Origin of the sequence: Mucilaginibacter gossypii (assembly GCF_900100945.1) — a bacterium.
In the GTDB taxonomy this organism is placed as follows: domain Bacteria; phylum Bacteroidota; class Bacteroidia; order Sphingobacteriales; family Sphingobacteriaceae; genus Mucilaginibacter; species Mucilaginibacter gossypii.
In genome coordinates this window covers 1-57,671 of sequence record NZ_FNCG01000016.1, presented here as the reverse complement: position 1 = coordinate 57,671, position 57,671 = coordinate 1, and the positions used below count along the sequence as shown (strand labels likewise).

Annotated in this window: 56 protein-coding genes (1 of these 56 running past the window's edge); 27 read left to right on the top strand and 29 right to left on the bottom strand. The window is 43.3% G+C overall.

Annotated elements, in window-relative coordinates; translation table 11 throughout:
* Both BLS28_RS23645 and BLS28_RS23640 read left to right on the top strand, forming a co-directional pair.
* Positions 1-1,665: the 3' portion of a chloride channel protein gene (locus BLS28_RS23645; RefSeq protein ID WP_091173314.1), read on the top strand. The gene continues 192 nt to the left of window position 1, outside the view; the window shows 1,665 of its 1,857 coding nt (coding positions 193-1,857); the start codon falls outside the window, past its left edge; the stop codon is at positions 1,663-1,665.
* 256 nt (positions 1,666-1,921) lie between these two features.
* Complete coding sequence (locus tag BLS28_RS23640) at positions 1,922-2,203, top strand: DUF4242 domain-containing protein (protein WP_091173310.1); 282 nt, start codon at positions 1,922-1,924, stop codon at positions 2,201-2,203.
* A 74-nt stretch (positions 2,204-2,277) separates the two neighbouring features.
* On the opposite strand, the gene BLS28_RS23635 is transcribed toward BLS28_RS23640, so the two are convergent.
* The 4 genes from BLS28_RS23635 to BLS28_RS23620 form a co-directional block, all read right to left on the bottom strand.
* Positions 2,278-3,372, bottom strand: a complete 1,095-nt coding sequence (locus BLS28_RS23635) for a phosphatidylinositol-specific phospholipase C1-like protein (RefSeq protein ID WP_091173307.1) — start codon at positions 3,370-3,372, stop codon at positions 2,278-2,280.
* 78 nt (positions 3,373-3,450) lie between these two features.
* Positions 3,451-5,067, bottom strand: coding sequence for a RagB/SusD family nutrient uptake outer membrane protein (locus BLS28_RS23630; RefSeq protein WP_091173305.1), 1,617 nt, complete (start codon positions 5,065-5,067; stop codon positions 3,451-3,453).
* A gap of 21 nt (positions 5,068-5,088) precedes the next feature.
* On the bottom strand, positions 5,089-8,082 hold the full coding sequence (locus tag BLS28_RS23625; protein ID WP_091173302.1) for a SusC/RagA family TonB-linked outer membrane protein: 2,994 nt from the start codon (positions 8,080-8,082) through the stop codon (positions 5,089-5,091).
* Positions 8,083-8,415: 333 nt separating this feature from the next.
* Positions 8,416-9,036: a hypothetical protein gene (locus tag BLS28_RS23620; protein ID WP_091173298.1), complete on the bottom strand. Its 621-nt coding sequence runs from the start codon at positions 9,034-9,036 to the stop codon at positions 8,416-8,418.
* 186 nt (positions 9,037-9,222) lie between these two features.
* Between BLS28_RS23620 and BLS28_RS23615 the strand changes: the two genes are divergently transcribed.
* Positions 9,223-10,395: an MFS transporter gene (locus tag BLS28_RS23615; RefSeq protein WP_091173295.1), complete on the top strand. Its 1,173-nt coding sequence runs from the start codon at positions 9,223-9,225 to the stop codon at positions 10,393-10,395.
* A gap of 64 nt (positions 10,396-10,459) precedes the next feature.
* On the opposite strand, the gene BLS28_RS23610 is transcribed toward BLS28_RS23615, so the two are convergent.
* From BLS28_RS23610 to BLS28_RS23600, 3 genes are all read right to left on the bottom strand, one after another.
* Positions 10,460-11,500, bottom strand: a complete 1,041-nt coding sequence (locus tag BLS28_RS23610) for a DUF4097 family beta strand repeat-containing protein (RefSeq protein WP_091173293.1) — start codon at positions 11,498-11,500, stop codon at positions 10,460-10,462.
* A gap of 128 nt (positions 11,501-11,628) precedes the next feature.
* The gene (locus tag BLS28_RS23605) at positions 11,629-12,012 is read right to left on the bottom strand and encodes a VOC family protein (RefSeq protein ID WP_091173290.1); all 384 of its coding nucleotides are present in this window, start codon (positions 12,010-12,012) and stop codon (positions 11,629-11,631) included.
* 44 nt (positions 12,013-12,056) lie between these two features.
* Positions 12,057-12,542 (bottom strand): peptide deformylase, encoded by a 486-nt coding sequence (locus tag BLS28_RS23600; RefSeq protein WP_091173288.1) that lies wholly within the window; start codon positions 12,540-12,542, stop codon positions 12,057-12,059.
* Between the two features lie 157 nt (positions 12,543-12,699).
* On the opposite strand from BLS28_RS23600, the gene BLS28_RS23595 reads away from it, so the two are divergent.
* The 7 genes from BLS28_RS23595 to BLS28_RS23565 all read left to right on the top strand — a co-directional run bounded on the left by BLS28_RS23595 (position 12,700) and on the right by BLS28_RS23565 (position 17,292).
* Positions 12,700-13,272, top strand: a complete 573-nt coding sequence (locus BLS28_RS23595) for a Crp/Fnr family transcriptional regulator (protein ID WP_091173285.1) — start codon at positions 12,700-12,702, stop codon at positions 13,270-13,272.
* Between the two features lie 109 nt (positions 13,273-13,381).
* Positions 13,382-13,915: a YceI family protein gene (locus tag BLS28_RS23590; protein WP_091173282.1), complete on the top strand. Its 534-nt coding sequence runs from the start codon at positions 13,382-13,384 to the stop codon at positions 13,913-13,915.
* Between the two features lie 26 nt (positions 13,916-13,941).
* The gene (locus BLS28_RS23585) at positions 13,942-14,160 is read left to right on the top strand and encodes a tautomerase family protein (protein WP_091173280.1); all 219 of its coding nucleotides are present in this window, start codon (positions 13,942-13,944) and stop codon (positions 14,158-14,160) included.
* Positions 14,161-14,164: 4 nt separating this feature from the next.
* Positions 14,165-14,899 carry an SDR family NAD(P)-dependent oxidoreductase gene (locus BLS28_RS23580; protein ID WP_091173276.1) on the top strand — a complete coding sequence of 245 codons (735 nt, stop codon included), beginning with the start codon at positions 14,165-14,167 and terminating at the stop codon, positions 14,897-14,899.
* A gap of 72 nt (positions 14,900-14,971) precedes the next feature.
* Positions 14,972-15,349, top strand: a complete 378-nt coding sequence (locus BLS28_RS23575; protein ID WP_218134502.1) for a nuclear transport factor 2 family protein — start codon at positions 14,972-14,974, stop codon at positions 15,347-15,349.
* 120 nt (positions 15,350-15,469) lie between these two features.
* On the top strand, positions 15,470-16,546 hold the full coding sequence (locus tag BLS28_RS23570) for an NAD(P)H-dependent flavin oxidoreductase (protein ID WP_091173269.1): 1,077 nt from the start codon (positions 15,470-15,472) through the stop codon (positions 16,544-16,546).
* Positions 16,543-17,292: an MBL fold metallo-hydrolase gene (locus BLS28_RS23565; protein WP_091173266.1), complete on the top strand. Its 750-nt coding sequence runs from the start codon at positions 16,543-16,545 to the stop codon at positions 17,290-17,292. Before BLS28_RS23570 ends, BLS28_RS23565 begins: the two co-directional genes overlap by 4 nt.
* Here the strand turns inward: BLS28_RS23565 and BLS28_RS23560 are convergent.
* The 5 genes from BLS28_RS23560 to BLS28_RS23540 form a co-directional block, all read right to left on the bottom strand.
* Positions 17,287-18,567, bottom strand: coding sequence for a cation:proton antiporter (locus tag BLS28_RS23560; protein ID WP_091173261.1), 1,281 nt, complete (start codon positions 18,565-18,567; stop codon positions 17,287-17,289). The genes BLS28_RS23565 and BLS28_RS23560 overlap by 6 nt on opposite strands.
* A complete protein-coding gene (locus tag BLS28_RS23555) occupies positions 18,537-19,961 on the bottom strand; it encodes an MMPL family transporter (protein WP_091173258.1) in 1,425 nt (474 codons plus the stop codon). Before BLS28_RS23555 ends, BLS28_RS23560 begins: the two co-directional genes overlap by 31 nt.
* 64 nt (positions 19,962-20,025) lie before the next feature.
* Entirely contained in the window at positions 20,026-21,222 is a 1,197-nt protein-coding gene (locus BLS28_RS23550) for a DUF2062 domain-containing protein (protein WP_091173256.1), read from the bottom strand.
* 213 nt (positions 21,223-21,435) lie between these two features.
* The gene (locus tag BLS28_RS23545; protein ID WP_091173252.1) at positions 21,436-21,966 is read right to left on the bottom strand and encodes a hypothetical protein; all 531 of its coding nucleotides are present in this window, start codon (positions 21,964-21,966) and stop codon (positions 21,436-21,438) included.
* Between the two features lie 12 nt (positions 21,967-21,978).
* Positions 21,979-22,407: a Crp/Fnr family transcriptional regulator gene (locus tag BLS28_RS23540; RefSeq protein WP_091173248.1), complete on the bottom strand. Its 429-nt coding sequence runs from the start codon at positions 22,405-22,407 to the stop codon at positions 21,979-21,981.
* A gap of 453 nt (positions 22,408-22,860) precedes the next feature.
* On the opposite strand from BLS28_RS23540, the gene BLS28_RS23535 reads away from it, so the two are divergent.
* Entirely contained in the window at positions 22,861-25,284 is a 2,424-nt protein-coding gene (locus BLS28_RS23535; protein WP_091173245.1) for an outer membrane beta-barrel protein, read from the top strand.
* 57 nt (positions 25,285-25,341) lie between these two features.
* On the opposite strand, the gene BLS28_RS23530 is transcribed toward BLS28_RS23535, so the two are convergent.
* Complete coding sequence (locus tag BLS28_RS23530; protein ID WP_091173243.1) at positions 25,342-25,710, bottom strand: hypothetical protein; 369 nt, start codon at positions 25,708-25,710, stop codon at positions 25,342-25,344.
* 140 nt (positions 25,711-25,850) lie between these two features.
* Here BLS28_RS23530 and BLS28_RS23525 point away from each other — a divergent pair, with 140 nt between their 5' ends.
* The 3 genes from BLS28_RS23525 (at position 25,851) to BLS28_RS23515 (ending at position 27,761) form a co-directional block, all read left to right on the top strand.
* Entirely contained in the window at positions 25,851-26,177 is a 327-nt protein-coding gene (locus BLS28_RS23525) for a nucleotide pyrophosphohydrolase (protein ID WP_091173240.1), read from the top strand.
* Positions 26,178-26,293: 116 nt separating this feature from the next.
* Complete coding sequence (locus tag BLS28_RS23520) at positions 26,294-27,178, top strand: DUF4349 domain-containing protein (protein ID WP_091173236.1); 885 nt, start codon at positions 26,294-26,296, stop codon at positions 27,176-27,178.
* A gap of 169 nt (positions 27,179-27,347) precedes the next feature.
* Entirely contained in the window at positions 27,348-27,761 is a 414-nt protein-coding gene (locus BLS28_RS23515) for a hypothetical protein (protein WP_091173233.1), read from the top strand.
* Positions 27,762-27,862: 101 nt separating this feature from the next.
* On the opposite strand, the gene dapF is transcribed toward BLS28_RS23515, so the two are convergent.
* The gene (dapF, locus tag BLS28_RS23510) at positions 27,863-28,648 is read right to left on the bottom strand and encodes a diaminopimelate epimerase (protein ID WP_176844547.1); all 786 of its coding nucleotides are present in this window, start codon (positions 28,646-28,648) and stop codon (positions 27,863-27,865) included.
* A 191-nt stretch (positions 28,649-28,839) separates the two neighbouring features.
* On the opposite strand from dapF, the gene BLS28_RS23505 reads away from it, so the two are divergent.
* Positions 28,840-30,369: a Do family serine endopeptidase gene (locus BLS28_RS23505; protein ID WP_091173229.1), complete on the top strand. Its 1,530-nt coding sequence runs from the start codon at positions 28,840-28,842 to the stop codon at positions 30,367-30,369.
* A gap of 107 nt (positions 30,370-30,476) precedes the next feature.
* On the opposite strand, the gene BLS28_RS23500 is transcribed toward BLS28_RS23505, so the two are convergent.
* The 9 genes from BLS28_RS23500 to BLS28_RS23460 all read right to left on the bottom strand — a co-directional run bounded on the left by BLS28_RS23500 (position 30,477) and on the right by BLS28_RS23460 (position 38,885).
* A complete protein-coding gene (locus BLS28_RS23500) occupies positions 30,477-32,231 on the bottom strand; it encodes a carboxypeptidase-like regulatory domain-containing protein (RefSeq protein WP_091173225.1) in 1,755 nt (584 codons plus the stop codon).
* A gap of 432 nt (positions 32,232-32,663) precedes the next feature.
* Positions 32,664-33,656, bottom strand: coding sequence for a FecR domain-containing protein (locus BLS28_RS23495; RefSeq protein ID WP_091173222.1), 993 nt, complete (start codon positions 33,654-33,656; stop codon positions 32,664-32,666).
* Positions 33,653-34,291, bottom strand: coding sequence for an RNA polymerase sigma-70 factor (locus BLS28_RS23490; RefSeq protein WP_091173219.1), 639 nt, complete (start codon positions 34,289-34,291; stop codon positions 33,653-33,655). The genes BLS28_RS23495 and BLS28_RS23490 overlap by 4 nt, the downstream gene beginning before the upstream one ends.
* Before the next feature lie 23 nt (positions 34,292-34,314).
* A complete protein-coding gene (locus BLS28_RS23485) occupies positions 34,315-34,998 on the bottom strand; it encodes a DUF6134 family protein (RefSeq protein WP_091173217.1) in 684 nt (227 codons plus the stop codon).
* Between the two features lie 551 nt (positions 34,999-35,549).
* Entirely contained in the window at positions 35,550-35,867 is a 318-nt protein-coding gene (locus BLS28_RS23480) for a hypothetical protein (RefSeq protein WP_091173214.1), read from the bottom strand.
* Between the two features lie 52 nt (positions 35,868-35,919).
* Positions 35,920-36,696 carry an HNH endonuclease gene (locus tag BLS28_RS23475; RefSeq protein ID WP_091173210.1) on the bottom strand — a complete coding sequence of 259 codons (777 nt, stop codon included), beginning with the start codon at positions 36,694-36,696 and terminating at the stop codon, positions 35,920-35,922.
* A gap of 9 nt (positions 36,697-36,705) precedes the next feature.
* Positions 36,706-37,779, bottom strand: coding sequence for a DUF262 domain-containing protein (locus BLS28_RS23470; protein ID WP_091173207.1), 1,074 nt, complete (start codon positions 37,777-37,779; stop codon positions 36,706-36,708).
* Positions 37,754-38,362 carry a hypothetical protein gene (locus BLS28_RS23465; protein WP_091173203.1) on the bottom strand — a complete coding sequence of 203 codons (609 nt, stop codon included), beginning with the start codon at positions 38,360-38,362 and terminating at the stop codon, positions 37,754-37,756. The genes BLS28_RS23470 and BLS28_RS23465 overlap by 26 nt, the downstream gene beginning before the upstream one ends.
* 127 nt (positions 38,363-38,489) lie before the next feature.
* Positions 38,490-38,885 (bottom strand): (deoxy)nucleoside triphosphate pyrophosphohydrolase, encoded by a 396-nt coding sequence (locus tag BLS28_RS23460; protein ID WP_091173200.1) that lies wholly within the window; start codon positions 38,883-38,885, stop codon positions 38,490-38,492.
* A 465-nt stretch (positions 38,886-39,350) separates the two neighbouring features.
* On the opposite strand from BLS28_RS23460, the gene BLS28_RS23455 reads away from it, so the two are divergent.
* Positions 39,351-40,295 (top strand): NADP-dependent oxidoreductase, encoded by a 945-nt coding sequence (locus BLS28_RS23455; protein WP_091173197.1) that lies wholly within the window; start codon positions 39,351-39,353, stop codon positions 40,293-40,295.
* A gap of 714 nt (positions 40,296-41,009) precedes the next feature.
* On the opposite strand, the gene ypfJ is transcribed toward BLS28_RS23455, so the two are convergent.
* The gene (ypfJ, locus tag BLS28_RS23445; protein WP_091173189.1) at positions 41,010-41,861 is read right to left on the bottom strand and encodes a KPN_02809 family neutral zinc metallopeptidase; all 852 of its coding nucleotides are present in this window, start codon (positions 41,859-41,861) and stop codon (positions 41,010-41,012) included.
* Positions 41,862-41,976: 115 nt separating this feature from the next.
* Positions 41,977-42,675 (bottom strand): SIMPL domain-containing protein, encoded by a 699-nt coding sequence (locus BLS28_RS23440; protein WP_091173185.1) that lies wholly within the window; start codon positions 42,673-42,675, stop codon positions 41,977-41,979.
* A gap of 421 nt (positions 42,676-43,096) precedes the next feature.
* Between BLS28_RS23440 and ku the strand changes: the two genes are divergently transcribed.
* From ku to BLS28_RS23425, 3 genes are all read left to right on the top strand, one after another.
* Positions 43,097-43,867 (top strand): non-homologous end joining protein Ku, encoded by a 771-nt coding sequence (gene ku, locus BLS28_RS23435; RefSeq protein ID WP_091173182.1) that lies wholly within the window; start codon positions 43,097-43,099, stop codon positions 43,865-43,867.
* Between the two features lie 243 nt (positions 43,868-44,110).
* The gene (locus BLS28_RS23430) at positions 44,111-44,656 is read left to right on the top strand and encodes a YciE/YciF ferroxidase family protein (RefSeq protein ID WP_091173178.1); all 546 of its coding nucleotides are present in this window, start codon (positions 44,111-44,113) and stop codon (positions 44,654-44,656) included.
* 233 nt (positions 44,657-44,889) lie between these two features.
* Complete coding sequence (locus BLS28_RS23425) at positions 44,890-46,284, top strand: hypothetical protein (protein WP_143020850.1); 1,395 nt, start codon at positions 44,890-44,892, stop codon at positions 46,282-46,284.
* Positions 46,285-46,367: 83 nt separating this feature from the next.
* On the opposite strand, the gene BLS28_RS23420 is transcribed toward BLS28_RS23425, so the two are convergent.
* Positions 46,368-47,459, bottom strand: coding sequence for a hypothetical protein (locus BLS28_RS23420; protein WP_091173172.1), 1,092 nt, complete (start codon positions 47,457-47,459; stop codon positions 46,368-46,370).
* A gap of 165 nt (positions 47,460-47,624) precedes the next feature.
* Between BLS28_RS23420 and BLS28_RS30625 the strand changes: the two genes are divergently transcribed.
* From BLS28_RS30625 to BLS28_RS23395, 6 genes are all read left to right on the top strand, one after another.
* Positions 47,625-47,780, top strand: a complete 156-nt coding sequence (locus BLS28_RS30625) for a lmo0937 family membrane protein (protein ID WP_112656449.1) — start codon at positions 47,625-47,627, stop codon at positions 47,778-47,780.
* A 180-nt stretch (positions 47,781-47,960) separates the two neighbouring features.
* Positions 47,961-48,788 carry an N-acetylmuramoyl-L-alanine amidase gene (locus BLS28_RS23415; RefSeq protein ID WP_256337522.1) on the top strand — a complete coding sequence of 276 codons (828 nt, stop codon included), beginning with the start codon at positions 47,961-47,963 and terminating at the stop codon, positions 48,786-48,788.
* Between the two features lie 69 nt (positions 48,789-48,857).
* Entirely contained in the window at positions 48,858-49,250 is a 393-nt protein-coding gene (locus tag BLS28_RS23410; protein ID WP_091173167.1) for a hypothetical protein, read from the top strand.
* Between the two features lie 16 nt (positions 49,251-49,266).
* Complete coding sequence (locus BLS28_RS23405; RefSeq protein WP_091173164.1) at positions 49,267-49,740, top strand: HAD domain-containing protein; 474 nt, start codon at positions 49,267-49,269, stop codon at positions 49,738-49,740.
* Between the two features lie 70 nt (positions 49,741-49,810).
* Positions 49,811-50,683, top strand: a complete 873-nt coding sequence (locus BLS28_RS23400; protein ID WP_091173161.1) for a helix-turn-helix domain-containing protein — start codon at positions 49,811-49,813, stop codon at positions 50,681-50,683.
* Positions 50,684-50,754: 71 nt separating this feature from the next.
* Complete coding sequence (locus tag BLS28_RS23395; RefSeq protein WP_091173621.1) at positions 50,755-51,696, top strand: nitrilase family protein; 942 nt, start codon at positions 50,755-50,757, stop codon at positions 51,694-51,696.
* Positions 51,697-51,901: 205 nt separating this feature from the next.
* Here BLS28_RS23395 and serS read toward each other — a convergent pair whose 3' ends face one another.
* A complete protein-coding gene (gene serS, locus BLS28_RS23390) occupies positions 51,902-53,173 on the bottom strand; it encodes a serine--tRNA ligase (protein WP_091173159.1) in 1,272 nt (423 codons plus the stop codon).
* Between the two features lie 139 nt (positions 53,174-53,312).
* On the opposite strand from serS, the gene rsmI reads away from it, so the two are divergent.
* Both rsmI and lnt read left to right on the top strand, forming a co-directional pair.
* Positions 53,313-54,041, top strand: coding sequence for a 16S rRNA (cytidine(1402)-2'-O)-methyltransferase (gene rsmI / locus BLS28_RS23385; RefSeq protein ID WP_112656423.1), 729 nt, complete (start codon positions 53,313-53,315; stop codon positions 54,039-54,041).
* 152 nt (positions 54,042-54,193) lie between these two features.
* Positions 54,194-55,828 carry an apolipoprotein N-acyltransferase gene (gene lnt / locus BLS28_RS23380; protein WP_091173153.1) on the top strand — a complete coding sequence of 545 codons (1,635 nt, stop codon included), beginning with the start codon at positions 54,194-54,196 and terminating at the stop codon, positions 55,826-55,828.
* 19 nt (positions 55,829-55,847) lie between these two features.
* Here lnt and BLS28_RS23375 read toward each other — a convergent pair whose 3' ends face one another.
* A complete protein-coding gene (locus tag BLS28_RS23375; RefSeq protein WP_091173150.1) occupies positions 55,848-56,429 on the bottom strand; it encodes a TetR/AcrR family transcriptional regulator in 582 nt (193 codons plus the stop codon).
* Between the two features lie 100 nt (positions 56,430-56,529).
* On the bottom strand, positions 56,530-57,279 hold the full coding sequence (locus BLS28_RS23370) for a glucose 1-dehydrogenase (protein WP_091173618.1): 750 nt from the start codon (positions 57,277-57,279) through the stop codon (positions 56,530-56,532).
* Positions 57,280-57,671: the final 392 nt, after the last annotated feature.

The following is a 57,671-nucleotide window of genomic DNA, read 5'->3' as shown; positions in this document are numbered from 1 at the left end:
ATCTCATTTTACGGAACGCTGGATGCCGGCTTTCACAGCCCGGCCAATAACCATTTGGGTTTATGGGTAATTGTTATACCGGCTATAGGCGGCATTATAGTAGGCATTATGGCCCTGTATGGCTCCAAGGCGATCAGGGGGCATGGCATACCTGAGGCAATGGAGCAGATCCTGGTAAATAAAAGCAAAATAAAACCGATTATAACTTTTCTGAAACCCGTATCATCGGCCATAGCCATAGGTACCGGCGGGCCATTTGGCGCCGAGGGACCTATTATTGCAACAGGCGGGGCACTTGGTTCAACCTTTGGTCAGTTATTCAAAATATCGCCCAACGAGCGTAAAATTATTTTGGCAGCAGGAGCAACAGCGGGTATGTCGGCCATATTTGGCACACCCATAGCAGCGGTGTTTTTAGCTATTGAGCTGTTGCTGTTCGAGTTTTCGCCCAGGGCCATATTACCGGTGGCATTAGCTTGTATCACCGGAGCGGCCGGGCACCATCTGTTATTTGAAGCTGGGCCTGTATTCCCGATGCCTGATGTAGATACACCTTCAAATACCGCCCTGGCTATTTACAGCATCATTGGCCTGGTCATTGGCTTTATATCATTGGGGCTTACCAAAATAGTTTATTTTATTGAAGATAGCTTTGAAAAACTGCCTATCCACTGGATGTGGTGGCCTGCAATTGGTGGCCTGGCGGTAGGCCTGATAGGTTATTTTGCGCCGCACACCCTCGGCGTAGGATATGATAATATTATTACTATTCTTTCGGGCACATTATCATTGATGCTAATTGTGCGTTTGTGTTTATTCAAATTTCTTTCATGGGCTATAGCCCTGGGCAGCGGCACTTCGGGCGGTACGCTTGCTCCCTTGTTAACCATTGGCGGTGCGGCTGGTGCGGCTTTTGGCACACTGGTACACCTGGTATTTCCTGATGCGGGCATAAGTGTTCCAATAGCTGCGCTTATTGGTATGGCCGCTATGTTTGCAGGCGCTTCAAGGGCTTATTTAACCAGTATCACCTTCGCGCTGGAGGCTACCATGCAATCGCACGCATTACTGCCTTTGCTTGGTGCCTGTACAGCATCATACCTGGTTTCATTCTTCCTGATGGAAAATACCATCATGACCGAAAAAATTGCCCGCCGTGGGGTATACACCCCTGATTCATACGAACCTGATTTGTTACAGGTATTAACTGTTGCCGACGTTAATAATGAAGTTGGTGAAACCTTAAAAAGCAATAGTACCATAGCCGAAACCAGGGCCTGGCTTACCGGAAATAATATTACCCAAAGTTTTTTTATAGTGATTAATAATGATGGAAGCTATGCAGGCATGGTTAGCCTGACCGACATTTATAACCATAGTATTTCTGCCGAACTCGCCATAAGTAATATAACCAGGGCAAGTAAACAGGCCGTGAAAAGCAATGATCCGCTGAAACGCGTTGTGGAGATTATGGCCGAAGAATCGGTAGAGGTGCTTCCCGTTATTGCCACCGGAAATACCATAGCCGGGCAAATCTCCTATAAAGAGATCTTGAACACCTACTATCAGTACGTTGCCGAAAACAGGAAGCAAAACACACAGATCTCCCTTAAACGGCGTAGGCTTAAAATCGCTGCCCGTGGCCGCAGCAAGGCTAAATCTTAAAAATAAAAGGCGTTTGAATTAAAAAAGGAACCCCGCGTGATGTAAGATCACGCGGGGTTTCTTTTTTTCTGAACACTCCTACCTCGTAAAAATTAAATACGCCGAAGCTGGGTTATTGCTTATTTATTCTATAGCTTTGATTTATAAAATGTTGCTACTTATTTATCAGCATTTTATTTTCCATTTCTGCCAATTACACCTGTTGATTTAGCGTTGCTGTTGAAAGTAATATTTAACCTTTATTAAATCATATTTTATGAAAAAATTTGTAATTGAAAGGGAGCTGCCCGGCGCTGGTAACCTATCGGCCGAGGAATTACAGGCTATTTCACAGGCATCGTGTTCGGTTGTAAATGAATTGGGAAAGCCATACCATTGGATTCAGTCGTTTGTTACGGCTGATAAGATCTATTGCATCCACATTGCCGAAAGTGAAGATGTTATTCGCGAACATGCCATGAAAGGCGGCTTCCCGGTAACCAGTATTGCCGAAGTTAAAGCCATCATTGATCCAACAACAAGCACCGCCACAGTTTAATATCAATGCCGGCTGGTAACAAAAAGAGGCCCGTAGTTTTAATACCGGCCTCTATTATTTTATAGTGATGTGTTTTAGTTACCCACCGAAACAGAAGCGTTGGTTTTAAACAGCGGATCGGGTTTAAAATAATTGCCGCCTGCAAAACTGATCACATAATCAGATTTAAAATGGGTACTTTTTTTATAATAATCGGTACTGATGATCTGTGCACCTGATTTTTGGGCTGCTATAAACGAGCTCATATCATTTGCGCGGGCTTCTTCTGTATCCGAGTCGGCACGGGTACGGATAATGTAACCTTTCTTAACCAGTTTTTGAATGGCTGCCAGGTCCTTTTTAGCATCATTCATAATGTGAATGGCGGCTTCAGGTGTGCCCGGCAATGCATCGGCAAACAATACACGGCCTTTTAACGATGGGTGACCTGCGATATAGGCAGCTCTTTTTTCGCCTTTTTCATCAAGAATAAAAATGAACTTCCCTTTGGCCGCTTTAAGCGTTGGCCAGTTGTTGTGCAATACAGCGGCTTCAAGGGTTTTGTATGTGCCGCGCACATCATCGGGGGTAATTAAATATTGTTTGCCCAGATAGTCTAAAATTTCTTTATCCAGATTGTCAAAGGTTTTAGCTGTAAATTTTTCCGGAACAGTGAACCCTGGTTTTTTTGACGGCTCGTCTTTAGCATTCATGGTAATGTAAATGGGATTATGATCAGGATGTTCATCACTCCATTTCTTCAACTCCTGCAGGCAAAGCTTAAAAGTTGCGCAATTGCTGCGGAAGTCAATATCCTCAATGTGGAATACTTTAAAACCCGGCTCCTTCATTACGCCCCGGGTATCAAAAGCAGGCTGGCCCGGTACCCAATCCAGCCCTTTAGGGTGGGCATACTTGCCACCTTTGGTATCGGCGTAAACGTCTATTTCCAAAGCGTTTAAACCTAAATTAAGCTGGTCGGTAAGACTGATGTGCTCATAATCGATCTTGCTCATACCAACCGAATCGCGCTGTTGCAAAAAACGGAACAGCTTAGGGTTGATGGCTTGTTTATAGCTATTGTGCGAGCCTATTACCTGGAAATGGTTCATTTTCTGGTCGCCTGGATTGCTCAATAGCGCAGATGCTGAAAGAATAATGCCCCCAATTAATCCGCCTGTAAGTTTCATTTTGGTAAATATATTATTGGTTTAACAAAACAAGCGCAAAAGGCAGGCCTTTTGCGCTTGTATAAAAAATGTTACTAATTAATAGCCCGGGTTCTGTTTCAGGTTAGGGTTGGTTTTTAATTCGGTTGATGGAATCGGATATAACCTACGGGTTGGATCGGTGTTCATTTTCAGGTCGTCCGTTTTGCCGCCCATAACCGGTAGTGGATACTCTTTCTCGAATAAGCCATAACGGATCAGGTCATTACGGCGCCATGCTTCCCATGAAAGCTCACGCGCGCGCTCATCCAGCAAACCATCCAAATCAATTGATGTAGCAAGCTCCGCGTGGGCACGGCTGCGTAGTTTGTTTACCAAAGTAAGCGGAGTTTGGGCATCGCCATTGATGGTTGTTGGAGCCGCACCGCGTAAAATAGCTTCAGCTTTCATCAGGTAAATATCGGCCAAACGGAATACCGGTACATCGTTACTGTTTAAACGGGTAGCCTGGATGATGTTAACATCAGGATAGTATTTAATTGAACGTACACCTTCCGATTGCGAGGTTGTCACATCATTACCCAAATCCATTGGTTTTAAGCCGGTAAGGGTTAGTGTTGGGATAATGTTAATTTGTTTGATTGCATTCGGAGCCGGGTAATAGACAGGTTGATTGGTGAAGCCGCCATTGCCATCAGGATAATATTGCGGTCCCGCAAGCCATGTTTTGGTACGGTCATCGCCGGGAATGTTAAAGCGGTTATAGAACTCAGGTGTGGTGCTCATGGCAATACTTAAGCCTACGTTAAAGCCGTATGCTTGCGCCAGGTAATAAAAGAAACCAAAACGGGTAAACTGGTTGCCCGGAATTTGCTGATCATAAGGAACGGCGAAAATAGTTTCATTGACTTGAGCGCCGTTGGTTGGCAAAAATATATCGCGGTATTTTGCATCCAGGAAATAATTGGTGTTGGCCTGCACGCTATCGCACATGGCAACGGTTTCCTGGTAACGGGTGGTACCCGTGTATACACCCGAGTTTAGGTACATTTTTGCGAGCAAGGCAAACACCATACCCTTTGTTGGACGGCCGTATTGTGCTACGTTTGTTGGGCCGTTGCTGCTTTTTGCGGGTAATAACGGTAAAACGGATTTTAATTCGCTTTCAATAAACTCATACACTTTAGCGCGTGGCTGATTGGTAGGTTGCGTAGTCACAGGGAAGTCGGTGATGATAGGAACGTTTCCATACAAATCCATCATAAAATACAGGTACAAGGCACGCATTGCTTTAACCTCGGCAGTTGACGACGCTTTTTTTGTTGCTGACGATGGTGAGTTATTTATAACGCTGATAATACGATTACAGGTATTGATACCGCCAAAGCCCCATTGCCATACGCCTATGACGTTAGGGTGATCAAAGGTCCAGGTGTGGTAGTGCAACTGACGGTACTGCCCCCCATCGTCAAAGTTGCCATCTCGGGCAGGCAGGATAGCCTCATCGGTTGACATATCCTGCATGCGCCAGTATGGTACTGCGTAACTTGACGACAGGTTTGAATAAATAGTACCCAGTAATGCCGTATAATCGGCATCAGTAACAGGGAAATTTGACTTTACATATTGTGATTCAACAGGTACATCTAATTTTGTACATGAATATGTGCTCATGATCACAGCAATAGCGGCACATATAAAAAAAATCTTTTTCATCTTTTGTCTTTCTGAGGTTTTTTAGAATGATGCGGTTATACCTAAGCTGAACGTGCGTGTTTTAGGATAGAAATCGCGGTTATCGATACCCGGGGTTAAGCCGCCGATATTAACTTCGGGATCAACACCACGGTATTTGGTGATGATAAAAATATTATTGCCCGATGCATAAAAACGCAGGCTTTTTATGGCCTGGATGTGTGGCTTGACGGTATAACCCAAAGTAGCGTTATCCAAACGCAGGTATGAGCCGCTTTCAAGGAAACGGTCAGAGATCAGGTAGGCATTGACATCCTTAAATGATTCGCCCAAGGTAAACCTTGGGATGTTCTGCAGTTTTGAATCCGCAGGGTTATTCAATGAAGCAAGGGTGGCGTTAAGGATCTTGTTACCATAAACACCACGCACCAGGAAGTTTAAGTCGAAGCCTTTATAAAAGAAACTGTTGCTCCAACCGTAAACCAATTTAGGCTGCGCATCATATTTAATAAACTGATCAGAAGTTAAAGGCTGGGTTGCTATTACCGATCCGTCGGCTTTTTGATAGGTACTTACACCATTGGCGTTTTTACCCATATAGTGCCACAGGTCAAATGTGCCGATAGCATAACCAGGTTGTATGATCTGACTATAATTGCCCGACTGGCCTTTACCGCCTAACTGCGCGGTTTGTATAAAGTTAAGACCGAACTGGCTGTTCGATAAGCTTTGTACAACGTTTTTATTATGCGAAACGTTGAATGAAGTACGCCATGTAAAAGCTTGTGATTTTACAGGTACCGCATTTAAAACAACCTCGATACCGCTGTTTTTGATTTTACCTACGTTAGCAGTGTAAAACGGATAGAAGTAAAGCGTGGTTGATACCGGGTAGGTATAGATCAGGTCGGATGTTTTTTTGATATAATAATCTACCGAGCCGGTTAAGCGGTTGTTGAACAAACCAAAGTCCAAACCGATGTTGGTGGTAGCAGTACTTTCCCATTTCAAATCAGGGTTATCATTACGTACTGGGCCAATGGGATTAATAATGTTACCATTGCTCAGGAATTTACCGCCGCCCGGCGGCACACCGTAAATTAACCTTGCAGTAAAGGCATCAAAACCTAAGCTGTTACCAGATACACCGTAACCAGCCCTTAATTTCAGGTCGCTGATAACCGGAACCGATTTCATGAAATCTTCGTTAATGATTTTCCAACCCGCAGAAGCCGCCGGGAAGTAACCATGGCGCTGGTTAATACCAAATGCCGATGAACCGTCTTCCCTTAACGAAGCCTGTAACAAGTATTTATCCGAAAACTCATACTGGCCACGGGCATAGAACGATACGAACCTCAACGTAGAAATATAGTTAGGGTTGAACACAATTTGCGAAAGCTGCGTTGGGTTTGACAGCGCCAGGTAGTTGTATGTTAAAGCATCATTTGAAAAGTTTTGTGTTTGCACACCAAAACCATCGTTATTACGGTCTTGCTGATAAGAGTAACCACCTAACAATTTCAATGAATGCTTACCGAATACGCGATCGTAGTTAAAATAAGCCTCAACTACGTTGCTGGTATTGGTGTAAGCACTGCGTACGGCCACTCCATTTTGATTAACATAGATACCAGATTGGCTGGTAGAATAGGTATTAACGTTATTCTGTTCTTTTTGGGTTGATCCCGATATGGTAAATTTTAAACCTTTCAGGATGTCAACAGAGGCAAAACCATTGATCAATGTTTTGTTGTTCTCTGTTTTGGTAAAGTTGTTATTTATTAATGATAACGGGTTCAAAGGACCGCTACCTGTACGGGTATAGTTTTCTTTATAGGTACCATCCGGGTTAAAAGGACTAACCGTTGGCAGGTAGAATAAAATACCCGATAACACCTGGCTTTGGAAGATATCGTTGTTTTTGGTAGCACTGTTGGTAAGTGTGATACCCAATTTTAAACGATCATTAAAAAACCGCTGGTTGATATAACCTTTATAAATAGTACGTTCCAGGCTGGTATTTCTCAATATACCATTGTTTTTCATGTAGTTTACGCTTGCACCATACTCCGAATTGGTGCCGGCGCCGCCATATGAAAGATTATGGTTTTGTGAATAACCCGTACGCTCGGCCAGTTTTTGCCAATTGGTATTTGAACCATCGTCATCAGCAGCGCTTAATTTAGGCACACCGTTGTCTGTTAAATATTTACGCAGCTCGTCGCCGGTAAGTACATCAATGTTTTTTGACACGTTCTCAACGGCGCCATAAGCACTGTAAGTTAACCTTGTTTGACCGGCTTTGGCCCTGCGGGTAGTAACAATGATTACACCGTTGGCAGCACGTGAACCGTAAATAGCTGTCGACGATGCGTCTTTCAGCACGTCGATGCTTTCGATATCGGCGGGGGCCAAAAGATCGATAGAAGCACCCGGCACCCCATCAATTACATAAAAAGGTTGCTGAGCTGCACCTTCACGTAAAGTTGAGGGCCCCCTTAAAATGGTAGCAGGCTGTTTGTTAGGGTCACCACTTTTGGTAATATTTAAACCGGCTACCTTACCCTGCAATAGTTCGGCAGGAGTGGTTAATACACCGGCATTAAAATCTTCGGCTTTAACCGAAGTAATAGCGCCTGTTACATCCTTGCGGCTTGCGGTACCATAACCGATAACTACAACATCTTTAAGTTGTTTGGTATCGGTAACCATAGTAACATTCACCGTGTTCTTTTCGCCAATAGTAACCTCCTTTGGTACCGAGCCTAAAAAGGTAAATTTAAGGACATCGCCGGCGCCGCTTGTTTTTACGGTATAGCCACCGTTAGCGTTGGTTGAAGTTGATCTTCCCGAACTTTTTACGGTTACCACTACACCGGGTAAAGGAAGATTACTTTCATCGGTAACGGTACCTTTTATGGTGCCGTCCTGTGCAAAAACCGCTGACGAGGCTATAAACATCAGCAGGAAAAGACAAATCGTTTTACTTTTTTCAAAAAAGAGCCTTAAAATAAATCTGTAGTTTTTTTTCATAGTTTTAATTAATGACAAACCCTGTTTTAATAGATGCCCAAGTTGAGATAGTAGGGCGATAATTGGTGCAAAGCAACGGTTGTTTTATTATCAGGAAATAAATATAGGGTTAACTTATCTATTAATTAAAATCAATATTGTTTTTCTTATTTACGCTGCTTTTAGCTGGTTTTCAGCTTTTTGCTATTGACAAACAAGCAGACTTTGTTAACCGGGGGTTAACAAGGTTTAAATTTTGGCGTTTTGTAAAAAGGGTGTTATGAAGCGCCTGCTAAAAAATTTGACTTTTTTAAAATCGATCAAAAAAGATACGTTTAGAAGCAATGGCGCAATTTACCGGTTGGCCAGCGAGATCATTGTGTAGGCTCCATTGGTTTGAATAGTAAACATAAACTCGTTGTTTTGGTAAATCTTGCTTCCGGGTTTTCCATAAATTATGTCTCTGAAGTCATGACTTTCAAGATAGTCCTGGAATGAATGATCGTGCAACACAGGACACATGTACAGGAGTTGTTCCATCCTGATGGCGAGGGCTGTTTTTCGTTTCTTATTTTCCCATCTGTCTTTATCCTGGTCAAAAACCCATCCGCTGTTGATTTTATTGAGTTCGGTAGTATAAACGCCCGGCCCTGCTTTCATAAGCAGGATCATATCGGCGGGGGTTATTTCTCTTTCGGCTGTGTTTAATTCATGCTGATGATGGTAGTACAAAATACCCAGCGTAAAGATAGCAGCAAGGGTTAATAAAACAGGCCACCAATAATTCCGACGTTTATCGGGCTCAATAAATTCAGGGTATTCGTCTGGAAACAATTCATGTTTGATTATAGCAAGAGTACGCTTTGCTTCGGCCCGGGCAAGGCCTTCTCCAACCAGCAGGGCCTCAATCTCATGATCCGAATTACCATCGGCAATCATCCATTTTATCTGCTCAATAATTTGTTGCTTATCCATTGGTAATGATGACAGGGTTAGGTTTAGTTTTGAAACTCAAGATACATATTTTTATAAAGGCAACATAACGGGAATTAAAAATGCAGGTGGCGTTTCCTGAACGGGATACGCAAGGTAAAAGCGGTACTATTTTTTTAGCGTACAGTTTATAATTATTATTGCACCGCTTTAGTTCTTCAAAACCAAATGAAACGTATCCTCCCGGTAATCGTACTCTCCCAGTTTTTTTGCACTTCATTGTGGTTTGCAGGCAATGCTGTTATGAGCGATATGGCCAAACAATTGCAGCTTGAACCGTCTTATCTGGCTTACTTAACAAGCGCGGTTCAGCTTGGATTTATTACCGGCACTCTCGTTTTTGCTATTCTTAGTATTGCCGACAGATTTTCGCCGGTGCGGGTGTTTTTTATCTGCGCTCTTATTGCCGCTTTTATCAACGCATTGGCGTGCCTGTCGGGTACAGGTGCTGCTACAATACTGATACTAAGATATTCCACAGGTTTTTTCCTGGCCGGGATTTATCCGGTAGGCATGAAAATAGCCTCAGATCATTATCCGCAGGGATTAGGCAAAGCGTTGGGATTTTTGGTTGGGGCTTTGGTATTAGGCACATCATTTCCGCACCTGCTAAAAAGTTTAATGGGGGCATTGCCATGGCGCTATGTTATTTTGTCAACTTCGGCATTAGCCGCTTTGGGTGGATGTGCTATGGTATTGCTTGTACCGGATGGTGCGGAAAGAAAACCCACACGGGCGCTGAACCCGGCCGCGTTTATACAAAGTTTTGGCAACCGACAGTTCAGGGCTGCTGCCTTCGGCTACTTTGGTCATATGTGGGAGCTTTATGCTTTTTGGGCTTTTGTGCCGGTAATGTTAACAACTTACAACGCCAGGTTCATAGCTGCCGATTTAAATGTTCCGTTGTTATCGTTTCTGATTATTGGGGCTGGGGCGCTGGCCTGTGCGGGCAGCGGCATTATATCTAAATACAAGGGTGTAAAAAATGTGGCGGTACTGGCATTAACAATTTCGTGTACCTGCTGTTTGGTATCGCCGCTATTTTTGTTTGCAGGTTCGGCATGGGCAATGATCGGGTTTTTATTGGTTTGGAGTACGACTGCAATCGCCGATTCGCCGTTATTTTCGACTCTGGTTGCGCAAAATGCCGATCAGCAATTAAAAGGTACCGCGTTAACTATTGTTAATTGCATAGGCTTTGCCATTACTATTATAAGTATTCAACTGATCGCGGCTTTACGAACGGCCGAAAACGCGCGATATATTTATATGCTACTGGCCATAGGGCCGGTTTGGGGATTAATGGCATTGATAAACGGGCGGAACACCAACAAGGGATAGAAAAAAGAAAAGCTCCGGATCACAAACCCGGAGCTTTTCTTTTTATTGCTTAATTATTAAATGCTTACCTGAATTTTATATTAACACTCCCTCCAGATGCCTCTGCGTTAACCGGAATGCCGCCGCCATTGTATTTGCCGCTAACCCGTTCTTTTTCCCATTGCCCGTTAAATTTGGCAACCGATGATGGAGAAACACCTTCACCTCGCAGATCGAGGTCATAGCCCTGGTTTTGCGGAAGTTCGATATCAACATTGCCGGCGCTTGATTCCAGTTTAAGATATTTGCCAACTTTTAGCATTTGGGCGTACAGACCGCCGCCGCTGGTTTGCGCGCTAATACTCCCTGCCATGCGTTTAAGATCAATGCTCCCGCCGGAAGTACTGGTGATGAGCTCGCCGCTGATATTATTTCCATTAACACCGCCACCACTGGTTTCGGCGTTAATATTACCCTTTAAATTTTCTAAAGTTATACCACCGCCACTGGTTTCAAGCCTGATCCTGCCGTTACAGTTTTTAGCCTCAATACCGCCTCCGCTGGTTTCAAGCGAAATATCATCGCCCGAATTGGAAACATGAATGCCGCCGCCCGAGGTGTTACCGCGGATGGTACCGTAAAGCCTGTCGATAGTTAAACCGCCGCCGCTGGTGCTAAATTTTTCGTTGCCTTTTAAATTATCAAGACCAATACCGCCGCCGCTGGTTTCCAGGTCGGTTGCGCATTGCTGCGGTACATAAATGCGAAACGAGATGCTCAATGAGCTTCTCCAGTTAAAAAAGTTTTGACGCTTGCTTTTGGCAATGGCCCTAACTTCATGCCCGCTAACAGATATATCAAGTGTATAATCCTTGTCAAGGCGTTTTTTGATCTCTTCCTTTGAAAGATCATTACCGTTGTTGCCTTTAATATAAACTTCCACCCGCGGAGCTTGGCCGGCCTGCCCGCTAACTACAATACCTCCGGCCGATGTACGTACCACGGCGCTGGTAATGGCATCGTTAGCCAATGATTTGGTAAGATATAACGAACGGCTGTCGCCATCTTGCGCTGCTGCCACCGCGGTTTGCCCGGCAAGCAGAAGAAGTAAAATATAGTTTTTCATAAATGGGGTTTTATTGGTAATACAGCTATGACCACACTTTACCCCTATACGTTACAGGCGTTTTTAATTTTTTATTTAACAGCCGTATTATAAGAAGCTTTGGTGACCGGATTTTGGCAGCTTTGGGCTCAACCAAGCAAATCCCATAAATTACCAAAGGGATCTTTAAAAACGGCAACCGTGCCGTATGGTTCCGCCCGGGGTTCACGAACGAAGATGATGTTTTTATCCTGCATCGCACGGTAATCGCGCCAAAAATCATCGGTCCTTAAAAAAAGAAATACGCGGCCACCCGTTTGCTGTCCTATCCGACTTTTTTGTTCATCACCTACGGCCTTTGCTAACAGCAAGCTACACTCAAATGCCCCCCTGGGCCTTACCAAAACCCATCTTTTATTTTCATTGATCGGTGTGTCTTCGACCAGGTCGAAATTCAATTTTTCTACATAGAATTGAATTGCTTCGTCATAGTCATTAACCACCAATGTAATGTGTGTTATAAATTGCTTCATAAGCAGAAAAATAAGATGAATACATCAACAGTTAAAAAAACTTACTACAGCCGCCATTTAAATGACATGCTGTCGATAGCCCGCATAGTACATAAAATACCATTTAAATGATCATGCTCGTGCTGCATCAGTTCAGACAGGGCATCCATCATTACCCACTGCTGTTGCTGCCAGTTTTCGTCGAGGTAATTTACCGTGATGGTTTTATGCCTTTTAACGTTTACCAGCAGGTTAGGAAAGCTCATGCAATCGTCCCAAAGTTCAAAAAGTTCATCGCTGGCGTCCTGTATTTCGGGGTTAATGAAAACTACAGGCTTGTCAATATTCATGTAAACGAGGCGTTTCATAATGCCCAATTGGGGGGCAGCGATAGCCCGGCCGAAGTTGTATTTCAGCCTTATTTCATGCATTACATTATGCATATCTTCAACCCAACCGCGTACAAGTGGCAGTTCGTCTGGTAATACTGGCGGGCAAACCTGGTAAAGACGCTCATCGCCAAGCAGCAAAATATCGTTCAATTTTTTCATTCCATAGTAAAACGTAAATTTATCACTTCCGGAATCACATTAATCCCTCATGAATTGCTTTAACTTTATCTCAAGACCCAAATAAGCGGAAATGCGGGAAAGTTAAACATTGACTTTCTTATACAAATAAAGTTTTTTTGTAGTTATTTTATATCACATGCAGCCAAAAGAAATTTTAAAAGAGCACGTAAGCAAAACCGCCTCGCTGACCGACGAGCAGTTCGATTATTTCTTTTCGCATTTTACCTACAAAACATTTAAAAAAGGGCAAACTATAATCGGGGAAGGTGATAAAGTAGACTGTGAGTATTTTGTACTTTCGGGCTATCTGAAGTCGTTTTTTATTAACGACGACATGAAAATGTTCATCCTGCAGTTTGCCATGCCTACCTGGTGGGCTTCAGATTATAACGCGCTTTACAGCGGTGAACGTGCTACAATTAGCCTGGATTGTATTACCGATGCCGAAGTACTTTGCCTCACCGGCCAGGACCGCGAAAAGCTTTGCAATGAAATTCACGCAAGCGAGCACTTTTTTCGCTGGCGTACCAACAAGGGCTATGTAGCTGCTCAAAAAAGGCTGCTATCATTTATGAATAATAACGCAAAACGTCGTTATGAAGAGTTACTGGCGCAGTACCCTACTTTGTACAATGTGGTTCCTAAACAATTAATAGCCTCATACTTAGGCGTTTCAAGGGAAACATTGAGCCGTTTATACCATTCTTAAAATGTGATGTACATCACATAAATAAAGTGGTATTTCAATTGTGATGTAGGTCACACAGTTTCCAGGCCATTAGTCCCCAACTTTGTATTGTCATTAAAGACATAACAAAATGGAAACTCAAAAATTTGAAATCATCAGCGCAAAAAGTAACATCGACTGGATTGGTCGTAAAGTTACAGGCGCACACAATGGTACCATCGCTATAAAAGAAGGCTCTTTAACTTTTGCAGATGGACAATTAACCAGCGGTAAATTCGATATCGACACCACCTCTATTAAAATCCTTGACATAACTGACCCGGCTACCAACGCCCAGTTTGCAGGCCACCTTGCTTCCGACGACTTCTTTAATTCAGAAAATTATCCCGAAGCTCAATTTGTGTTTACTGCGATCGACAAAGGCAGCAACGACACTTATCGGATCACCGGCGACCTGACCATAAAAGGCATTACCCGTGCTGTAGGTTTTGATGCGCAAGTTAACCGCGCTGCCGATACGGTAAGCGCAACCGGTAAAGTTGTGGTGGACCGTACCAAATATGGTATGAGGTTTCGTTCCGGAAACTTTTTTAAAGACCTGGGCGATACACTTATCTACAACGATTTTGACCTGAATGTAAACATAACCGCAAAAGCTGTTTAAAACAGCTTTGCTTAAAAACTAAAGCCATGCCATACGTAAAAATTGAACTGACCCGCGAAGGTGTTACCCGCGAGCAGAAACAAATCCTGATAAAGGGTGTAACCGATTTGATTACCGATACCCTGAACAAAGACCCGCATTTAACCCATGTAGTGATCAGCGAAATTGAGCTGGATGATTGGGGATATGCCGGCGAACAGACATCAGTATTAAGAGAAAGAGGCATCACTGCCAACAAGAAATAAGAAAATGAAAAAGCAAACAATAATCGTTACCGGAGCATCATCCGGTATCGGTAAAGAAATAGCCCGTTATTTTTTAGAAAAGGGCGATAACGTAGTCATCAACTCAACAACTGCCGATAAACTGGAAGCTGTTTACCAGGAGCTGGGCGCAGGTGATAACCTGGCCATGGTTGCCGGAAATGTAAGCGATAAAGCCACAGGAGAAAACCTGGCCCAAACAGCCCTTGATAAATTTGGAAGCGTAGATGTGCTGATCAACAACGCCGGTATTTTTGAAACCAGGCCGTTTCTTGAAGTTGATGAAGCCTACCTCGACCGTTTTTTAAACACCAACCTTAAAGGTACTTACTTTACCACCCAGGCTGCGATTCCGCAAATGCTTAAACAGCACGATGGTGTGGTGATCAATATAGGTACACCATTGGTTAACCATGCTCTTGGCGGAGTTCCCATTACAGCACAAATGGCATCAAAAGGTGCAATACACGCACTTACCATACAACTGGCTGGCGAGTTTGGTAAAGATAATATCCGGGTAAACACTATTGCGCCCGGTACTATCCGTACCCCAATGCACGGTGATGATGCCGACCAAAGCGCAGGATTACACCTGCTGAACCGGGTGGGCGAAGTTGAGGACGTAGCCCAAATGGTGTACGCCGTTGCCAAAAACAATTTCATCAGCGGGGCCATTATCAATGTTGATGGTGGCATGGCAGCAGGCCATAATTTAAATTAAGTGTAAAATTCTTTCATCAATTGCATTATGCCTTGCTTAGCAGCAGGCATAATGTTTAATTTATCAATAAAAATGGAAACTAACGATCAAAGTAAAGCTGCCATTGAACAGGCGCTTGAAAATTACTACTTCAAAGGGATTTATGAAGGTAATTTAGATTTGTTAAACCAGGTAATGAATACCGGCACACTGCTTTTTGGCGATGTAAAAGGACAGCCTTATGCCAAAACATTGGATGTTTATTTGGATGGGGTAAAAAACAGGGTAAGCCCTAAGGATTCGGGCAAACCATTTGACGGGAAAATCATTTCTGTTAAAGCAGTAAATTCAATTGCAGTTGCCGAAGTACAGGTAAAAATGTACGATTTTAATTATCATGAGTTTTTATCGTTCCATAAACTCGACGGCAAGTGGCTCATTGTAAATAAAATGATCAGCGATACGAATTAATTTCGTTCCGGTGATAAATTGACCTATGGTCTTCAGTCAGAAGTCGTAAGCTCTAAGTGCAGAAAAAGAAAATCAGACTTGTGACTTCAGAATTAGTACTATCCACTTAATACTAAAACCATGTGGTATAACACAAAAGCAACGGAACTATTAGGTATTGATTACCCTATTTTGCAGGGGCCTTTTGGCGGTAATTTATCGTCGGTTGAATTGGTTGCCGCGGTATCAAATGCCGGCGGGCTGGGCGGCTACGGGGCTTACACCCTGAGCGCGCCCGAAATTGCAGCGGTAGATAAACAGATCAAAGCAGCAACCAATAAACCGTACAATATTAACATATGGGTTTCGGAAACCGATGCACCTGACGGTGCAGCTACCGATGCGCAGTATGAACATGCAACACAATTGTTTAAACCCTATTTTGATGAAGCCGGGATCCCATTGCCGCCCAAGCCCGATCCCTTTAAATTACGGTTCGAAAACCAGTTACAGGCGATCCTTGACCTACGCCCAAAAGTATTCAGCTTTATGTTTGGCACGTTGCCTGCTTATGTGATTGAGCAGTGCCGTAAGTTAGGCATCGTTACCGTAGGCGCAGCTACCACGCTGGATGAGGCTATAACGCTGGAGGCAAGCGGGGTAGACCTGATCATAGCTTCAGGCTTTGAAGCCGGCGGCCACAGGCCATCATTCCTTGCCCCCGCCGAATCATCAACCACCGGTACTTTTGTGTTACTTCAATTAATTAAGGAGAAAGTAAAAGTGCCCGTTATTGCCGCCGGGGGCATTGCTAATGGCCGGGGGGTAGCCGGAGCCTTAACACTGGGTGCCGATGCCGTGCAGATAGGTACAGCGTTTTTGGCATGTGAGGAATCGGGCGCGCTTCCTATCCACAGGCAAATGCTTTTTTCGGATGCGGCAAAATATACTACCTTATCCCGCGCGTTTACCGGCAGGCTTGGCCGGGGTATTACCAGCAGGGTTGCTAAAGACCTGGCCGGAAAGGAAGCGGGATTTTTACCCTTTCCCCTGCAAACAACTTTTATGTCGCCGTTGAGAAAAGCGGCGCTTGACCAACAAAAATGGGATATGATTTTGTTTTGGGGCGGACAGATAGCACCAATATTGAAACACACCAATGCCACCGCGCTGATGCAATCATTAATTGAAGACACTACTAAAATTATGAACCCATGAAAAACGAAGTTAATGTAACCTACCTGGGTGGACCAACCATCATTTTGGAGATCGGCGGCTTAAGGCTCATGACCGACCCTACGCTTGACCCCGCGGGTGAGCAATTCATGATCAACGATAAGCCTGCCTACCATAAAACCGAAGGCCCGGCTACTACCGACATCGGTAAAATAGATGTGGTTTTACTAAGTCATGACCAGCACGGCGATAATCTTGACCACGCCGGCCGGGAGCTGCTTAAACAGGTTGATAAAACATTAACCACCAAAATAGGAGCCGAAAGATTAGGCGGCAATGCCCTTGGCCTGGCACCATGGGAAAGCATAGCGCTTAACGATGAAGTGGTTATAACAGGTACACCTGCAAGGCATGGCCCCGCTGGCAGTGAAAAACTTACCGGCGATGTAACGGGTTTTATTATAACTATCGCCGGGCTCCAGATCTATATCACCGGAGATACCGTATTTTATGATGGCGTAAAGGAGGTTGCAGAAAAATTTAAACCTCAATATGTATTCATATTTGCCGGGGCAGCCAAACCCCGCGGCCCGTTCAATGTAACTATGGGCACCAATGATGCTATTGATACCGCTTTTGCCTTTCCTGATGCTACAATTATTCCAGTGCATTTTGAGGGCTGGTCGCATTATACCGAAACGGGCGAGATGCTGCAGCAATCATTTAACGCGCTGGGCATTAGCGGTCAGCTCAGGATTTTACAGCCGGGCATACAAACAAGTTTATAAGCAATTACTGGTATCATTCCCGCTCGTGGCTGGTAATTTGGGGTTCTGATAAATTTCGGGATCTTCAATTGGTGCAACCACCTTTTTAGCGGCGCGCTCTGTAGCAAATGATGCTACCACGCAGGTAACCAGTATCAATATAATGGTGCCGTTCAGGATATTGTCGTCAATAATCTGCGCCTTGTATCCCACTAAAATAATGGCAAGGGTAGCCGCGGCATGTGCACTGCTTAAACCGAAAATGAGGTTGCGCTGTATGCCCGAATATTTGAATATTTTTTGGGTAGATAATGCCGCCAGCCATTTACCCAGCAAGGCTCCAAGCGTTAAGCTTACTGCCACAATGGTAGCCTGCGGTCCGCGGCCCAGCACACGCAAATCAACCAGCATGCCTACACTGATCAGGAAGAATGGAATAAATATGGCATTACCCACAAAATCGATCCTGCTCATTAGGGTTGATGACTGCTGTACTGCTTTATTTAAAGCAAGCCCCGCCACAAAGGCCCCTATAATGGGTTCAACTCCTGCCAGCTGGGATAAAAAGGCCGACACGAACACAATAAAAAGCACAAACACATATGGCAGTGTTTTACTATCGCGATAGCGGTTAAAAAACCAGTTTGCCAACGGCGGGATCAGCACAAACATGATGAACGCGAATATCGAAAGCGAAATCATCAGCTGCAGCCAGAAGCCGAAACCCAGCCCCCCATCCTTAGCGCCCATAATTACGGGCAGCAAAATCAGTACGGCGGTATCGGTCAATATGGTGCCCCCTACACTTATGGCGACGGCCTCATTTTTTGCGACGCCATATTTGCTCACTATGGGATAGGCTACCAGTGTATGCGTGGCAAACATACTGGCCGTTAATGCCGATGTTATTAACGAATAACCGAGCGCATAATAACAAACAGGAAAACCGATGAGTATTGGGATGCAGAAAGTAAAGAAGCCAAACACAAAGCTTTTATGTTTCTTCTGCTTAAACTCGTTCAGATCAAGCTCGATGCCGGCAATGAACATAATATAGAGCAGCCCGATGGTAGAGAACAGCTCAACCGCCGAATTTTTGGTAAGCAGGTTTAACCCATGCGGACCAACCGCTATGCCAGCCATAATAAAACCCACAATACCCGGAATTTTGAACTTGCCCATGATGATTGGAGCAAGTAATATGATCAACAATATCAGCGAAAAAACAAGTACCGGGTTACTAAACGGCAGCTCAAGCTGTTGTGTTAACCGGCCCAGGATATCGGCATTATGCATGCCGCAAATTTAACACATAATAGCTTATTTTCTTCGGTCGATAAATTTAACCGGCTTGCGTACCGCTTCAGGGAATTGTAATTTCTGCATCTCATCGTGCTTACTACGGTAAGAATGACAATAGTTGAAATAATAAACTTATTGTACTCGGGGTTATAGGCCGATAATCTGTCTATCCACGAAAGCTGCGCTGTATGCTGATTTTGTTCTTTTTTTGACGCGATAAAATGCGGCAGGAACACCAGCGAGCAAAATGAAGCGCCGATCAAACTAAAGGCCGCAAACAGACCAAGATCTTTCAGCATTTTCGACTCTACAAATTCCAGGGAGAAAAAACCGCCGATAGTAGTAAAACTGCCCACGGTAAGCGGCATAGCCAAATCACGAATTACCTGCTCAATACTGCGGGTATGCCGGTAATGGTTAAACACATGCAGCGAGTAATTAACCGCGCCCCCCAACACCACCGAACCCGTACCTAAAGCTATTACCGAAATACTGCCTTTTACAAAGTAAACCACAGCCAGCGAAAACAATGCACCAAACAAAACCGGCACCAGTATCACCACAGGAGCCCGCTTTTTCCTAAAATAAAAACCCAGGAACACGATCAGGAAAACCACCGTAATGCCCTGCGTAAACATGGAATCCTTACGCAATTGCAGGGCGTTACCTACCGATACGGCTGTGGTACCGAAATAGCTGCAATCAACTGATTTAAAGCTTTTAGTTTGTAAACTATCGATAACCTGGTCGATGCCTTTAAGCATTATCGCGTTCTCGCCGGTGTTATTGGGCGAATATTTTGGCGTAATAAACAGCAACAGGTTTTTGTGATCTTTGGTCATCACATAGCTATCATACAGTTCAAATTTTTCGTCGTATTGCAGCTGTTGTAATTTTTTTAGACCGAGGTATGAGATGCCAACCGGGTCGGCACTGATCATGCTTTTCAGCGCCAATCCAGCAGGCGAGGTTAGTGTGCGCAAATCGCGGGCAAGGGTTTCTTTTACCTGATCGGGGCGGATAAGTGTGTCAATATTTAAATAATAGCACTCGGTAAGGTAAATGGGCAGTTTTTTATTAATAGTGCCAAAAAGCGCCAGCACCAACCCGTCATCAACCTTTGCATTGATCTTACTTACATAACGGGGAAGTTTCTGCTGAACGATTTCCGTAAAGCTATCAGCAAAAGCGATGAGGCTATCGGGTTGCTGCTGCGTGGAATCTTTAAGCGATACCATTATCACCAGCTTATCAACAAACTTGGAGTTTTGAAAAATATAGTTGAGCTTCTCTATCTTTTTATCCTTCGGCAGTATTTTGGAAATATCCTCCTCAAACCTTATCCGCGAAGCAAAAAAACCGATAAGCACAAAACTTAACGCAAACACTGTATAAACAACGGCTTGCGGGCATTGAAATAATTATAGATACCTACCAGGATTTTTCCATGAATTACAGGGCGGGGACTGGCCTCCGCTTAAACAGCTTCAATAACGCAAAAGTGAGGAATCCCGCTATAATACCCGCAAAAATTGCCAGCGAAATGCTGCCGTAAAGATATTGTTCCAAATGTTCGCCAATGGATTTAAGCGAAATTTTATCCAATGGGATATCCACATCCTTGCCGCCCATCCACAGGCTACCGGTTTTATAACTCAGAAAAATAATAACCGGGATCATGGGCGCAACGCTGATGTGGGCAGCCGTAACCACGATGGCCTTGTTGAGCCTGAACAGGAAGGCCAGCGAAATAGCCACCAACAACTGGAAACCCCAGATAGGCACAATCCCCATAAAAACGCCAAAAGCTACAGATTTAGCTTTTAACTGATGCGAGTGTTCAGGGTTAAAAAACAGGTTTTTGAACATTAGCTTAGCTTTTTTTTTATCAAAAAGCGTCCTGAAAAAATCGCGGGGTTTGATGTATGCGAAAGTTATGATAACCAGTACAGTGTTGAGTACACTAATGCGCGAAAAATCCTGAAAAGGGCGAAAATGCGATACCCGTATTTCTTTCGGGGCATAATAAACCTTTACCGGAACCCAATCTATCTTGATACCTTTCCAGGCGGCACGAACTATTACCTCTATTTCAAACTCGTATTTACGGGTGATGAATTTGCTGTTTTTTAGGAGGTGAATCGGGTACAAGCGATAACCCGATTGCGTATCCGGACATTTAATGCCTGTCTCCACCCAAAACCAAAAGTTAGAAAACTTATGCCCGAAACTGCTTTTACCCGGCACCGACGATTGCTCCATATTACACGAACCAATAATCAGCGAATCCGGTTCCTGTTCCAGTTTTTCAATAAAAGCAGGCAGGTCGGTAGCAAAATGTTGCCCGTCTGAATCGATAGTGATAGCATGTTGATAACCCTGTTCGGTTGCAAATTCAAATGCTTTGTGTAAGGCCCAGCCCTTGCCTACATTCTGGGTATAGCTAACTGATTTTATTTGCGGGAATGATTGAATAATGGCAGGAGTACTATCGGTCGAGCCATCATTTACCACAATAACCTGATCGGTATAAGCTAACACATCGGTAATAACAGCGGGCAGCGTACCCTGGTTATTATAGGTGGGTATAATAACGCATACCTGTAATTGTTTAAACTTTGCCTGTATAAGTTCTAAATTATCCGTCATATATCATTCAATCGCACGTACCGGCTTCAGTCCAGGTTTTTATCAATGGGTTTTGTGGGTTTACGTTTAATACTTTACAAAGTTATTGTTTCGGCTTAAATTAAACGTTAATTTTTAGTGTGAAGTATTTTATAAACTGTTATGGTGAACGTTAAGGAAAAACCGCCCCCGCCTCAACTAACTACTATGATTTCACAAAACATGTAAGTAGGTTTAATAATGCACTGAAAGGAAGCTAAGTCCACAAAATGAAGCCATATAAACTGTAAAAAGTATATAATCAGCTGCCGTAAGTTGCTTGTTCTCGATTAAATCGGGCCCTCCACCTTTAGTAGGAACAACAAAATCTCGTTTCTGAAACTCTCTGCTAAGAAATCTTAAAAGTTGAAAAAGCAATAGTAGAGGGATCGTATTGAGCAGTGGCCCGGAAGCTGTTCCATTAGGCAATTCCAAATCATTATCTCCCTTAAAATATAGGTAGAGAAAAACATGTACTGTACCAAAACATAACCAGATCAAATATGATCTGAAATTTTTTAATGATACATATAGAAAAATGTATAAAAAAGCCTGCGTTAATGTGGCATACATAAAGATTACTGTTTGCCTAACTCCTTCGCTAAAAAACAGCCGGGAGGATGCGAGGCAGAGAGTTACAATAGCATAGACCACGAAAACAACTCTTTCCCAATATTTAAGCTCTTCGTAGTGAATAAAGAGTTTCTGAATTTTAGCGTTCTTCATTTCGCGACAAGGTCAACTATCAAAACTATCATTTTTTTGATGAATGGAGAATTTATCAAAAGGTTGCCAGCCGGTTGGCGTGGAGTAAAGATATTGAAGATCATTATAGTTGATGGAGATGATCTCGGCATCCTCCATCGCCTGGATATAATATGCGCAAGGGTATTGATTGATAAAACTGCGGAATGATACCAGGAACTGCCTTTCCGAAAAAAAGTAGATGTTCTTTTCTTCCTGAGTTTCGGGGTATACGTAGTAGATCTGGAACAGACCTTTGTTAATAAGCGCAAGATCGGTACATACAATGTTCTGCATGTTAAAAAAATCGCCTTTCTCAATTTTACGGGTGCGCCAATACGGCAAGCTAACCGCCACGTCGTTTTCAGACATACCGGCAAAATTGCCAAGAAGTTCGTTTAATACCTGTTGCTTATCGGCCATAATTAACAAAGTGCAATAAGGTTAAATATCGGCACAAAAAATCATACTAATTTTCACCTGGGTTAAAAACAACTTATTTTATTTTCTTATTTTACAATCAAACTAAATTGAATAAAAAACAATCATTAAATCAATCAACACAATGAAGCATATAAATACATCTCCCCATGTTAGTGAGTTTGATAAAGATCACCCTGTTCCTGGCGGTTATTATATTGGCCGTTTCAGGTCCCCGGAAAAGAAAAAAGAAAGACAATAACATCAACACGGATGCCCTTCTGCGTTCCGAATACCACATTACCGAAAACGGGAAATTGGAACATGTAAGAAGTGATACATAACATCAACCCTCTTCACGGGATACCACTTTAAATAAAACAGAACCGCCGCTAAACAATTTGCGGCGGTTTTTTATTTAATTTACGGAATTATAAACCTCATCCCCGTCCCGGCTTGAAACATATCTACAGCTTTTTATTTTTTTGTTTAATTTATAGCAGCCTGTTTGCCCAGGTAAAAGTCAGCGGTAAAATTGTCGACAATTCTAAAGTTCCTGTGGCTTTTGCTGTGGTTAACCTGCAACAGCAAAATTCAGAGCAAACAAGGGTAGTGCAAACCGATTCCGTCGGGCTATTTAGTTTTACTGACGTTGATAAAGGGACCTATCATTTAACTATCACCTTCACCGGCTATCAAAAAACCAAACTTAAATTAAACTTGCAACAAGATACCTCGGTATCTATTACCCTCCCTGATAATACCACACAGTTGAACGAAGTAACCGTAACCGCGAGCAAAGCATCTGTTGAGAACAAAAACGACAAGCTGGTTTACAACGTATCCACCAGTGCCACATCGGCCGGGGCTGATGCACTTACGGTTATTGGTCGAGTGCCGGGTATAAAAGTTGGCGATAATGACCTGAGCATTGTTGGTAAAGGCAGCGTTAAAGTTATGGTGAACGAAAGATTGGTTCAACTGGCTGGAACCGATCTGCTCCGTTACCTGCGCTCATTATCTGCAAGCCAGGTGGGCAGTATTGAGGTAATTAAAAACCCGGGGGCTGCTTATGATGCTGAGGGCAACGCCGGATTGATCAACATCACGCTCAAACATAGCAAAAAACATGGCTATGCGGGCAGTGTACAGATCAATGATAAGCAATGGTTGCATAGCCCCGCCTCGGTTTATGGTACCAGCAATTACTGGTGGTTAAATGCCAGCGGCGATATTAATTACAATTCGGCCAAACTCTCCGCATATGCCAGCGTAAACGTTGATCACGACCACGAATTGGAAGGCTTTGAAACCGATATTTATTACCCCAAACAAACCTGGCTGCAAACCGATACCGGCAACTATCGCTATCATAATTTAAACGTCATTGCCGGTGCCGATTACCGGTTTAGTCCGAGGGTTACTATAGGCGTAAATTACCAGGGCGGTAAAAACACTTATGATGGATCTGACCATGTGAATAACCCCATCATTAACAACACTACCGGTACTATCGATTCAACATTAAGAACCTATGCCACCTATCACCCGGTGGCTATCAGCAATGCAGGTAACCTGCATAGCACCATCAGCCTGGATACATCAGGTGCTAAACTGGTACTTAATGCCGACTATTTTAACTATTACCGCACCGACAGATCGGACTTTGAGAGCAACACTTATCTCGCTGACAGATCATTGAATGCAGCCAGTCGTAATCGCTACCATGATACCAATAAGCAGGACATCAACATTTATACATTCAAGGCCGATGCGCTTTTGCCAACCAAATATGCCCGCTTTGCGTTTGGCGGTAAGCTCAGCTTTATCAACAATTACAGCAACGCTTTTTATTATAAAAACGCAACCAACGATTCGCTAAAGTATGACCCGAACTTAAGCAATGAATTTACCTATACCGAAAATACCCAATCTGTTTATGGCAGCATAAACCGCGAGGATGGTAAATGGAAGTACCAGGCCGGCTTGCGGGCAGAGCGCACCGAAACCAAAGGCTACTCGCACACGCTTAACCAAACTACCATTAATAATTACACAAGGTTGTTTCCATCGGCAACGGTGAGTTACCAGGCAGCTGTTAATCACAGCTTATCGCTAAATTTTGGCAGGCGGGTTAACCGGCCAACTTTCTGGAATCTTAACCCATTCAAGAGCCTGTTTACAGCTTATAGCTATGGCGAAGGCAACCCCTATCTTCAACCAGAATATAATACCAATTTTGAGCTTTCGCATACCTACAAAAACAGGCTTACATCGGCCATATTTTTAAACGTTACCAACAATGGTTTCAACAATGTGACCATTGCCCGGGCAGATACCAACCTGGTTTATACCACGCCGCTCAATTTTATTAAAACTTACCGGGTAGGTATTTCCGAAAATTATTCGATGCAATTGCTTAGCTGGCTTGATAATAATAACCAGTTCACTTTTTATCATACCGATGCAAAATCGGCGTTTGCTGCAGTAAAAGGCATTAGCGGGTTTGGAGCTTATATCGCTACCAACAATAACATTTATTTTAATGCGGATAAAAGCTTTTCAGGAGCGGTAAATTTCTGGTACCAGTTCCCGGAGATTGATCACATCGGCAGAAGCGATGCTTATTATAAACTCGACCTCGGCATTAAGGCCTCCGCTTTTAAAAAGAAAATAGATGTTTCATTGGTAATGAATGATGTTTTCAGGAGCAGTGCATCGGCAGTTACCACAATCGTAAACGGGGTAAGGCAAAAGTATACCAACTTCCAGATCAACAGGTATGCCCTGGTGGGTATCAGCTATCGTTTTGGGAATAGTCAGGCTAAAGCAGAGAAGCAGGATACCGGCAACCAGGACGAGAAAGGCAGGATCCATTAAAAGCAAAAAGGGAGCTCATGCGGGCTCCCTTTAAACAATCACGAAACAAAAGCAAGGTTACATTTTGCCTGAGCTGTCTTTGCCCATTTTACCTTTACTCATTTTACTTTTTGACATTTTATCGTGGCTCATTTTGTCCGAACCCATCTTGTCTTTTGACATTTTATCAGAGCCCATTTTGTCTGATGCCATTTTATCATGGCTCATCTTGTCTGAACCCATCTTGTCCTTACCCATTTTATCCGAAGCCATTTTATCATGGCTCATTTTGTCTTTACTCATCTTATCCTTTTTCATTTTGCCGGTATCACTAAGGGCAACGGTATTATGTAAAGGAGCCGATGTTTTTGCCTGTACATTAACAGAAAGGCCGGCAACAGCAAAAATGGCGATAAGGGCGCCTGAAATGATTGATCTGGTTTTCATGTTTGATTTTTTAAGTTGTTTGCCTCTTAGTCGCACGGGGCAACGAAACCTTACAAGGTATTTTCATTTTGTTTTCGGCATATACCTATTCGCCTTATTCCAAAAAATTTAATGAAATTCGGCCGCACTAAAACTATTTTATGGAGATAAGCGAAGCACAACAACTGGTAGATAACTGGATTAAAACAACGGGCATCCGGTATTTTAACGAGCTTACCAACACCGCCATTTTAATGGAAGAAGTTGGCGAAGTGGCCCGCATTATGGCCAGAAAATACGGCGAGCAATCATTCAAAAAATCAGATACAGAAGTTAACCTGGCCGACGAAATGGCCGACGTTCTTTTTGTACTTATTTGCCTTGCCAATCAAACCGGCATCGACCTAACCGAAGCCCTGGAAAAGAATATGGAAAAGAAAAGTATCCGGGATGCCGAGCGGCATAAAAATAACGAAAAATTGAAATAGATAAAATTTAATTTTCTATATTTCAATTAAACAAAATTAAATTCTTCAAAATTAAAGTTTAATATAATTTAATAAGGCAAAAAGCGTTTAATCTAAAACAATTAAACAACCTTATTATGAAAACCTATTTTTTCCTGTCGATAAGTTTTTTGCTTTTACTTATGTCATGCAAGCATGAAACGGAACAAAAAGTAAATGTAGCCAACGTTGAGTTAGTACCTCCTCCACCCGCCGGGGAAAAAAGCATGGCAGCAGCCGATCAACTGGAAGATGCCGGTACTGCCAATAAACCGACCGCTTCAAACCTATCCATTACCGACACTGCCAAAAAGATCATCAAGGAAGGCGATATCCGCTTTGAAACCGACAATCCTAAGGCGGCAAGACAAAACATTGTTTCGTCTCTAAAAAAGTTAGGCGGTTACCTCGCAGAAGAAAATGAAACCAACAGCGGCGAAACCAATCAGAAAGAGTACAGCCTCAAAATCAGGATACCCTCCAAAAATTTTGATGCTTTTTTAAGCACCTTAACTTCCAGCACCGATCATATCGAATCAAAAAACATTCATATCAGGGACGTAACCACACAGTTTATCGATGTTCGCGCCGAAATCAGCAATAACAAACAGTTAGAACAACGTTACCTGCAACTCGCTGCTAAAGCCACCAAAATGACCGATCTGCTGGCAATAGAAGATAAGCTGGCCAGCATCCGTACAACGATCGATTCGGCCCAGGGGCAACTTAATTATCTGAGCAGCCAGGTTAGTTACAGTTCGCTTGATATCAGCTTTTATACCCGGCACCCGGGCGAAGTAAACACAGGTAACGGTTTCGCCTATAAATTTAAAACCGCAATTGGCGAAGGCTGGGAAGTTTTACAAAACCTCTTTTTCGCACTTATAGCGTTATGGCCTTTAATGATAGGCGCTATCATCTTTCTGCTATTAATCAGGCGTTGGAAAAGGCGTAGAAAAGCCAATATTATAAGTGAGGCATAAAAATTATCGCAAAAATTAATTTAGTGTTAAAATTATAAAAACCGAAAGTAATAAAAGGTATCACCTTATGAAGATTTAATTTTAAGAGCATAGTTTTTATTAAATTAATTAATAAATGCTTGACAAGTAGAAATTTAAGAACTACTTTTAAGCACCTAATTGATTGATCATGATCCGTGTACGGTCTAAAGTTGTACTGTTGGTTGCCCCCCATGTAGTTGGCCTTGAGGTATTACCTAATAACAAGGTTTTTAAGCATATTTCAATCACCGCGGCCATCTTTCCGGCAATACACGAGATCAAACCCAACCTGCTTATACTTGATTACGATTATCTTGTTCAGGATATCGAAAAAATTCTTCGCCGTTTAAGCACAAACCCGTCATACAAAGGCATTAAAATTTGCTGCTATAAAAACAAATGGCACTCCAAAGTTGATCCATTCCTGAAAACACTGGGGGTTGACCATATTTTTTATGCAGAAGATATGAAAGCCGAGGCCAGCAGAAAAACCGTGTTTGACTCTATCGGCAATGTTATTATGGACGGTACATTTTTTAGCTTATTGAAACCGGTACATTAAGCGCCCGGGAGCGGATAATTTCTCACTTCATTGCGAACGCAGCGCGGCAATGTCATAGTTTTATATTCTTTTATCTTGGTTCTTGCTTCCTGGCTTTCGTGCTAAATAACAACATCCCCTTCAAAAACCCTTTCAGCAGGGCCTTCTAAAAAGATGTCTGTAAAAGCTTTGCCATCATAATCAAAACGAATGTTGAGGTTGCCCCCTAATACTTTTATCGGAGTAGTGATATGCCCGGTTTGCTGTTTGTGCTGCGCCATGGCCAGGGCAACGGCAGTTACTCCTGTTCCGCATGCAAAGGTTTCATCCTCTACCCCACGCTCAAACGTGCGAACAAAGTAGCCCTTCTCCATTGGTTCAACAAAATTTACATTAATGCCATTTTTGCGGTAAGTGGCATTATTGCGGATAGCGTGGCCTTCCTGGTAAACATTGCGCTGTTCAAGCCCATCAACCAGCTTTACGTAATGTGGCGAGCCGGTGTTGAGCACATAAGCGTCGGCATCGGTATTAACTTCGTTTACATCGATCATTTGCAGGCTCACCCAATCGCCTTCGTCTGAAATTTTGGCATAATGCGGACCATCTACCGCCAAAAATTCAGTTTCAGATTCAATAACGCCTAAAAATTTGGCAAAGGCCACAATACAGCGCCCGCCGTTGCCGCACATACTGCTCGGCTGGCCGTCGGCGTTATAATAAATCATCTCAAAATCGTACCCTTCTTTGTTTTGCAATAGCATCAAACCGTCACCACCGATACCGAAACGACGGTCGCACAGGCCCGAAATCAGCTTAGGATTATGATGATCAACGCTGTTATCGCGGTTATCAATCAAAATAAAATCGTTGCCAGCGCCCTGGTATTTATAAAAATGTATCTTCACAATTATCCTGTTAATATCAGCCTCTTTAGTCTTCAACAAAACCCGTGCTAACAATTAAAATAGCCGATGTTTATCTATTTAACAAATTTTAACAAAAAACGGGATAACTAATCATTGATTATCTCGTCTATATGGTATTAAATTTGATCTGTAAAATAAGTAAACTTAATAATAAGAAAGGCAAATAATAAATGAAAAAGATTGGTTTAACACTATTAACCGCTTTTGTTGGAGGTGCGATGGCCTTAGGAGTATACAAGGTTATCGAAAACAAGTACTCTGACAACCTGAGCTTTGAAGACAAGCAAAAGGTATATTTTACAAGCAACCCCTCAGCTCCGGTTTCATCAACCGGCGACCTTGATTTTACCCAGGCAGCGGCTGCAGCAACCCCGGCGGTGGTTTACATCCGCACAACCTATACTAACAAAGGCAGCGGCGGACAGGATCAACTGGAGCAGATGTTTGGCGATATGTTTGGTCAGCGGGTGCGTCCGCAAGGCCCACAGATGGCATCAGGCTCTGGTGTTATCATTTCGCCCGATGGCTACATTGTAACCAACAACCACGTGGTTGAAAAGGCCGATAAAATTACCGTTGCTACTAATGATCACCGTACTTTCAGCGCCAAAGTTATCGGCACCGACCCAAGTACAGATCTTGCCCTCATTAAAGTTAGCGCTAACAACCTGCCAATTGTAAAATTAGGCAACAGCGATGACGCTAAAGTTGGCGAATGGGTTTTAGCCGTAGGTAACCCTTTTAACTTAACATCAACCGTTACAGCCGGTATCATCAGCGCCAAAGGCCGTAATATTGGTATCATCGGCAGCGAAAACAGTGATGACGACAACCCGTTCGGCCGTACCCGCAACCAGTCGACTCCTAAGCTGAACAAAGCTATCGAGTCGTTCATTCAAACTGATGCGGCCATTAACCCTGGCAACAGCGGTGGCGCCCTGGTAAACACCCGTGGCGAACTGATCGGTATTAACGCCGCTATCGCTTCACACACCGGTTCATACGAAGGCTATGGCTTTGCCATCCCGGTTAACCTGGCTAAAAAAGTACTGAACGATATCAAGAAATTCGGTACAGTAAAACGCGGTTTTGTGGGTGTAACTTTCACCGAACTTAACCCGGACGTAGCCCAAAAGCTCGACGTAACAACCACCAACGGTTTATACGTGAACGACCTTGTACCGGGCGGCGGTGCCGAACAGGCAGGCTTACGCAAAGGCGATATCATTGTTAAGGTTGAGGGTCAGCCGGTATATGAATCATCTGATCTGCAGGAACGTGTAGGCCGTTTACAACCCGGCGATAAGATCAATGTTACTGTACTGCGCGATGGTAAGAACAAAGATTTCGCGGTAACGCTTAAAGGCGATGCCGTAGCACCATCAAACCGTATAGCGGCATCTAAATCGGCCGAGGAGCTGTTTAACAAACTGGGTGCAAGCTTCCACGCTTTAACTCCAGCCGAAAAGAACAGGCTGCATGTTAACGCCGGTGTACTGGTTACCCAGGTGCGTGAAGGTGGCTTATTTGACGCTGCCGAAATACCTGAAGGCGTGGTGATCACCAGTATTAACAAACTGCCGATCAGCAGTATCGAAGATATTGACAAGGCAATTGTAAAACCTATCCAGGGCAATATCATCATTGCCGGAATCTACCCTGACGGTTCGCACTTCAGCAGCGCGTTCCCGGCTCAATAAGCTTTTTTTAAGTGATTTTGCATGTGAACCCCTTGGTCTTTTTAGATCAGGGGGTTCTTTTTATATTTGGTCAAATACAACTAAGGCCTGTTATCAGCCAACACATCTTAAAACAAATTAACCCCAAAACTCCATCCAACCCACCCGCTCCAGTTCCTGTTATCACGGATAAAAGAATGATGCAGGTCTCGCGCATAGGCGTAACCATCAACAGGTGCGCGCTGATCTGAATAAAGGAAATTTAACGATGGCCCCGCGAAAACGGAAAACTTCCGGCTTACCTTATAAGTAAAATCAAGGTTAAACTTATTAAGCTGATTGGTTTTTAACCAGGTACCCTGGTACAGGTAACTTGAACCTATTTCGGTGTTGATAGCCAGGTGCTGCCCCAATCCAAACTCCCGCCCGAAACCCAAACCAAATGAATATAATTTACTGTTGTCATCAACCCGCATACCGCCCTGCCAAATGGTGTACAGCTTGCTGTTGCCGTTTTTAAAGGCGAGGTTGATATTTTGAGTTTCGTTAGTGGAGATAGCGAGCTTATGATAACCGCTGTTGATAATATTCAACAGCCCGATACTAAATCCCGAAGAAGTATCGGCTATGTTCACCAGCGCCAATTGCACCCCGGTAAGATGTTTGGCATAATTAAACAAGCCTGCCACCTGCAAGCCGCCAAACTTTTGCTGTGCTATATTACCAATCCCACCCAGTTGTAACGCGTCGGAATTTTTGCCTGCAATATTGCCTATCGCCCCTAACTGAATGCCCCTGACTGATCCGCGGGTATGGTTGTAAAGTGCTGACAACTGCAAACCATTCATGTTTTGTTTTACGCTGTTATGGAGCAGGGCCAGCTGAATGCCCCGCACGTTGCCCAGCACGTTATTGTACAAGCCACCAAGCTGAATGCCATTTACTGAGCCGCCCACCACATTAAAGATTCCGGCTATTTGTACCGCGCCAACGTCGCCTTTATCTAAATTGAAAATAATGCCCATTTCAAAGCCATCAACCCCGGCATTATAGCCGCCTACAGCATTGAGGGAAACCACATTTACTACCTGTCCGCTGAAGTTGCCGTGAGTGCTTACGCCTGGTATGGCCGAAGCCTGGAAGGGGGCCTGTGCAATCAGCCCGCCGAGATTGGCCGCCTGGATCTGCTGCTTGGTGGAAAGGAACAACCTACCGAGCGAAGTATTTTCGACACCCGAATAATCGTCACTAAGGATATAACCCAGCAGGCTGCGTTTTTTTTTCAGGGTTGTGTCGGTACTCCTTACATTAACATCCGCTAAAAAAGTAACCGTAGTATCCTTATAAAACTCTTTGCTTATTGTTAAGGTGATCGGCTGGCCTTCGTTGCGGACGATCATATCAAAATGGCCTTCCTTGTCGGTCAATACCGATTGCAATTGTTCGTGCGAATATACACTGGCATTAGGCAGGTTATGACCGGTTTGCTCGTCGGTTACGGTACCGCTGATGCTGTAGTTGTCGCCATCGGTAGCGGCTTTATCGGTTACTATGGTGAGTTGTAAGGGCGCATATCTCAGGATAATAAAATTCTTTGTTTCACGATACTCAAAGCGATAGCGAAGCATGTGGTCAAGCACTTCTTTAATCGTCCAGTTATCAGCATTGATGGTAACCAGGCTGTCGGTTTTCACAATGTTGCTGTTGTATGAAAAGTAGAAGTTGCCTTTTTGTTCGATGGTTTTAAGCACCGTGCCCAGTCGCATTTCGGTTACATGGACGGATATGTTTTTGGAGAGAATGGAATCGGCACGGGCGGTTAGGGCCGAGAGAAGCAGCAGGGCAATGGTGTAGTTTAGGTAACGATGTAGTTTATACAACATAAAAATAGTATTCTAATAAACCATGTTATTGCGAGTGCAGCGTGGCAATCTCGTAGCCAATTACTCCACCACGTCATTGCGAGGCACGAAGCAATCCCTAACTGTACAGAGCGGTTTACATGGCCGATCTGCTAATCGGGGATTGCTTCGTGCCTCGCAATGACGCTTTTAAAGGGATGTCATGCTGAGCTCCGTCGAAGCATGGTGGGCTGGGCCTCTACGCGCGTCCTTCGACAGGCTATCCATGACATAATAAAAAATACAGTCATGCTGAACTTGTTTCAGCACCCCACATGCAAGGCCGCTTGCATAGCCGCTCAGCGCGTGGGATCCCGAAATAAATTCGGGATGACGGGTAGTGTAAATGTCATTTCACTTCAGAGGCCTCCGGATTTAATTTACTCAGGATGACTGGCCACTGCATACAATCCCTTACTTCAACACAATCCCCTTTTTCCCGCGCTCCACTTTGATCTTGAACGTTTCGGAGATCACAACCAACACCTGATCTAACGACTGATCTTTAAACACCGTAGTGATAGGCAGGTTAGCAATGGCTTTATTACCGATAACTATGTGAGCCCCGTACACTTCATTTAATGAGCCAACCAGCTCATTTAGCGGGGTTTCATCGCAAAGCAGTTCATGGGTTGCATAGTAATTATATAAACGCCCTTTTATGCTTTCCTTAGCCTGCAGGCCATCTTTGCCGGTAACCAGTACCTTTTCGCCGGGATTGAGGTTTACATTTTTGTTTTTCTCGCTTACGTTAACAATGCCCGTTTCAACAATCACCTGCGTTTTGCCATCGCGGCTTTTTACATTGAATGACGTGCCAACCACCCTAACCGTTACACCGTTCACCCTAATTATAAAAGGTTTTGTTTTATCGGGTGTTACTTTAAAGAAAGCCTCGCCCAGCATAGTAACCGGACGGATTTTGCCTGTAAACTTTTCAGGGTAAATAAGCGTACTATGGCTGTTCATGGTAACTATCGAACCATCGGGCAGGGTTTGCTCGCGGGTTTTAGCTTCGCTTTCTACTTTGATAAAAGCAATGTTCCGGTTATCGTAATAATGGCTTATAGTTAACCAGGTCACGGTGCAAACTAACAGCAATGATGCCGCAATGCCTACCCACCAGCTGGCTTTCATTTTACGCACTGGTGCCGGTTTAGCTGTAGCCGGGCCGGTATTATTCAGCCTTTTTTGCAGGCGGAAGTAGGAGGCATCCTCATCCAAATTTTTGGTTGAGGCTATATATTGGCTCTCATCCCAGATCAGTTTAAAATTATCATATTCCTGTCTGTTAGCAGGCGAAGCGGCAATCCAGTTCTGTATAGCTTCAACCTCGGCGGGCGTGGCTTCGCCAACCAGGTATTTCACCAGCAAATCATCATCTATGGGCATACCGGTATAGCTCATACAAACCAATTAATAAATAACAATAAAATAATGGGTAAAAACTCAGCCAATTTTTGGCGCATTACCCGCAGCGCTTTGCCCATCTGGTTTTCGATGGTTTTGATCGAAAGACCCATATGATCGGCAATTTGCTGATATTTAAGCTGCTCAAACCTGCTCAGCTGAAAAATGATGCGGCATTGCTCGGGCAGTTCGCTCAGGGCTTTTTCAATATGCTTTTGCAGCTCGGCCGTAAGCAGCTTCTTTGAGGCCGAATCATCGTTGCCAACCTGCTCCATTTCATCGGCATAATAAACGCCGAAATTGGCACGTACCTTCTGGTGCTTTAAATAGTTCAAACTTTCGTTATGTACAGATCGGTACAGATAAGCCTTGATACTGCCATCGGTTTTAAGCTGATCGCGTTTTTCCCAAATGCGGCAAAATACGTTTTGTACTATCTCTTCGGCCATTTCATCATCCTTTAAAAAAGTGTAGGCATAGGCGTGCAGACTTTTAAAGTGATCTTTAAAAAGCCGCTCAAAAGCTTTCTGGCTTCCTTGTTTAATTAAACCAATGGCCGTGCTATCGCTGTATTCCACTTTTAAGGTGTAGATGTTAGCGCTAAAGATAGCTTGTTTGGCCGTTAAATTCATAGTACCCAAATGTTAAAAATAAATCAGGCCAGTTGGATCTGGATAGTGTATAACGAATGATGAATATCCACCTTGCTGCACACACCATTGGTATAGCTGTAGAAATTGTAATTACCATCGGGCAGATCAATACGGTATACATGCGGGCTCACCTGTTTAACCTGCAGAAACTGCTGAAAGTTATCCGAGTACACCTGCGCCTGGTCTGCAGGCTCGTGGCAGTATAGCAGCATGAGGTTGGCGGCTATTTGCTTTTGATCAACCGTTTTTCCGCATTTGCCTTCGGCGGTGGTTTGGTAGCCTGAGGCCACGGCTTTGGTTTGGCGGTTGCATTTTTCTGAACCATTGACATTTCTGCACACCTGCGAACTGATGAGCTTGCCATTATTAAAAGTGCTCTCCTCCTGGATCTCCACCTTGATGCTGAAAATAAAGCGCATTTTAACTTCGGAGATCATTTTAAGGTACAGCTCATCGCCCTGGCGCTTTTGATACAGGTTCATGTGGCCAACCACTTTGCCGCTGTGCAGCACATTGTATTTAACCGTTTGCTCCTGTGCCAGGGCGCCCACAGCGAGGCATAGCAAGGCCACCACCATAGCCGCCCATTTTAGCGGACCGAAGATATTGAACGTTGGGAAAGTTTTATTTTGAAGGGCAGGCCGGATATATTTTTTAAATAACCAAATTATTAAAGCGGGTATCATGGGTTGTCATTTTAAAGTGATTGAATAAAGCTTTTAACGCGTTTACTTTATTACAACACTCTAAACTTTTACCCCTATGCCTTTGCATTATTTTGTTCGATTAATTAAATTACTACTATGCCTATATGTATTATATAATTTCAAATATAAGTAAAAAAATGGGGTGTCCCAATTTTTTGATTCCCCACGAAAAAATGAAGAAAGCACACCGCCCGTTTTTGCGAAAATAAGCGTGTTCCATTTTTTGAGTGTGAAAACGCGGAACATCTTTTTTATGAAACATACTGATAGTCAAATAATTAATATTTCGACTGAAACAATGACAAAACACTGACAGTCAATTACTAAAACTTTTAGGAGTAAAATATAGTCTTAGTTGAGGCAGCGCCGGCAGAAGGATTTTTTTGGTGTTTTTTTGATGTTTTTTAACGAAAATGGCTTGAGGCGATGCGGGGTGGTTGGGATGCTGACAATATAGCGCCACCATTTGTGTGGGGTTAAGTACTATTTTATAATAACCATTTTGCTGATGTCGGCAAAATGGTTAGCGACTATGTGATATTTGCAACCGTTTGAAGAATGCACATAAACGAAGCCAAATCCATTCCACTATCAGCTGCCTCATTTGTATACTCCACACTTTCAAATTCGTGGAAGGTATGATCAAGTTCGTTATCCCATGAGTCGAAATGGAGATCGGCTACCTGCCATTGATCGGCATAAAACCAGTGTTGGGATATGAGTTTGGAGCGGATCAATTCTTCTAATGCCGGTAACAGTATATTTTGCGGGTTGTTAAAAACAATGCTGTTGAAGTTTTTATAGTTGCCGCCATCACGGTAGAGGTAATTGAATTTAATATTGGGCATCCGGCAAGTTATGCCGTATGATGGCGTTTGTCAATCGGAGATAAGTGAACTTTTACAGGCTTGCGAAAATCTCGTTATGCAATTTTAAAAACTCCGCTTTGGGATAAAACTTCTTGGGTTCAAGGAGCGACTTGCCATCTATATCGATAAAGTTTTGTTTGATAGCCGGTGTGTTTTTTTGAGTATAAAACTTGGGAGAAACTTTGATCCTAAAATCTTCTGTAACGGTTATCATGTGCCTATCAAAAGCTTTATCATGCAGCGCGTTTAAGGCGAAACCATTTTGAGGATTTAGCCGATTGCCCTCGTCTTTACTCCACGGTGCTATGTGACTTGCGACCAACAAGCTTGGAATGGCGATGCCGGTAATACAACATTGGTTATTATAATTGGAAAGTACCGCTCCCCTGAAAATAGATTGATTTAAACGCACCTTAACCGACCGTGTAACTTCCCGCCCTTCATTTTCCTTGTATTCATCAAGGTTAATGGCATATAACTTCTCTACAGTTGTATGCTTCTTTTGGGCCAGCAATACTTCACCTTCCATATATTTTTCATCCCAGCGGTGCATGTACTCGTCCCAAACCTCCTTGTCCAGCTTACTGGCATTACTCATGCCTTTAATACTCCGCTGTTTTAAACCAGGATCTAAACTTGCGAAGTTCACCAACTTTAAAGCCACCGAGCCCGGCGTTCTGCCTATTAAACCGGCAAGTTCTATAATTAAAGGATTGCCTTGATGAATTTGGCCAAATAGCAATTTGGTGTACAGGTTGATGGCTAATGTTAGCTCATCTTTTGTCCAGAGTGTTTGGCCTTGTTTCATGGTTAAAAATTATTCGAGAAGAATTGACTTAAGATATTGGTTTCGTAATAATCTTTCTCTTTTATTATTAACAGCTTCTTTTGCCGCCAATTTATAGTCAGCCGGCGTATTATTTTCGAAATTATCCAGTTTTTCTTTCAGTGATTTTTCATCGAGTTTTTCAACAACATCGATGTTTTTTGCAAATAAGCTAATTAAAGAAAAAGCGTTGGCCTTATTTAGCCAATAAGATTTTTTCTTCAGTTTAAGCTTTAGTATTTTATTTGCTGCTCGTTCGAGACATTCTAAAGCAAGGTTTTTCTTTTCATAAGATTCGGAATATTCATTTAAATACCTTGTGACAAACTCGTTTCTGTTATAAAAATCACCAGTAAAGGTAGCAAGTATATTTAACGTAAACATCAAATGCACTTGTCTCGTCAATTCATAAGGAGTGAAAATCCCCTCGTTTAGAATTAACTCATTATAGTGTTTAACTTTTACACTTTTAGACCATTCAATGAATGAATTCGGTATTGTTGGGTCAAATTGAAGCGGAATATCAATGTCATCATCTTCATCGTCCTTATTAAACTTTATCTCGTTTGTGAGCAGTTTCGCAAGCAACATGAATTCAGAAGGAGCATATTCAGTAGATAACTTTTCAATTGCCGATAATGAGTAAAAAGTTCTGTTTAATCTCTGAAATATTTCTATTATTTCGGGTGCATCATTGTTAATGTCTAAATCAATAATTGGAACTTGGTATTTAAGAAAAGCTTCCTTTATATTTGGATCCAACTCACCAAAGGTCTTGCCTTCAACTTTAAATTCCCCTTTCACATATTCGATAATTGCATTCATTCTTTGTTGACCGTCAACAATACATGAAGTTGTGGACATTGTATTTAAATCAATGCTTCCTTTAGCGATAAAAATTTGGGGGAAAGGATACCCTAATAAAATTGTTTTTATAAAATCAATCTTATGAATTTGTCGCCATACTAAATTACGTTGAAAGTAAGGTGACATTATAAGTCTCCTGCTTTTAATTTCGTTTACAACGTCTATAAGCTCTTTAGACCTTACTTGATATTTTATCATATTTTTCTGTATTTCTTAAATATAGTTCAATGCTTTCAGCTTGTTTAAATTCAAAAAAGTATTCTGAAGCATAAATACAACCGGTTATGTTTTTGAACAAATCAAAATGCTCGTTCGACAGTGAATTGAAAAAATCGATGAGCCAATACTTATAATCGCAATCCGGCATAAAGACTGGATTAATATATCCTCTCATAAAGTTAAATTTAAACTGGTTCATTGAGGAGCGGCCTCTGTATAGAGGAAAGGCAGAAAAATCACTGTAACCTTTTGACACATCGTTAACAACTTCTGAAAATCTGTTGAATAATGGAAGGCTAATGATAGCAATGTCTAAATCCGAGTCTCCTGGAACAAATAACTTCTCTTTAAAAAAACTTATTCCAGTTTTACTTGATCCTGAAACTGCAATGCTTGAAAATGGAACGTCGAATTCTGCAGCAATTTTATCTTTAATATAAAACTCCTTGTCTCCATTATCTTTAAAAATCTCCGTATAATGAGATAAATATAGCTTTCTTGCTATAGCATTTATGTGATCTTTATTTCTTATGCTGGATTTAATTCCATCAATAGCACGCATAATTGAGGTTGGCGGTTATTTCGCCAATATAACAATAAGTATTATCAGTTAATTCTAATATCAAAAAAATGTGTTGGGACTATAGGCACAATAGAATTATGTGTTTTGCATTATCTCTTAAGATAAATTAGTTAATATTATTGTATTCTATATAATATTCAACCACGGCCACATCCGCCTCCGCCCAATCCAAAGCTAATAATTCATCTTTATGCAGCCACTTAAAATCAAAATGCTCTTTTAACACAATCTGCCCAGAAGTAATTCTACAAACAAAGGGAATCAGTTGTATGCTAACATTGGGATACTGGTGCGTATTGACGGGCAGGGCCTTCAAAATTTCAACATCCACATGAAGCTCCTCCTTAATCTCGCGGATGAGGCTGGCTTCGGCGGTTTCGCCGGGTTCAATTTTACCGCCGGGGAACTCCCATTTTAAAGGCAGGCTCATGGTTGCGCTCCGCTGGGCGGCAAATACAAGTCCGTTGGCATTAACAATAATAGCGCATGTTACTTTGATCACGTTTCTAAGATAAGGCTTTGCAAGAAGAAACAAGACTGTTAGAATCAAGAAGTAAGACAATAAGATCAAGGATGCGAGACAACAAAAGCCGGGAAATAAGATAAAAGCGGAATGCTTAATAGGGAACAAGGGCTATCACAATACTCCAAATAAAAGCGCGTCGGCCCGACAAAAAAGCGGGCCTGGGAGTATGGCCCGTGGGAGGAAGCATTTTTTTGTCTTGATGTTTGGTTACTTTGCATCTAAGGTAAAGTAAAGTCCTCCGCCCGGCCAAGAGGGCGACGATGTAGGTCAGTACAACAATGTTTAAACCTGATGATGTATACCCATTTACCCAACGCCTATCACCATCCTACTAAAACATGGAGTTGGGGTCGGATATAAGCGCAACGCCAAATTATATCCCATTTATGCCCGTTTTTTATTGATAGTGACATAACTTTAACCCTATAAAACGCATCACCCATGAAAGCAATAATTTTAAAAGACTTTGGCGGGGTTGAAAACCTGGTGCCTGCCGAAATCCCTGTACCAACCATAGCTACCGATGAAGTGCTGGTAAAACTGAAAGCCATCAGCATAAACCCTGTGGATGTTAAAACCCGCTCGGGGAAAGGCGTTGCAGGGCTTATTAAGGACGAGTCGCCGATTATTTTGGGCTGGGATATTTCGGGCGAGATCACCGAAGTGGGCGCGGATGTTACCGGTTTTAAACCCGGCGACGAGGTTTTTGCCATGATAGATTTCCCCAAAACCGGTAAAGCCTATGCCGAATATGTTAAGGCCAAAGCTAATGAGCTTGCACTGAAACCAGCCGGCGTCAGTCATGAGGAGGCCGCCGCAGCTACACTTGCCGCGCTTACTGCCTGGCAGGCTTTCCACACCAATGCACCTGTTAAACCCGGCGACCGGGTACTGATCCATGCCGCATCCGGCGGGGTTGGTCATTATGCTGTGCAGATAGCTAAACATTTGGGCGCCTATGTTATCGCCACTTCCTCGGCTGCCAACCGCGATTTTGTGTTGGGCCTTGGTGCCGATGAGCATATCGACTATAAAGCGCAGCCCTTTGAAACCGCTACCGGCAATATCGATTTTGTGCTTGACACCATTGGCGGCGAATACATTGACCGCTCGCTGCAGGTGATGAAAAAAGGCGGCACCATTATAAGCATCGTTTCCGGCATGAACGAAACCGTTACCCCCAAAGCCAACGCGCTGGGCATCAATGGCCACAACACCAGGGTAAAACCCAATGCTGAAAATATGGCCACCATTGCGGGATTACTGCAAAAAGGGATCATTAAATCGCACGTATCCAAAGTATTTCCGTTTGAGCAAATGGCCGATGCGCATTTGCAGTTAGAAAGTGGGAGAACGGTTGGGAAAGTGGTGTTGGTATTTCAATAAAATATGTCATTGCGAGCGATAGCGTGGCAATCGCATGCTGTACCGAGCCGGGCGCCAAGTCCGCTATTGCTCTTTTAAAAGACCTTAGTTGTATTTAACTAACATCGGCCCCGCTCAATCGCCGCGGGTTGGCTGTTACTTTTGTCTTGACACAAAAGTAACCAAAAAGTCAAGTCAGCAGATAGGCTTCTTTGCCGCACAGGGCCTTTGCCCTGCAAACCGGGCAGAACCACGGGCTGCAATTATTTTGCCCTGCTTCACCCGCTCATTGCCCCGGCTTCTGCAAAAACTTGCTATGCCCCTGCAGCCACACAAGGCCACAATTGTTCTGCCCGCTTTCACCCGAAGCTTACCTGCCGACGGGGTGAGGAAGAAGCAAGACGGTAAGAGTCAAGAATTAAGATAAGAACCGTGAAATATTGTTATCAAACCCAAAACAAAAGTGCGTTGGGCCGACAAAAAAGCGGGCCTGGGAGTATGGCCTGCGGGGAGAAGCATTTTTTTGTCTTGATTTATTCGCAAGGTTGTTTTGCTTTGTAGGTGCTCATGAGCTCGCTCCGCTCGGTTTTTGGTTACTTTTTCATCAAGGAAAAAGTGACTGGCCCCCGCCCGGCCAAGAGGGCGACGATGTTTGTTATAAAACCACAAAAGCCCTTTCCTAACCTCAACGCCCTCCCACCAATGAACAACTGAACTATTGAGCCAATAAACTAATCAATCCAAATCCCCGTTTCCAAAAGTATCTCCCTGGTTAATATCCCCGGTGTCGAAACCTTTTTTAAACCAGTACATCCGCTGGGCGCTGGTGCCATGCGTAAAACTATCGGGCTCTACATGGCCCTGTGCTTGTTTCTGCAGCCGATCGTCACCTATGGCGTTGGCCGCGTTCAGGGCTTCTTCTATGTCGCCTTTGTCGAGCACGTTTTTCATGGTTTTTTCGTAATGCGCCCAAACGCCGGCATAAAAGTCGGCCTGGAGCTCCAGTTTTACTGAAAGCTTATTGTATGCGCGTTCGCTCAATCTTGACCGTGCCTGATCCATTTTCTGTGAGATTCCCAAAAGATTTTGTACATGATGGCCAACTTCGTGCGCTATCACATAAGCCTGCGCAAAATCGCCGGCGGCACCGAAACGGTTCTTCAACTCATCGTAAAAAGAAAGATCAATATATACCCGCGAATCGCCGGGGCAATAAAACGGACCGCTTGCCGAGCTGGCATTACCGCAAGCTGACTGTACATAATCGCTAAATAGGGTTAAACGCGGCTTTTCATAAGTACGGCCCATGTCGTTAAACAGTTTTGTCCAGATATCTTCGGTATCGGCCAAAACCACGCGCACAAATTTCTTGCCTTCATCTTCGGGGCCGTTATTAACGGTTTGCTCCTGCCGGGCCGGCTGGTTGGTTGCTACCTGGTTAAACAGCGCCGAAGGATCGACCCCGGTAAAAAAATAAATAGCGGCTGCTATAATACCAAGTACGCCACCGCCAATGGCTAACCTGCCGCCGCCACCACCGCGTTCATCATCTACGTTATCGCTTTCGCGTCTGCCAAACCATTGCATATGTTGCCCCCCGGCCCCCTAAAGGGGGAGTTTTTTATACAAGATAATGAAAAAAGCCCCTGTTTGTTTTAACAGAGGCTTCAGATTTTTTAACTCCCCCTTTAGGGGGACGAGATTATTTCACAATCTCAAACACCGCCTGGATCTGGAAACTTAGTTTGATGTTTTTGAAACTGATATCCGAATCGCCAACATTGCTGTCTGCCGATGCTTTGAATGTCATCACATTGGCAGCATACATCCTTGGTTGCGGAAAGCTGCTGTTATCGCTTTCGGCAATATTGATAGCACCACCCAGCTTTTCGCCAAGGGCAGCCAACAGGTAGGTTGCTTTATCACGTGCGGCCAACAGCGCTTTTATTTTAAGGTCGCGCTTTAAATCGGCCATTTTTGAATAGTCGTAGCTTTCAATATTGGTAGCCTGAATCCCTTTAGGATCAATTTTCGACATGATCTGGTTAAACTTGTTCAGGTCGCGCACACGCAGGCCGTATTGTTTGCTGGCCAAAAAGTCGGGTGCTTTTTTCTTTTGATAGGTATTGTTCCAGGCAGATACATTGTTCACCGTAAAATCTGACGATGGAATGCCGGCGTCTTTAACGGCTTTTTCCAGCTGATCTTCCAGGTCGTTAATGGCAATGTGCTTTTTGCCGTCCATGTATTCCTGTAGTGATATGGTCACGTTTATAATATCAGGAGTAACCTCCTGCTCGGCGATGCCGGTAACTTCAATTTTACGCCTAAGGTCAACGTTTTGGGCAAATGCGCCAATGGTAGTTGCTAATAGTGCGGCAAGGATAAATAGCTTTTTCATGTGTATATTATTTGATGTTATGACTAAGGTAACGTGTATTTAGTTTAATGTGTAACAGTAAGGCTACAATTAATTGCTAAGCCATTGGTATGCTTGTAAATAAACCGGCGGCCTGACGCATAGTTGACTCACCCGGTCTGCGCTACGCTTGTCACCCCTCTCTTCGCCTTTGGCGTAAAGAGGGCAAAGAAAAGTCCCCTCTTTACGCTTGCGTAGAGAGGGGTGACAAGCGTAGCGATGTCGGGGTGAGTCGATAGGGTGTTTAATTCCTTACTTATGTCTTTTAATGGGTTATTACTCTCAAGAGGGAGTTCTCACGATGCCATACTTTTACCTTTTAGCACACAACAACTTACTTCCCTTTTCCAAACCCTTTCCATCCTTAATGGTTATATTACAGCACATTTAATAACGTTTAGCTATGAGATCGATATGGAAAGGTTCGATAGGTTTTGGATTGGTGAGCATCCCCGTTAAATTATATTCGGCAGTACAAACCAGTTCGCTTGATTTTGATATGCTGGATAGCCGTGATCATGCACGCATCCGTTTTCAGCGGGTAAACGAAAATACCCACAAGGAAGTCCCCTACGATAAAATTGTAAAAGGCTATAAGCTTGATGAAGATTACGTGATCATGGACGAACAGGACTTTGAGGATGCAGCGCCCGAAAAAAGCAAGGTAATTGAAATTGAAAGCTTTGTAGATATTGCCGATGTAAACCCCATGTTTTACGAAACATCATACTATACCGAGCCCGATACCAAAAACAACAAAGCCTATGCCCTGCTTATCCAGGCACTTACGCAATCAAAAAAAGCAGGGCTGGCCCGTTTTGTGCTGCGCAGCACCGAAAGCCTTTGTATCGTTCACCCGCTTAAAAATGTACTGGTAGTAACCCGCATCCGCTTTGGGCAGGAGATTCGTGATACCGATGATCTTAACCTGCCCGATAAGATTGAGGTAAGTAAAAAGGAACTGGATATGGGCCTCACCCTTATAAATCAATACGCCGAAGATTTTGATGTGTCTAAATTTAAAGACGAGTATAATGATGAGCTGCTCAGGATCATCGAGGCCAAATCAAAAGGTAAACGCGCCAAAGTTAAAAAGCTTAAACCCCGCAAAACAGGTAGTGACGATTTGTACGACCAGCTGATGGCCAGTTTAAAAAGCAAGAAAGGGGCTTAATGAAGCCGGAAGTACGGAGTTGAAAGTTTTAAGTCTGTAATTGAAATATTCCTCAAAAAGAGTCAACATGTGTTGTTTTCAGAACTCATGGTTGGAAATGTTTGGAAAGCTGTTTTTTTAAGAAGATAAAATCCTTCAGATATTACGAATAAATTATCCTAATAATTAATTTTATTTTTAAAAGAATAAGTTTTGGCTTTGTGTTTGTAGTGTTTATCTCACAAAAACATTAAAACATCTATCATGGCAACTACTAAAGTAAAAACACCCGAACAAACTAATGATGTGCAGGAATCGGCACTGAATGAATTATTTATTGATGAATTAAAAGACATTTACTGGGCCGAAAAACATCTTACAAAAGCACTGCCTAAAATGGCTAAAGCGGCAACATCCGATGAATTACGCTCGGCTATCGAAAGCCACCTGGCCGAAACCGAGCGGCAGGTGATTCGTTTGGAAGATGCATTTGCTTCCATTGGCCAAAAAGCCGTGGCTGTAAAATGTGAGGCGATGGCTGGCCTCATCAAAGAAGGTGAAGAAATTATATCAGAAACCGAAAAAGGCAGTATTACCCGTGATGCCGGTATTATTTCTGCAGCTCAAAAAATTGAGCATTACGAAATAGCGTCATACGGCACCCTCCGCACACTGGCCGGCGTGCTGGGCTATGACCACGCGGCCGAACTGCTTGATTCAACCCTTCAGGAAGAAAAAACCTGCGACAGCCTGCTCACACAAATTGCCGAAGCCGGTATCAACCAGGCATCAAAAGCCGAAAAAGCTTAACGTTTATTAGTTTTTTAAGAGCGGTCGTGGGGGAATTATTCCTCGCGGCCGTTTTTTATTTGAGCGTGTTGTTGCTAATCGATGAACTTAGCGCATAAGATTTTTCCTCGTTCATCGTCGAAATGACATGTCACCTTATATTAAGCAGCACCAACATTAATTACATATTAATTAAAGCATTTCCACAAACAATAAGCGGCAAACACGGTTTACCAACAAAAAACCGACGCCCTATGAAACAATTCCTCCTGGTACTATTCGCCTTTTTATTTTGCCTTTACGATAATGTTTTTGCCCAGGATAAATTAGATGGCGTTTATGCCGGATGCGAGTTTTCGCCAAGTCCGATATTTGGCGGCGGCATGAACAGAACTGACGTAGCTATATTATTCAGACCTGATGGTACTTTCAATTCTTCGCTTAACAGTGCCGACTGGCAAACCAGCGTAAGCGGGCATTACACCATAAGCAAAGGAGAGGTAACACTTAAATATACTAAAAGCTCGTCTGTTTATGGCATAACCAAATATGGAAGCCTTTCCAACTATGCACATGAACTGTTTAAACTTCAGGGGAACATTATACCTCCGGGCTATTACTCGTTCATCAGCGCTATGGGCGGTGGCGGCGCTGCCTATGGTACAACTTATGTAGGCGCTTTAAGCACACAGGGATTAAATTTCGATGGCAAGGGGCATTTTAGCAATTCGCGCTATTCGGGCTCGGTTGTAGCCGGCGAAAATGTTGGCGGTGGCAGCTCAAGCAGCCGGGACGGCGCCGGCACCTATAAAATAAACAAGGGGGTGCTTACACTTACCTATACCGATGGCCATACCGAACTACACAGCTTTTTTTGTGATATGGGCGGTAAAACCCGTATGGCTGTAGTTGACGGGCGGGTATTTTTTGTAGACAACGATGACAATACCACCGCTAACAATACCAAATCATCAACCGCGGCTAAAAAAACTTCCGAAAACTCCGCCGCAAATACAAGCAATGCCGCCGTGCCAAATGGAAAAACCCTGCTTTTAAAAGCCAATGCCGCCCATGGAGGCGATAAACTGAATGCCCTGAAAACCGCCCGGTTAACGGGTTCCGTTTCGGGGTTAAAAGTTGTTGAGCTGATTGATATCCCCAACAGCAAGGTACGCGTTGAAATATGGAAAAACGGCAAACCGGTTTCGGTGCAACAAACCGAAGGCAGTAACGGATGGCAGTGGAGCAGCGGCAACAAGTCCGATCTTCCGGCCAATAACGTTGCCGAGATAAAAACCGCCTTATACACCGGGGTTATTGGGTTACGCAGATCATCACTTGATCAAATGCAGGTCATCAATACACAAAAAATCCCCGATAATGATATGTATACGGTTCAATGCAGGTTAAATGGCAACGAATACGTGTTTGCCATAAATAATCAAAACCAACTAATGGCTTACGGCTATAAGGTAGGCGACAAAACCCTGTTCGCTATGCTATCAGATCTTCGGCCGGTACAGGGTATTACTATTCCATATCGTGAAGCCACAACAAGCGGCCAGCAAAAGCTCAATATTCAATACGAGAGCATGGATGTGAACCCGGTTTTAGACGGGCAAAGCTGGGCGGTACCTGCCGGAAACTAAATTCTATTTCAGGTAGATAATTTATTGGGCTTCAGGTACAGGTAATCACTTTTAAAATCGAGGATCATATTGAACCGTTTTAGCTACCCGTTACCTAAATAATTAATTTCAAAACCCATCGGGTTTTTATTGTTCAGCATAATGGCCGGTACATTACTAACAGGAAAGCTATTGAGCCTGAACAATGGTGTTTCTACAATCTTCATTTCATATTTTACCCCGCGCGGATCGCTGATTGTGGATGACTTGATGAGTTTAAGATCCCTGGGGAAATTATTTTTAACAGCCCATTCACTATCCAGTATCAATGACTGTTCGGATCCGGTATCCATAGAAAAATTGCCGGTGTATTTTTTGCCGTCTATTTCAAACGTACCGGTAACATATGGGAACGAATGGATAAACCCAATCTTCGAGCGTTCATAACCTTTTAAGTTTTTAGGCATTTTATCGCGGATGATGATACGGTTGTTATCATAATCAACCTCTACCTGTTTACCCTCAAACAGGTTCCAGCCAAAACGGCCGTCCATTCCAGTCGAGGTTATGTTTGTGGGCAACATTTCCAGGTTGTGCCAAACTGATGTGCCGATTTGCAGCTTCAAAGCTTTGCTCATTTCATTAAAATTTGGCTTTGCTTTACCGGCCAAAACATCAGCCTGGTTAGGCAGCAGTTTCGTTTTATTTAATATGGCATCCCTTGTTAAATGAAAGTCAAATGAGCTCAGGTCAAAATGCAGGTTTAACGTGTCGGTATCATTCATCACGGCCTTTACCGCTATGGCGCCGTAGGCTGTAAGTTTAAACGGAATAGTATCGTTTTTGCTGATTCGGGCTTCATGTTTGGCCGCCGGCGGTATAGCGCTTGCAATTTGTGTATAACATGAATCCTTACCGTTAAGCAGGATAACGAAGTTATACCTTGTACCGGGCTTAACCTTTACCCTTATCGAATCGATGTCGGTATAAAAAGTTACCCACTTTGTCGCCCGGGTCCTATCGGCAGTATAAACGTCCGGTCGTGTTTTTGGCGAAAGCGACCATGCATTTTTATCTAAAAATCCACCGTCATTGATGGCTACTTTTTTAGAAGTGGCTTTGATTACCGGCAGTTTCGACTGACCAAACACAAGCCCGGCGGGCAGCAGGCAGATAAGCAGCAGAAAATATTTCATCGTTTTTATAGGTAAGGTGCCTAAAGGTACGCAGGGAATAAATCTTTACAAAACACAACGTTAAATGAGCTGTATCTCCCCTAAAAAAAACAAAATTTAAAACTTTTCAGTCATCATAGTTATTATACTAATATCTATGAAAATCATTAATTAAAACAAATTATTATGAACTCACTCCTGTATATAATTGCAGTCATCCTTATAATAGGATGGGCAATCGGCGTATTTTTCACAACAGTAGGCAGCCTTATCCACATTTTGCTGGTAATAGCTATTATCGCGATTTTGTTAGGTGTAATAAGGCGGTCGACAGCTATATAACGCTGTTGAAAATATAAAACTGACAGGCTATCTCCAACGAGGTAAGCTATCTGAGCCTTGATTTAATTGATTTGTGGACTACCTGATAAAATCAGAAAGTCTTTAAATCAAATGGATCAAGGTTTTTTGTATACTTGTTTAAATCATTAGGGAGGAATCTTTAATCAGGAGAATCAAGGTTTGAAAAATATATACGTTTTTTTATTTATGGCCGTTGTAGCCACCATCAGCGCGTGCTCGCCTAAAGTACAACCGTTCGCGGCCACTAGTAAAGTATACAACAATCAAACCGATTCATTAGTAGAGGTAATTAGCCGCGAGCAGCCTGCCATGCTGGTTGACAGCGCGGGAGGCGCCATCCCTTCGGAGTGGGTTGGCACCGTGAATTTCAACCTGCGCAAGCCCAACTATGTTATCATTCACTATACAGCTCAGGACTCGGTTAAGCAAACCCTCAATACTTTTACCCTGGTAAAGCCACAGGTAAGCGCGCACTATGTAGTAAGTAAAGACGGCAAGGTTTACCACATGCTTAATGATTACCTGCGGGCCTGGCATGCCGGCATCAGCAAATGGGGCAGTATTACCGATATGAACAGCTGTTCCATCGGCATTGAGATTGACAATAATGGGCACGAGCCTTTTAATGATGTACAGGTAAAAAGCCTGCTTGCTTTATTGGCTCAGCTCAAAAAAGCCTACAACATTCCGCAGGCTAATTTTATAGGGCACCAGGATATAGCGCCATTGCGCAAACCCGATCCGGGGCCATTATTTCCATGGAAACTATTAGCTCAAAAAGGTTTTGGGTTTTGGAGAGAAGAACTGCTTGAACTTCCGCCCGATAATTTTGATTATGCTACAGCACTTAAGCTGATTGGCTATGATATCAGCAATCTCCCGGTAGCCATTGTTGCCTTTAAGCGTCACTTTGTACAAACGGATGAAACACCGGTAATGACCCAGCTAGATTTGAATATTCTTTATAACGTTTACAGGAAATATTGAGATCTCCGGATCCTGAGGAAGTGGGAATTACATTAAGAATAGCCTAAGCCGACATTTAATATCACATAAATGAAGAAAATTACACAACAATTTATTTTGGAATTTATTGCAGCTAATGATATTCCCTTTATTCCGACGCAACCCAGGTTATCTATCCCCATAATTTCAAGAATGTGCAGCAAGATGGAACATCTCGTAAAATTTGACGAAATAAAAATATGCGGTAACTTGATTATAGATGGACATCACAGATATTTAAGTTCTTTGATCATGAATTTCGAGTTGGGACAAGTAGAAACTAACTTAACATCTGCAACCAAAGAAACCCCATGGAGCCAAATTGAATTTGATGAAAATGATTGGGATTCCGCGGCTGGAATTGAACACCTAAACAGATTAGATGCGGAATACAATAAATTAGAATTGGAATTTTTAAGACGAATAACATCTAATGACGAATAAGTAGTAATTTTGTATTATGTGGATTTTATTAGATATTGATGGAGTATTAGTCCCAGCAAACTCGTGGAAGAAACCCGAGTTTATGCCCGATGGCTTTCCCGTATTTAATTCAAGGGCCGTAAAGGCGCTTCAACATATTATAGCGGAAACTAATGCCTCTGTAATATTAACTACCTCACATAAATCGAAGTATAAGGTCGCCGAATGGAAAGATCTGTTAAAGACCAGGGGAATTAGCCCTAAAAAGGTTCATCGATTGACGACAAATAGTTTAAAGAAGACACGTACTGAAGAAATATTGGAATGGTATAAGAAAAAACATCAACCGAGTCAAGAATTTGTGATTATCGACGATGATAAAATGTTAAATGGACTGCCTGAATATATAAAGCATAACCTTGTTTTAACCAGCCCATCGGTAGGACTAACAGAGGATCTTGCAGAAGATGCCATTTCTATTTTAAGGAACAGGAATTTTACTTTTTCTTAAGTAAACAATAACATAAGCCTCGGCGCAATGCACCGGGGCTTTATTATGAACCTTTTTTAACCTATCATGGGTGAAAGCTATCGCCTACGGTTCCACATTTTTATTTATTTTTAGGGTCTGGCTCAACATTACCATGCAAATAGCACCACATCCTTTGCTTTCGGGTATCGTTAAGCACTATTTAATTATAGCGCATAATCAGCGGGTTGCTATGAATTACCGCCTGTTTTCGGACGGTAACCCGGGGATGGTGTTTCATTTAAAAGATCCTTTATTCCAATACAACCAGCAACACACGGTTGCCAGCAAGCAACCCGGCAGTTTTGTTTACGGGCAAATAACCCGCTATAATGATATTATTTCGGCCGGTGAACTGGCTATGCTGATTGTGGTTTTGCAACCTAATGCTTTGTTGTCTTTACTTGGTGTGGCGGCCTATGAGTTAAATAACAATACGGTAACATTAAAAGATCTTTTCGGGCAGGAAGCCTTTGATTTTGAAGACCAAATCGCAAACGCGGCCAACCTCCCGGCGGCCACGGTAATTACCGAGCAATTTTTATTGAACAAAATGGCTTCGAAAAGAAAACATGCAGACATTACAGATCGGGCCATAAACATCATTCACGCAAACAAGGGTATTATTAACGTTAAAAATTTACTTGATGTGATGCCAGTAACCGAACGGCAACTTGAGCGCAAATTCAATGAGGAAGTAGGTATTTCCCCTAAAAAGTATATTGACGCCGTTAAGTTTCAAACCTATCTTAAACAACTTCAAAAACTATCTTCAACAAAAGAGCTAAGCTCATTGAGTTATGCCTGCGGATATTATGACCAGGCGCATCTTAATAATTTTTTCCGGAAACATACAGGTCTTACTCCTCTTCAATACAAAGCCAATCATCATCTGTTGGCTATAAACTTTATGCCGCTCGTTTAAATTGCGTTTGTCGGTTTTTTACAATGCTTTTCGGTATAGCTCTGGTAGTTTTGAAAAAAGATGATCAGCGTATGGAAAACCTAACAATCGCCACTGCTCAATTTGAAAACAGAAGCGGTGATAAAGCTTATAATTTATCAGTTATTGAAAAAATGACAGCGGATGCCACCGCACAAGGCGCCCAAGCGATAGCTTTTCATGAATGCTCGATAACAGGCTATACCTTTGCCCGGAAACTTGATAAAGCACAAATGCTTGAGCTGGCCGAAGAAATTCCGGACGGACCGAGCATCGCTGCGTTAACAGAATACGCCCGACGATACGACATTGCCATACTGGCCGGTTTGTTTGAAAAGGACAAAGATGATAACTTGTTCAAGGCATATGTATGCGTTGACAAAACCGGGATCGTTGCCAAACATCGTAAGCTGCACCCTTTTATCAACCCGCATCTTTTACCCGGCACAGCATATACTGTATTTGATTTGTATGGATGGAAATGCGGCATATTAATTTGTTATGATAATAATATAATTGAAAATGTACGTGCAACTACTCTCCTCGGTGCACAGGTTATTTTTATGCCGCACGTTACCATGTGCACACCATCAACCCGACCGGGCGCCGGTTTTGTTGACCCGGAATTATGGAAAGACAAAGAAGCAAATGCACTGTTACTTCGCCAGGAATTTGACGGCCTTAAAGGCAGGCAATGGCTAATGAAATGGCTGCCCGCCCGGGCATATGATAACGCAATTTATGCAGTATTCGCCAATCCGATAGGTATGGACGATGATCAGCTAAAAAATGGCTGCTCCATGATCATCGACCCTTATGGTGATATTATAGCCGAATGCAGATCATTAAACAATGAATTAGTTTTGGCCGAAATAACTCCTGATAAGCTGACAAAAGCAGGCGGATATCGTTATATCCAGGCACGCAAGCCCGATCTATACCGGGATATCATCGGCCGTGAACATGAAAGCTTTCAAAAAGTAGTTTGGCTTTGATATTAGGCCTCAACAACTTGTGCTCATTTGTAATGAGTGCTTAATGTGGTTTGGTGATTGCATCGCCAGTCGCGTTATAAACGCTAACCCATGTTAAGCACTCGTTGAAAACGAGCGCAAGAAATAAGAAATGCATAAAGAACGCCCCGGCATAGGAATTACCGGGGCGCTATATTTTTGACCTCCCCCTTTAGGGGGCAGGGGGCTAATCAATCCACTCAAACTTAGTATAAGGCACAAGTACTTCCGGTACTTTAATCCCCTTCTCGGTTTGGTTATTCTCTAACAAAGTAGCAACAATACGCGGCAGGGCCAGCGCGCTGCCGTTTAGCGTATGTGCTAACTGTGTTTTACCATCGGCATTGCGGAACCGCAGTTTAAGCCTGTTGCTTTGGAAGGTTTCAAAGTTTGATACTGATGAAACTTCCAGCCAGCGTTGTTGTGCCGCGCTCCAGGTTTCCATATCATAAGTTAAGGCAGAGCCAAAGCCCATATCGCCACCGCAAAGGCGTAATACTCGGTATGGTAAACCTAACTTTTGTAACAGGCCCTGTACATGGCTGCTCATTAGCTCCAATATTTCGTATGATTTATCAGGATGGGCAATGGTTACTACCTCTACTTTATCAAACTGGTGCAGGCGGTTCAAGCCGCGTACATGCGCACCATATGAACCAGCCTCGCGGCGGAAACAAGGTGTATGGCCACAGTTACGTACAGGCAATTGATCTTCTTTCAATATCACTTCACGGTACAGGTTAGTAATAGGCACCTCGGCGGTAGGGATCAGGTACAGGTTATCGATACCAACATGGTACATCTGTCCTTCTTTATCCGGCAGCTGTGACGTACCGAAGCCAGATGCTTCGTTTACCATAAGCGGCACACTTACTTCGCTGTAGCCTGCTTTTTCGGCTTCATCAATAAAATAATTGATCAAAGCGCGTTGCAGCTTAGCCCCTTTGTTTTTATATACGGGGAAACCGGCGCCGGTTATTTTAACACCCAGTTCAAAATCAATCAGGTTGTATTTTGCCGCGAGCTCCCAATGCGGTAGCGCATCGGCAGGCAACTCCGGCTTGGTGCCGTTCTCCAATACTACCTCGTTATCTTCAGGAGTTAAGCCTTTGGGTACAGAACTATGAGGCAGGTTGGGCAGCAATACCAGCTTCTGGTAAAGTTCCTCTTCGGTAATGGTAAGCAGGTCGCCGAGCTTTTTGATCTCTTCTTTCCATGCGCCGGTTTTGCCCTTAAGGCCTTCAGCTTCTTCTTTTTTACCGGCACGCATCAGCTCGCCTATTTGTTTTGCAGCTGCATTGGCCTCGGCCGAAACATTATCCATGCTGGTTTGAGTGGAGCGACGTTTGTCGTCCAGTTCAATTATTTCATCAACCAGTTGGGGCTGTTTAAAATTTTTTACAGCCAAACGTTCCAAAACCTGTTCCCGGTTATCACGGATATAACTAACTTGCAGCATTATTTTATTTTTTAGGCAAAGATATAAATAAGTCCATAGTCCATAGTCCATAGTCCATAGTAATTTACGTTAGCGGTGTAAGCACCGGAAATGATGAAGAGCCATGGACCATCGACTATCGACCATCGACTCAAACAACATGAACAATCCCATAGGCAAACTATATTTAGTCCCCACCCCGATAGGTAATTTGGAGGATATGACCTTCAGGGCTATCCGCGTGTTGAAAGAGGTTGATCTGATACTGGCAGAGGATACCCGTACCTCCGCCCCGATGTTGAAACACTTCGAGATCCATCAAAAAGTATTCGCGCATCATCAGCATAATGAGCATCAATCAAGCAACGAGATCATTAAGTTTTTGCTGCAGGGGAAAAATATCGCGCTCATTTCGGATGCCGGTACACCGGCTATATCCGATCCGGGCTTTTTCCTGGTACGCGAAGCTTTAAAATTTAATATCGCTGTGGAATGTCTGCCAGGCGCTACCGCATTTGTGCCGGCCCTGGTAAATTCGGGCTTTCCTACCGACAAGTTTTGTTTCGAGGGATTTTTGCCATTAAAAAAAGGCCGTCAAACCCGGTACAAGTTTTTGGCCGAAGAGGAGCGGACCATCATACTATATGAGTCGCCCCACCGTTTGTTAAAAACACTGGATGAAATGGCCACCTATTTTGGGGCCGACAGGCAGATCTCGGTATCCCGCGAGCTTACCAAAATGTTTGAAGAAACCGTGCGTGGCACTGTAGTTGAAGTAAAACAATACTTTGAAACGCACCCCATGAAAGGCGAGTTTGTGATGTGCGTGGCCGGCGCAGCGGCTAAACCGGCAAAAGGGAAATATGAAAGGGATGAGGAAGAAGATTAAAACTTCAACTCTCCCGCATGTCATTGCGAGGCACGAAGCAATCGCATGCTATACAGAATTGCTTTGCTTCCGTGCGATTGCCAAGCTACGCTCGCAATGACATTTTACAATTTTAAATATAAGCGACAACAGCATAATTCTTGTCACTCTACATGAAAAAAAATCTACCATTAGCCATACTATCTGGCTTGCTTTTATGGATAGCCTGGCCACCTACTCCTTATACTACGTTTTTACTTTTCATTGGCTTTGTGCCTATGCTGCTGGCTGTTGAAAATATCATTAATGATGAAAAGCCCAAAAAAGGCAAACGGGCATTTAATGTAACTTTTATCGGCTTTTTTATCTGGAACTCATTATCTGTTTACTGGGTTTATAATGCACTTAAAATAGTGGGGGAGATTGTGGCCATACCCATTACCCTTGTCCCCTATTCGCTGGGGCCGCTGTTAATGGCAACTGCTTTCTGGCTATACTACAGGTTGAGACTGGTCGTCCCACGCTGGATAGCACTGATAGGTTTAATCTGTTTCTGGATCGGGTATGAATACCTGCACCAAAGCTGGGACCTTTACTTTCCGTGGATGACGCTTGGTAACGGCTTTGCCGTATCGCACCAATGGATTCAATGGTATGAATATACCGGCGTTTACGGCGGAACTTTATGGATCTGGGTTGTAAATATCCTGGCTTTTTTAATTTATACAAGTCTTCGCGGAGCTCAAACCAAACGCCACAGAATGGCATTGATCATGGCGATTGTAATTGTTGTAACAGTGCCTCTTGGCTATTCATTATCGGTTTATCATAACTATGTTGAAGAAGTAAACCCATCAAACATCGTTATTGCCCAGCCCAATATAGATCCGTACGAGAAAGATGGTACCATTCCCCCTGCTTCACAACTTGATATCCTGATCCAGCTTTCAAGACAGGTGGCCCAACCCAATACCGAATTTTTTATATGGCCCGAAACAGCCATCCCCGCGCCTGTTTATATCAACGAGGAACAGATAGGCCAAAATGATTTTATTAGGCAGGCCCAGCTTTTTTTACGGAAATATCCTAATGGCAACCTGGTTACCGGCGCCGAAACATACAGGCTATATAACAACAGGGCAACCCCAACGGCGGTTCCCTCACCATGGGGAGGCGACCAGTTCGCAGACTTTTACAGCACAGCCCTCAATATTGAAAATGGCGACAGGATTCAAACTTACCATAAATCACGGTTAGTCCCCGGGGCCGAATCACTGCCTTTTGGCGATGCACTTTCATTCCTGAAACCCGTATTTGAACATTTAGGCGGTGCTACCGGCAACTATGCTCCCGAAAAGGATGCAAAAGTGCTTTATTCGCAAAGCGGTATCGGGGTCGATCCGGTTATTTGTTATGAATCCATATGGGGAGGGTACATTGCCCGCTCAGTTAAAAAAGGGGCCCAGTTCATCGCTATTATTACTAACGATGGCTGGTGGGAAAACACATCGGGCAAGGACCAGCATTTAGATTATGCCAAACTTCGGGCTATCGAAACCCGCCGCTGGGTTTGTCAGTCGGCCAATACCGGTATTTCCGGGTTTATCAACCAGCGCGGCGATGTGGTTAAACATACAGAATGGTGGACTAAAACCTCGATCAAGCAAGATATCAACCTTAATAGTGAGCTCACATTTTATGTTAAACACGGCGATTATATCCCGCAAGCCGGCAGTATATTTGCAGGCATTGGCATATTATTTTTACTGGGGATGAGATTGAGGAAGAAGCAAACCTTAACGGTTTGAAAACTCAACCCATAAATGGCTAATCAAGTACAGACAGGGTGGTTTTTATAATATCATCAAAAAAAGCCTTATCGGCGGTGGCTTTGGCTGACACCTGCATGCCCCTTACCGCATTCATGATGAACCGGGCCAATGCCAGGGAATCCTGGGAGTTACGAACCTCACCGCTTGCCTGCCCTTTTTTTATGGCACTAAGAATGGCATCTTCAAACTGCTGCTCATTCCGGCAAATCAGGTCCTTAACCTCAGCATCCAGCGACGCCAGTTCAATCTCGGCATTTACCATAAAACAACCTTTACGTTGCTCATCGTTCAGCAAATCGCGCATGGTAAGCTCCAAAAGCTTTTGTATAGCCTCTTTGGCCGATGCCGTATTATTGATAATATCACACATCTGGTTTCCACCTGCCTTTTGATAGCTATCCAAAGCTTTAATATATAAAGCGTGTTTATCACCAAAAGTATCATACAAGCTTGAGCGGCTTATGCCAAGGCCATCAACCAAATCCTGCATAGACGTGCCATTGTAGCCCTTATGCCAAAAAATGCAAACGGCCTTGCTCAATACCTCGGCTTCATCAAAATCTTTACTTCGTGCCATAACAGAAAAGCTTTACCCGTTTTGCAGGCAAAGCTATTCATTTTTAATTAATTGTTTAATCTTATACCCCGTTTGTGCTTAACGGGCCTTACCGGCATAATTATCTTACCCCACCACTTGCAAGGATAATTTCGCCGGTTAACCAGCGTGAATCATCAGATGCCAGGAATACGGCAACAGGTGCAATATCATCCGGCTGACCGATACGGCCAAGCGGTGTAGTTTTTTCAAGCTCAGCTTGGAAATCGCTGCCTATAAAACCTGCTGTGTGTGTGCCTTCGGTTTCAACCATGCCCGGGTTAATAGCATTTACACGGATCTTCTTAGGGCCAAGCTCTTTTGACAAAACTTGTGTAATAGAATCAACCGCACCTTTAGTACCTGTATAAATAGCACTTTGCGGCGGAGTAATACGGGTTACCGTTGAGCTTATGTTAATTATGCTGCCACCTTTATCGCCAAAGCTATTTACCGCTCCCTGGGTTGCAAGCAGTAAGCCCAGTACATTGATATCAAACTGGCGGTGAAATTCTTCTTCGGTTACAACTTCTATCGGTGTAAACTGGTATACACCTGCATTGTTCACCAAAACATCAACACCACCGAACGCCTCTTTGGTTTCGGCAAAAAGACGGTCAACGTCGGCCTTTTTTGCTACGCTGCCTTGCACGGCGATAGCTTTGCCACCTTCGGCGGTAATTTCGGCCACTACTTTATCAGCACCGTTTTTATCTGATGCATAATTTACAACTACCGCAGCACCTGCCGAAGCCAGGCTTTTAGCTATACCTGCGCCAATACCTTTTGAAGCTCCTGTTACTACTGCAACCTTGTTTTCTAATTTTTTCATTTTCTGGAAGATTAATTTAATTTGGATCAATCGTTCCGCAAATATAAACTCATTTTGGAACAATCATTCCTGAATTAATTTTTATTAGGCTGGGATGACAAATGGGGTTGGCTAAATATGGTGGCGGCGCTAAAGACAGATAACCTACAAAACTGCGTTCCACGAAGAGTTAGGAATGGTGAAATATTGAATTATTTAAATCCTGGGCTGTAGAAGACGAAATGACAAAATAGGGCCGGGTCATGCTGAGCTTGTCGAAGACTCGCGCGCAGAGGCCTGCCCACTATGCTTCGACAAGCTACCCATGACATAATAATTTAAGCAGGTACAAGTTCCCTATTTAATTCAAAGGCGAGTTTTTCTAATCGCCTTTGTTTCTGTTCCTTAATGAT

Bases quoted from the DNA above. Each gene is read 5' to 3' on its own strand.
- BLS28_RS23640 (WP_091173310.1), top strand. From the start codon at position 1,922: ATGAAAAAATTTGTAATTGAAAGGGAGCTGCCCGGCGCTGGTAACCTA.
- BLS28_RS23635 (WP_091173307.1), bottom strand. From the start codon at position 3,372: ATGAAACTTACAGGCGGATTAATTGGGGGCATTATTCTTTCAGCATCT.
- BLS28_RS23630 (WP_091173305.1), bottom strand. From the start codon at position 5,067: ATGAAAAAGATTTTTTTTATATGTGCCGCTATTGCTGTGATCATGAGC.
- BLS28_RS23625 (WP_091173302.1), bottom strand. From the start codon at position 8,082: ATGAAAAAAAACTACAGATTTATTTTAAGGCTCTTTTTTGAAAAAAGT.
- BLS28_RS23620 (WP_091173298.1), bottom strand. From the start codon at position 9,036: ATGGATAAGCAACAAATTATTGAGCAGATAAAATGGATGATTGCCGAT.
- BLS28_RS23615 (WP_091173295.1), top strand. From the start codon at position 9,223: ATGAAACGTATCCTCCCGGTAATCGTACTCTCCCAGTTTTTTTGCACT.
- BLS28_RS23610 (WP_091173293.1), bottom strand. From the start codon at position 11,500: ATGAAAAACTATATTTTACTTCTTCTGCTTGCCGGGCAAACCGCGGTG.
- BLS28_RS23605 (WP_091173290.1), bottom strand. From the start codon at position 12,012: ATGAAGCAATTTATAACACACATTACATTGGTGGTTAATGACTATGAC.
- BLS28_RS23600 (WP_091173288.1), bottom strand. From the start codon at position 12,542: ATGAAAAAATTGAACGATATTTTGCTGCTTGGCGATGAGCGTCTTTAC.
- BLS28_RS23595 (WP_091173285.1), top strand. From the start codon at position 12,700: ATGCAGCCAAAAGAAATTTTAAAAGAGCACGTAAGCAAAACCGCCTCG.
- BLS28_RS23590 (WP_091173282.1), top strand. From the start codon at position 13,382: ATGGAAACTCAAAAATTTGAAATCATCAGCGCAAAAAGTAACATCGAC.
- BLS28_RS23585 (WP_091173280.1), top strand. From the start codon at position 13,942: ATGCCATACGTAAAAATTGAACTGACCCGCGAAGGTGTTACCCGCGAG.
- BLS28_RS23580 (WP_091173276.1), top strand. From the start codon at position 14,165: ATGAAAAAGCAAACAATAATCGTTACCGGAGCATCATCCGGTATCGGT.
- BLS28_RS23575 (WP_218134502.1), top strand. From the start codon at position 14,972: ATGGAAACTAACGATCAAAGTAAAGCTGCCATTGAACAGGCGCTTGAA.
- BLS28_RS23570 (WP_091173269.1), top strand. From the start codon at position 15,470: ATGTGGTATAACACAAAAGCAACGGAACTATTAGGTATTGATTACCCT.
- BLS28_RS23565 (WP_091173266.1), top strand. From the start codon at position 16,543: ATGAAAAACGAAGTTAATGTAACCTACCTGGGTGGACCAACCATCATT.
- BLS28_RS23560 (WP_091173261.1), bottom strand. From the start codon at position 18,567: ATGCATAATGCCGATATCCTGGGCCGGTTAACACAACAGCTTGAGCTG.
- BLS28_RS23550 (WP_091173256.1), bottom strand. From the start codon at position 21,222: ATGACGGATAATTTAGAACTTATACAGGCAAAGTTTAAACAATTACAG.
- BLS28_RS23545 (WP_091173252.1), bottom strand. From the start codon at position 21,966: ATGAAGAACGCTAAAATTCAGAAACTCTTTATTCACTACGAAGAGCTT.
- BLS28_RS23540 (WP_091173248.1), bottom strand. From the start codon at position 22,407: ATGGCCGATAAGCAACAGGTATTAAACGAACTTCTTGGCAATTTTGCC.
- BLS28_RS23530 (WP_091173243.1), bottom strand. From the start codon at position 25,710: ATGAAAACCAGATCAATCATTTCAGGCGCCCTTATCGCCATTTTTGCT.
- BLS28_RS23525 (WP_091173240.1), top strand. From the start codon at position 25,851: ATGGAGATAAGCGAAGCACAACAACTGGTAGATAACTGGATTAAAACA.
- BLS28_RS23520 (WP_091173236.1), top strand. From the start codon at position 26,294: ATGAAAACCTATTTTTTCCTGTCGATAAGTTTTTTGCTTTTACTTATG.
- BLS28_RS23515 (WP_091173233.1), top strand. From the start codon at position 27,348: ATGATCCGTGTACGGTCTAAAGTTGTACTGTTGGTTGCCCCCCATGTA.
- BLS28_RS23505 (WP_091173229.1), top strand. From the start codon at position 28,840: ATGAAAAAGATTGGTTTAACACTATTAACCGCTTTTGTTGGAGGTGCG.
- BLS28_RS23500 (WP_091173225.1), bottom strand. From the start codon at position 32,231: ATGTTGTATAAACTACATCGTTACCTAAACTACACCATTGCCCTGCTG.
- BLS28_RS23495 (WP_091173222.1), bottom strand. From the start codon at position 33,656: ATGAGCTATACCGGTATGCCCATAGATGATGATTTGCTGGTGAAATAC.
- BLS28_RS23490 (WP_091173219.1), bottom strand. From the start codon at position 34,291: ATGAATTTAACGGCCAAACAAGCTATCTTTAGCGCTAACATCTACACC.
- BLS28_RS23485 (WP_091173217.1), bottom strand. From the start codon at position 34,998: ATGATACCCGCTTTAATAATTTGGTTATTTAAAAAATATATCCGGCCT.
- BLS28_RS23480 (WP_091173214.1), bottom strand. From the start codon at position 35,867: ATGCCCAATATTAAATTCAATTACCTCTACCGTGATGGCGGCAACTAT.
- BLS28_RS23475 (WP_091173210.1), bottom strand. From the start codon at position 36,696: ATGAAACAAGGCCAAACACTCTGGACAAAAGATGAGCTAACATTAGCC.
- BLS28_RS23470 (WP_091173207.1), bottom strand. From the start codon at position 37,779: ATGATAAAATATCAAGTAAGGTCTAAAGAGCTTATAGACGTTGTAAAC.
- BLS28_RS23465 (WP_091173203.1), bottom strand. From the start codon at position 38,362: ATGCGTGCTATTGATGGAATTAAATCCAGCATAAGAAATAAAGATCAC.
- BLS28_RS23455 (WP_091173197.1), top strand. From the start codon at position 39,351: ATGAAAGCAATAATTTTAAAAGACTTTGGCGGGGTTGAAAACCTGGTG.
- ypfJ (WP_091173189.1), bottom strand. From the start codon at position 41,861: ATGCAATGGTTTGGCAGACGCGAAAGCGATAACGTAGATGATGAACGC.
- BLS28_RS23440 (WP_091173185.1), bottom strand. From the start codon at position 42,675: ATGAAAAAGCTATTTATCCTTGCCGCACTATTAGCAACTACCATTGGC.
- ku (WP_091173182.1), top strand. From the start codon at position 43,097: ATGAGATCGATATGGAAAGGTTCGATAGGTTTTGGATTGGTGAGCATC.
- BLS28_RS23430 (WP_091173178.1), top strand. From the start codon at position 44,111: ATGGCAACTACTAAAGTAAAAACACCCGAACAAACTAATGATGTGCAG.
- BLS28_RS23425 (WP_143020850.1), top strand. From the start codon at position 44,890: ATGAAACAATTCCTCCTGGTACTATTCGCCTTTTTATTTTGCCTTTAC.
- BLS28_RS23420 (WP_091173172.1), bottom strand. From the start codon at position 47,459: ATGAAATATTTTCTGCTGCTTATCTGCCTGCTGCCCGCCGGGCTTGTG.
- BLS28_RS30625 (WP_112656449.1), top strand. From the start codon at position 47,625: ATGAACTCACTCCTGTATATAATTGCAGTCATCCTTATAATAGGATGG.
- BLS28_RS23410 (WP_091173167.1), top strand. From the start codon at position 48,858: ATGAAGAAAATTACACAACAATTTATTTTGGAATTTATTGCAGCTAAT.
- BLS28_RS23405 (WP_091173164.1), top strand. From the start codon at position 49,267: ATGTGGATTTTATTAGATATTGATGGAGTATTAGTCCCAGCAAACTCG.
- BLS28_RS23395 (WP_091173621.1), top strand. From the start codon at position 50,755: ATGGAAAACCTAACAATCGCCACTGCTCAATTTGAAAACAGAAGCGGT.
- serS (WP_091173159.1), bottom strand. From the start codon at position 53,173: ATGCTGCAAGTTAGTTATATCCGTGATAACCGGGAACAGGTTTTGGAA.
- rsmI (WP_112656423.1), top strand. From the start codon at position 53,313: ATGAACAATCCCATAGGCAAACTATATTTAGTCCCCACCCCGATAGGT.
- lnt (WP_091173153.1), top strand. From the start codon at position 54,194: ATGAAAAAAAATCTACCATTAGCCATACTATCTGGCTTGCTTTTATGG.
- BLS28_RS23375 (WP_091173150.1), bottom strand. From the start codon at position 56,429: ATGGCACGAAGTAAAGATTTTGATGAAGCCGAGGTATTGAGCAAGGCC.
- BLS28_RS23370 (WP_091173618.1), bottom strand. From the start codon at position 57,279: ATGAAAAAATTAGAAAACAAGGTTGCAGTAGTAACAGGAGCTTCAAAA.